The organism is Bradyrhizobium sp. SBR1B (assembly GCF_014198205.1).
Classification (GTDB): domain Bacteria; phylum Pseudomonadota; class Alphaproteobacteria; order Rhizobiales; family Xanthobacteraceae; genus Bradyrhizobium.
The window spans coordinates 1-56,366 of record NZ_JACIHC010000008.1; the positions used below are offsets into that span (position 1 = coordinate 1).

Annotated in this window: 54 protein-coding genes and 1 pseudogene; 29 read left to right on the top strand and 26 right to left on the bottom strand. The window is 65.6% G+C overall.

Annotated elements, in window-relative coordinates; genetic code table 11:
* The coding region (locus GGD61_RS21205) for a transposase (protein WP_183231075.1) at positions 1-252 on the top strand (252 nt) is incomplete at its 5' end.
* A gap of 129 nt (positions 253-381) precedes the next feature.
* Here GGD61_RS21205 and moaB read toward each other — a convergent pair.
* Entirely contained in the window at positions 382-945 is a 564-nt protein-coding gene (gene moaB, locus GGD61_RS21210; RefSeq protein ID WP_092261518.1) for a molybdenum cofactor biosynthesis protein B, read from the bottom strand.
* A gap of 161 nt (positions 946-1,106) precedes the next feature.
* Positions 1,107-2,036, bottom strand: coding sequence for a neutral zinc metallopeptidase (locus GGD61_RS21215; RefSeq protein WP_092261519.1), 930 nt, complete (start codon positions 2,034-2,036; stop codon positions 1,107-1,109).
* A gap of 433 nt (positions 2,037-2,469) precedes the next feature.
* Here GGD61_RS21215 and GGD61_RS21220 point away from each other — a divergent pair, with 433 nt between their 5' ends.
* The 3 genes from GGD61_RS21220 (at position 2,470) to GGD61_RS21230 (ending at position 4,915) form a co-directional block, all read left to right on the top strand.
* A complete protein-coding gene (locus tag GGD61_RS21220) occupies positions 2,470-3,600 on the top strand; it encodes a site-specific DNA-methyltransferase (protein WP_283814543.1) in 1,131 nt (376 codons plus the stop codon).
* Positions 3,601-3,776: 176 nt separating this feature from the next.
* Complete coding sequence (locus GGD61_RS21225) at positions 3,777-4,103, top strand: hypothetical protein (RefSeq protein ID WP_018323332.1); 327 nt, start codon at positions 3,777-3,779, stop codon at positions 4,101-4,103.
* A gap of 125 nt (positions 4,104-4,228) precedes the next feature.
* Entirely contained in the window at positions 4,229-4,915 is a 687-nt protein-coding gene (locus GGD61_RS21230) for a glutathione S-transferase family protein (RefSeq protein ID WP_183231077.1), read from the top strand.
* Between the two features lie 178 nt (positions 4,916-5,093).
* Here the strand turns inward: GGD61_RS21230 and GGD61_RS21235 are convergent.
* The 3 genes and pseudogenes from GGD61_RS21235 to GGD61_RS21245 all read right to left on the bottom strand — a co-directional run.
* Positions 5,094-6,423, bottom strand: a pseudogene (locus tag GGD61_RS21235) (HAMP domain-containing protein); the annotation flags it as partial.
* A gap of 331 nt (positions 6,424-6,754) precedes the next feature.
* Positions 6,755-6,964 carry a DUF1127 domain-containing protein gene (locus tag GGD61_RS41260; protein WP_312012694.1) on the bottom strand — a complete coding sequence of 70 codons (210 nt, stop codon included), beginning with the start codon at positions 6,962-6,964 and terminating at the stop codon, positions 6,755-6,757.
* An 11-nt stretch (positions 6,965-6,975) separates the two neighbouring features.
* A complete protein-coding gene (locus GGD61_RS21245; protein WP_177237405.1) occupies positions 6,976-7,419 on the bottom strand; it encodes a nuclear transport factor 2 family protein in 444 nt (147 codons plus the stop codon).
* A gap of 91 nt (positions 7,420-7,510) precedes the next feature.
* On the opposite strand from GGD61_RS21245, the gene GGD61_RS21250 reads away from it, so the two are divergent.
* On the top strand, positions 7,511-8,428 hold the full coding sequence (locus tag GGD61_RS21250) for a LysR family transcriptional regulator (RefSeq protein ID WP_092261524.1): 918 nt from the start codon (positions 7,511-7,513) through the stop codon (positions 8,426-8,428).
* Between the two features lie 107 nt (positions 8,429-8,535).
* On the opposite strand, the gene GGD61_RS21255 is transcribed toward GGD61_RS21250, so the two are convergent.
* Entirely contained in the window at positions 8,536-9,156 is a 621-nt protein-coding gene (locus tag GGD61_RS21255) for a glutathione S-transferase family protein (RefSeq protein WP_183231166.1), read from the bottom strand.
* 126 nt (positions 9,157-9,282) lie between these two features.
* On the opposite strand from GGD61_RS21255, the gene GGD61_RS21260 reads away from it, so the two are divergent.
* On the top strand, positions 9,283-10,575 hold the full coding sequence (locus GGD61_RS21260) for a flavin-dependent oxidoreductase (protein WP_183231078.1): 1,293 nt from the start codon (positions 9,283-9,285) through the stop codon (positions 10,573-10,575).
* 686 nt (positions 10,576-11,261) lie between these two features.
* A complete protein-coding gene (locus GGD61_RS21265; RefSeq protein WP_018323322.1) occupies positions 11,262-11,720 on the top strand; it encodes a hypothetical protein in 459 nt (152 codons plus the stop codon).
* Positions 11,721-11,723: 3 nt separating this feature from the next.
* Here GGD61_RS21265 and GGD61_RS21270 read toward each other — a convergent pair whose 3' ends face one another.
* A complete protein-coding gene (locus GGD61_RS21270) occupies positions 11,724-12,143 on the bottom strand; it encodes a PaaI family thioesterase (protein ID WP_092261527.1) in 420 nt (139 codons plus the stop codon).
* 51 nt (positions 12,144-12,194) lie between these two features.
* Positions 12,195-13,313, bottom strand: a complete 1,119-nt coding sequence (gene mutY / locus GGD61_RS21275; protein ID WP_092261528.1) for an A/G-specific adenine glycosylase — start codon at positions 13,311-13,313, stop codon at positions 12,195-12,197.
* A gap of 160 nt (positions 13,314-13,473) precedes the next feature.
* On the opposite strand from mutY, the gene GGD61_RS21280 reads away from it, so the two are divergent.
* From GGD61_RS21280 to GGD61_RS21320, 9 genes are all read left to right on the top strand, one after another.
* Complete coding sequence (locus GGD61_RS21280; protein ID WP_092261529.1) at positions 13,474-13,965, top strand: DUF721 domain-containing protein; 492 nt, start codon at positions 13,474-13,476, stop codon at positions 13,963-13,965.
* 139 nt (positions 13,966-14,104) lie between these two features.
* The gene (locus GGD61_RS21285; protein WP_092261530.1) at positions 14,105-14,761 is read left to right on the top strand and encodes a DsbA family protein; all 657 of its coding nucleotides are present in this window, start codon (positions 14,105-14,107) and stop codon (positions 14,759-14,761) included.
* 217 nt (positions 14,762-14,978) lie between these two features.
* The gene (gene smc / locus GGD61_RS21290) at positions 14,979-18,443 is read left to right on the top strand and encodes a chromosome segregation protein SMC (protein ID WP_092261531.1); all 3,465 of its coding nucleotides are present in this window, start codon (positions 14,979-14,981) and stop codon (positions 18,441-18,443) included.
* 130 nt (positions 18,444-18,573) lie between these two features.
* Positions 18,574-19,554 carry a small ribosomal subunit Rsm22 family protein gene (locus GGD61_RS21295; RefSeq protein WP_092261532.1) on the top strand — a complete coding sequence of 327 codons (981 nt, stop codon included), beginning with the start codon at positions 18,574-18,576 and terminating at the stop codon, positions 19,552-19,554.
* A 138-nt stretch (positions 19,555-19,692) separates the two neighbouring features.
* Positions 19,693-20,253 carry a LemA family protein gene (locus GGD61_RS21300; RefSeq protein ID WP_018323315.1) on the top strand — a complete coding sequence of 187 codons (561 nt, stop codon included), beginning with the start codon at positions 19,693-19,695 and terminating at the stop codon, positions 20,251-20,253.
* Between the two features lie 34 nt (positions 20,254-20,287).
* Complete coding sequence (locus GGD61_RS21305) at positions 20,288-21,511, top strand: M48 family metallopeptidase (RefSeq protein ID WP_183231079.1); 1,224 nt, start codon at positions 20,288-20,290, stop codon at positions 21,509-21,511.
* Between the two features lie 205 nt (positions 21,512-21,716).
* A complete protein-coding gene (locus tag GGD61_RS21310; protein ID WP_018323313.1) occupies positions 21,717-22,469 on the top strand; it encodes a hypothetical protein in 753 nt (250 codons plus the stop codon).
* A gap of 60 nt (positions 22,470-22,529) precedes the next feature.
* Positions 22,530-23,198: a hypothetical protein gene (locus GGD61_RS21315; RefSeq protein ID WP_028141698.1), complete on the top strand. Its 669-nt coding sequence runs from the start codon at positions 22,530-22,532 to the stop codon at positions 23,196-23,198.
* Between the two features lie 86 nt (positions 23,199-23,284).
* Entirely contained in the window at positions 23,285-23,617 is a 333-nt protein-coding gene (locus tag GGD61_RS21320; RefSeq protein ID WP_092261534.1) for a GIY-YIG nuclease family protein, read from the top strand.
* A gap of 16 nt (positions 23,618-23,633) precedes the next feature.
* Here GGD61_RS21320 and GGD61_RS21325 read toward each other — a convergent pair whose 3' ends face one another.
* The 5 genes from GGD61_RS21325 to petA form a co-directional block, all read right to left on the bottom strand.
* A complete protein-coding gene (locus GGD61_RS21325) occupies positions 23,634-24,173 on the bottom strand; it encodes an adenine phosphoribosyltransferase (protein WP_018323310.1) in 540 nt (179 codons plus the stop codon).
* Positions 24,174-24,182: 9 nt separating this feature from the next.
* Positions 24,183-26,348: an anthranilate synthase component I gene (locus tag GGD61_RS21330; protein ID WP_183231080.1), complete on the bottom strand. Its 2,166-nt coding sequence runs from the start codon at positions 26,346-26,348 to the stop codon at positions 24,183-24,185.
* 317 nt (positions 26,349-26,665) lie between these two features.
* On the bottom strand, positions 26,666-27,355 hold the full coding sequence (locus GGD61_RS21335; protein ID WP_018323308.1) for a dienelactone hydrolase family protein: 690 nt from the start codon (positions 27,353-27,355) through the stop codon (positions 26,666-26,668).
* A 259-nt stretch (positions 27,356-27,614) separates the two neighbouring features.
* Positions 27,615-29,687, bottom strand: coding sequence for a cytochrome b/c1 (gene fbcH, locus GGD61_RS21340; RefSeq protein ID WP_092261536.1), 2,073 nt, complete (start codon positions 29,685-29,687; stop codon positions 27,615-27,617).
* A gap of 62 nt (positions 29,688-29,749) precedes the next feature.
* Positions 29,750-30,280 (bottom strand): ubiquinol-cytochrome c reductase iron-sulfur subunit, encoded by a 531-nt coding sequence (petA, locus tag GGD61_RS21345; protein WP_018323306.1) that lies wholly within the window; start codon positions 30,278-30,280, stop codon positions 29,750-29,752.
* 289 nt (positions 30,281-30,569) lie between these two features.
* On the opposite strand from petA, the gene GGD61_RS21350 reads away from it, so the two are divergent.
* The 6 genes from GGD61_RS21350 to GGD61_RS21375 all read left to right on the top strand — a co-directional run bounded on the left by GGD61_RS21350 (position 30,570) and on the right by GGD61_RS21375 (position 34,602).
* Entirely contained in the window at positions 30,570-31,028 is a 459-nt protein-coding gene (locus GGD61_RS21350; RefSeq protein WP_092261537.1) for a tRNA (cytidine(34)-2'-O)-methyltransferase, read from the top strand.
* Positions 31,029-31,046: 18 nt separating this feature from the next.
* Positions 31,047-31,679: a 7-carboxy-7-deazaguanine synthase gene (gene queE, locus GGD61_RS21355; RefSeq protein ID WP_092261538.1), complete on the top strand. Its 633-nt coding sequence runs from the start codon at positions 31,047-31,049 to the stop codon at positions 31,677-31,679.
* 133 nt (positions 31,680-31,812) lie between these two features.
* A complete protein-coding gene (gene hemF / locus GGD61_RS21360) occupies positions 31,813-32,700 on the top strand; it encodes an oxygen-dependent coproporphyrinogen oxidase (protein WP_092261539.1) in 888 nt (295 codons plus the stop codon).
* Positions 32,697-33,431, top strand: a complete 735-nt coding sequence (locus tag GGD61_RS21365) for an HAD family hydrolase (RefSeq protein ID WP_183231081.1) — start codon at positions 32,697-32,699, stop codon at positions 33,429-33,431. Before hemF ends, GGD61_RS21365 begins: the two co-directional genes overlap by 4 nt.
* A gap of 272 nt (positions 33,432-33,703) precedes the next feature.
* A complete protein-coding gene (locus GGD61_RS21370) occupies positions 33,704-34,156 on the top strand; it encodes a GNAT family N-acetyltransferase (protein ID WP_177237407.1) in 453 nt (150 codons plus the stop codon).
* Positions 34,157-34,398: 242 nt separating this feature from the next.
* The gene (locus GGD61_RS21375) at positions 34,399-34,602 is read left to right on the top strand and encodes a DUF2158 domain-containing protein (RefSeq protein WP_092261542.1); all 204 of its coding nucleotides are present in this window, start codon (positions 34,399-34,401) and stop codon (positions 34,600-34,602) included.
* A gap of 159 nt (positions 34,603-34,761) precedes the next feature.
* Here the strand turns inward: GGD61_RS21375 and GGD61_RS21380 are convergent, their stop codons facing one another.
* The 7 genes from GGD61_RS21380 to GGD61_RS21410 form a co-directional block, all read right to left on the bottom strand.
* On the bottom strand, positions 34,762-35,934 hold the full coding sequence (locus GGD61_RS21380) for a M15 family metallopeptidase (protein ID WP_244550777.1): 1,173 nt from the start codon (positions 35,932-35,934) through the stop codon (positions 34,762-34,764).
* Positions 35,935-36,071: 137 nt separating this feature from the next.
* Entirely contained in the window at positions 36,072-36,305 is a 234-nt protein-coding gene (locus tag GGD61_RS21385; protein ID WP_143109110.1) for a hypothetical protein, read from the bottom strand.
* Positions 36,306-36,696: 391 nt separating this feature from the next.
* Positions 36,697-37,467: a sulfite exporter TauE/SafE family protein gene (locus GGD61_RS21390; RefSeq protein WP_092261545.1), complete on the bottom strand. Its 771-nt coding sequence runs from the start codon at positions 37,465-37,467 to the stop codon at positions 36,697-36,699.
* Positions 37,464-38,732 (bottom strand): CCA tRNA nucleotidyltransferase, encoded by a 1,269-nt coding sequence (locus tag GGD61_RS21395; protein WP_092261546.1) that lies wholly within the window; start codon positions 38,730-38,732, stop codon positions 37,464-37,466. Before GGD61_RS21395 ends, GGD61_RS21390 begins: the two co-directional genes overlap by 4 nt.
* 10 nt (positions 38,733-38,742) lie before the next feature.
* A complete protein-coding gene (locus tag GGD61_RS21400; RefSeq protein ID WP_018323296.1) occupies positions 38,743-39,006 on the bottom strand; it encodes a DUF6111 family protein in 264 nt (87 codons plus the stop codon).
* On the bottom strand, positions 39,003-39,674 hold the full coding sequence (locus GGD61_RS21405; protein WP_092261547.1) for a CoA pyrophosphatase: 672 nt from the start codon (positions 39,672-39,674) through the stop codon (positions 39,003-39,005). The genes GGD61_RS21400 and GGD61_RS21405 overlap by 4 nt, the downstream gene beginning before the upstream one ends.
* On the bottom strand, positions 39,671-40,282 hold the full coding sequence (locus GGD61_RS21410) for a DUF1285 domain-containing protein (RefSeq protein WP_092261548.1): 612 nt from the start codon (positions 40,280-40,282) through the stop codon (positions 39,671-39,673). Before GGD61_RS21410 ends, GGD61_RS21405 begins: the two co-directional genes overlap by 4 nt.
* Positions 40,283-40,552: 270 nt before the next feature.
* Between GGD61_RS21410 and GGD61_RS21415 the strand changes: the two genes are divergently transcribed.
* From GGD61_RS21415 to GGD61_RS21440, 6 genes are all read left to right on the top strand, one after another.
* A complete protein-coding gene (locus GGD61_RS21415) occupies positions 40,553-41,551 on the top strand; it encodes a MoxR family ATPase (protein ID WP_092261549.1) in 999 nt (332 codons plus the stop codon).
* A complete protein-coding gene (locus GGD61_RS21420; protein WP_092261550.1) occupies positions 41,551-42,495 on the top strand; it encodes a DUF58 domain-containing protein in 945 nt (314 codons plus the stop codon). The genes GGD61_RS21415 and GGD61_RS21420 overlap by 1 nt, the downstream gene beginning before the upstream one ends.
* Complete coding sequence (locus GGD61_RS21425) at positions 42,492-45,296, top strand: DUF4159 domain-containing protein (protein ID WP_183231082.1); 2,805 nt, start codon at positions 42,492-42,494, stop codon at positions 45,294-45,296. The genes GGD61_RS21420 and GGD61_RS21425 overlap by 4 nt, the downstream gene beginning before the upstream one ends.
* A gap of 7 nt (positions 45,297-45,303) precedes the next feature.
* Positions 45,304-47,367 (top strand): hypothetical protein, encoded by a 2,064-nt coding sequence (locus tag GGD61_RS21430; protein WP_183231083.1) that lies wholly within the window; start codon positions 45,304-45,306, stop codon positions 47,365-47,367.
* A 397-nt stretch (positions 47,368-47,764) separates the two neighbouring features.
* Entirely contained in the window at positions 47,765-48,166 is a 402-nt protein-coding gene (locus GGD61_RS21435; protein WP_092261552.1) for a DUF2946 family protein, read from the top strand.
* Between the two features lie 150 nt (positions 48,167-48,316).
* Positions 48,317-50,686, top strand: coding sequence for a TonB-dependent receptor (locus GGD61_RS21440; protein ID WP_092261553.1), 2,370 nt, complete (start codon positions 48,317-48,319; stop codon positions 50,684-50,686).
* 108 nt (positions 50,687-50,794) lie between these two features.
* Here the strand turns inward: GGD61_RS21440 and GGD61_RS21445 are convergent, their stop codons facing one another.
* The 3 genes from GGD61_RS21445 to GGD61_RS21455 all read right to left on the bottom strand — a co-directional run bounded on the left by GGD61_RS21445 (position 50,795) and on the right by GGD61_RS21455 (position 52,565).
* Positions 50,795-51,277, bottom strand: a complete 483-nt coding sequence (locus GGD61_RS21445; RefSeq protein WP_092261554.1) for a GNAT family N-acetyltransferase — start codon at positions 51,275-51,277, stop codon at positions 50,795-50,797.
* A 128-nt stretch (positions 51,278-51,405) separates the two neighbouring features.
* Positions 51,406-51,924: a GNAT family N-acetyltransferase gene (locus GGD61_RS21450; protein WP_018323286.1), complete on the bottom strand. Its 519-nt coding sequence runs from the start codon at positions 51,922-51,924 to the stop codon at positions 51,406-51,408.
* 149 nt (positions 51,925-52,073) lie between these two features.
* The gene (locus GGD61_RS21455; RefSeq protein ID WP_092261555.1) at positions 52,074-52,565 is read right to left on the bottom strand and encodes an NUDIX domain-containing protein; all 492 of its coding nucleotides are present in this window, start codon (positions 52,563-52,565) and stop codon (positions 52,074-52,076) included.
* A gap of 107 nt (positions 52,566-52,672) precedes the next feature.
* On the opposite strand from GGD61_RS21455, the gene GGD61_RS21460 reads away from it, so the two are divergent.
* Entirely contained in the window at positions 52,673-53,554 is an 882-nt protein-coding gene (locus GGD61_RS21460; RefSeq protein WP_092261623.1) for a metallophosphoesterase, read from the top strand.
* Between the two features lie 122 nt (positions 53,555-53,676).
* Here GGD61_RS21460 and GGD61_RS21465 read toward each other — a convergent pair whose 3' ends face one another.
* The 3 genes from GGD61_RS21465 to GGD61_RS21475 form a co-directional block, all read right to left on the bottom strand.
* Entirely contained in the window at positions 53,677-54,231 is a 555-nt protein-coding gene (locus GGD61_RS21465) for a hypothetical protein (RefSeq protein WP_018323283.1), read from the bottom strand.
* Between the two features lie 196 nt (positions 54,232-54,427).
* On the bottom strand, positions 54,428-54,637 hold the full coding sequence (locus tag GGD61_RS21470) for a hypothetical protein (RefSeq protein WP_018323282.1): 210 nt from the start codon (positions 54,635-54,637) through the stop codon (positions 54,428-54,430).
* A gap of 30 nt (positions 54,638-54,667) precedes the next feature.
* Positions 54,668-56,302 carry an isocitrate lyase gene (locus GGD61_RS21475; RefSeq protein WP_026202905.1) on the bottom strand — a complete coding sequence of 545 codons (1,635 nt, stop codon included), beginning with the start codon at positions 56,300-56,302 and terminating at the stop codon, positions 54,668-54,670.
* Positions 56,303-56,366 lie beyond the last annotated feature (64 nt).

Here is a 56,366-nt window from a genome sequence, read left to right on the forward strand (position 1 = left end):
AAAGCGGAAGGCAAAAAGCCCCGCATCGCGTTCCGTCCCAACAGACATCATCCGGAACTGCCGCCAAGGCTCAAACGCTACAACCGCCTCATCGCACGCCGGCGAGCCCAGGTCGAGACCACCTTCGCCACTCTCAAACGCCGCATGCGACTGACTTGCATCCGCTACGTCGGTCTGATGAAGGCAAGCGGGCAGGTCCTGCTCGCCTCGATCGCCTTCAACATGAGGCGGTGGGCCACGATCGCGGCCTGAACCGCCCGCCGAGGGCGAACACTAGAGACCTCGCTGGCAATTGCCGTGACCGCGCCCCTCTCTCCTCATGTCCTCAGCCTCCAAGACCGATAACGCAACAGGCCCACAAGGGGAGAAGGGAGAAAGCAATCACACCGTCGCGCCTTGCGCCTTCGGCCTTCGCAGATGCTCGTCCAGCCGCGGCATGATCTCGACAAAATTGCAGGGCCGCGTGCGGTAGTCGAGCTGAGCGGCAAGGATGCCGTCCCAGCCGTCGCGGCAGGCGCCGGGGGAGCCTGGCAGGCAGAAGATGTAGGTCGCACCCGCGACGCCGGCGGTGGCGCGGCTCTGGATCGTCGACGTCCCGATCTTGGCGTGGCTCAGCAGGTGGAACGCGATCGAGAAACCGTCCATGCGCTTTTCGAACAGCGGCTCGATCGCCTCCGGCGTGACGTCGCGCCCGGTGAAGCCCGTGCCGCCGGTGGTGATGACGACGTCGATGCCCGCATCCGCGATCCAGCGGCGAACGACGGCGCGGATCGCCTCGACATCGTCGGTGACGATCTCGCGGGCGGCGAGGCGATGGCCCGCTGCGGCAAGGCGGTCGGCGAGCGTCTGGCCGGACTTGTCATCCGCGAGCGCACGGGTGTCGGACACGGTGAGCACCGCGATGTCGAGCGGGATGAATTGTTTTGCTTCGTCGATGGAGGCCACGACTTCACTCCTGTTTCCTGCCCACCGCCGTCATCCTGAGGTGCGCGCCGTGCGGTGCAAGGGCACCGCAGGGCGAGCCTCGAAGGATGGGCCGCAGGCTCCGCCATCCTTCGGGGCTCGCCAAGTGGCGAGCACCTCAGGATGACGCCACTAATAGCTTACTACTGCCCGCCGCCGAACGTGTTGCAGGCCTGGACCGTGCCCTGCTGATAGCCGGTCATGAACCACTGCTTGCGCTGCGCGGCCGAGCCGTGGGTGAAGGAATCGGGCACGACGCGTCCCGTGGCCTGGCGCTGCAGCGTGTCGTCACCGATCGCGCTCGCCGTGGTCAGCGCGGCGTCGATGTCGCCGGGCTCGAGGAAGTTCGGACGCTTCTTCGACTCGCGATTGACCCAGACGCCGGACAGGCAATCGGCCTGCAATTCGACCTTCACCTGGAGCGCGTTGGCCTCCGCCTTCGAGCCCGCCTGCTGCTGCAGCCGCGTCACGCGCGGAATGATGCCGAGCAGGTTCTGGATGTGATGGCCGGCTTCGTGCGCGATGATGTAGGCGGTGGTGAAATTGCAGGCGGACTTGCCGGAGCAGCCGCGGAAGCGCGTCTCGACCTCGCGGAAGAACGAGGTGTCGAGGAAGATGGTGCGATCCGGCGGACAATAGAACGGCCCCATCGCCGACTCTGCCCGGCCGCAGCGGCCGCCATTGGTGACGTTGCGGAACAGCACGACCTTCGGACCGGTGTAGGACTGGCCGGAGGCCTGGAAGATTTCGCTCCAGCGATCGTCGATCTCGCCGAGAATGCCGGAGATCATGCTCCCCATCTCGTCCGTCGGCGCCCCGCGCTTGCCTGACGAGGCCTGGCGATCGGTCTGATAGCTCGGCGCCTGGCCGCCGCCGGTGAGAATCTCGGCACCGCCGATCAGGATGCGCGGATCGATGCCGAAGGCATAGCCGACGAGGCCGAGCACGATGATGGTGCCGATGCCGAGCCCGCCGCCGCCCATCGGCAGGCCGAACCCACCGCCTCCACCGCCGCCACCCTCGTCGCGACGATCCTCGATGTCGTCGCTGCGGCGGAAGTCATCGTAACGCATGGCGGCCTTCCCTTTGGAGCCCCCGATTCCCGGGACCCCTGATTCAGTTTCGTCGGCGCGCAGGAGTGCGAAAGCTCAACGCGCCACACACGTAAAATTTCCCTTGCCTTTATCAATATCGTGGCCGGCAAAAATTGCCTAGTGCGGCAACATGGCGATGCCAGCAATTTTTTCCGAGGGTCGAGCAATTTTTTCCGAGAGAAATTTGGGGCTTTTTTGGCGCCGGGGCTGCTCCCGCAACGCGAAGAATTGCGAAATACACTGTAAAACACGACGAATGCGCACGACGACCAGCGCGCCGGACGCGGTGCGGGGACTGCTCACGAAAGCGGCGGGTTAAGTCGATTTTTACTTTGCCGCTTCAATGTAACGGTCAGTCGGTTGTTTGGTCCCGCGTCGCCGACAGCGTCGCCTGAGTCAGAGTTCTTGAGTCATGGTAGAGTCGCGTCGCGGGGCGTCTGCAAGGGCGCCCCGCACAAACTTTGAGTCCGCCTCGCATCGCATCATTCTCGGTGATTGCGTCGCCGAGATGTCGAAGCTTGAGGCTGGTTCGGTCGATCTCGTGTTCGCCGATCCGCCCTACAATCTCCAGCTCAAGGGCGATCTCAAGCGCCCCGACGAATCCCATGTCGACGCCGTCGACGACGACTGGGACAAGTTCGATTCGTTCTCCGCCTATGACGATTTCACCCGCGCCTGGCTGCTTGCCGCGCGCCGCGCGATGAAGCCGTCGGCGACGATCTGGGTGATCGGCTCCTATCACAACATCTTCCGCGTCGGCGCGATCATGCAGGACCTCGGCTTCTGGCTCCTGAACGACATCGTCTGGCGCAAGTCGAACCCGATGCCGAATTTCCGCGGCCGCCGCTTCACCAACGCGCACGAGACCATGATCTGGGCCGCGCGCGACGAAAAGGCCAAGGGCTACACGTTCAACTACGAGGTGCTGAAGGCCGCGAACGAGGACGTGCAGGCACGTTCCGACTGGCTGATCCCGCTCTGCACCGGCGAGGAGCGCCTCAAGGGCGCCGACGGCAAGAAAGTGCATCCGACGCAGAAGCCGGAAGGCCTGCTCGCACGCGTGCTGCTGTCCTCATCCAAGCCCGGCGATCTCGTGATCGATCCCTTCAACGGCACCGGCACCACCGGCGCGGTCGCAAAACGCCTCGGCCGCTCCTATATCGGCTTCGAGCGCGACAAGACCTATGCGAAGGCCGCGGAAGCCCGCATCGCCAAAGTCGAGCCGCTGCCGGAGGAGAGCCTCGCCCCGTTCATGACTGCGCGCGAAGCACCGCGGGTCGCATTCTCCGAGCTGATCGAGCGCGGCATGATCATGCCCGGCACGAAGCTGTTCGACGCCAAGAAGAAGCTCGGCGCATTGGTGCGTGCCGACGGCGCCATCATGTTCGGCGACAAGGTCGGCTCGATCCACCGCATCGGCGCGGTGGCGCAGGGCGCGCAAGCCTGCAACGGCTGGACCTTCTGGCACGTCGAGACCAAGAAGGGTCTCAAGCTGATCGACGAGCTCCGCGCCGAAATCCGCGCCGGCATGGCGGCGGAGTAGCCGCTTCCCACGATCTTGTAGGGTGGGCAAAGCGAAGCGTGCCCACGTCCTGCCCAATTGACGCGAAGACGTGGGCACGGCGCAAACGCGCCTTTGCCCACCCTGCGGCGCCTTGAATGGGGCGGCAGTCGGGACTAGATTTGCCCGGTCAGCTCCCGTCCTGACCGGTGGGCCCCATGCGACGACAGTCCGAGACATTGCTGTTGGTGCCGCTGCTGCCGATCTTCCTGCTCGGCATGTTTCCGATGTTCCTGATCGCCCTGCTGGGATTCTTCGGCCTCGCGCTGTTCGGCGTGCTCGTGATCTGCGTCGGGCTCGCCAGCAGCAACGAGGCTCACGACAATTTCAATCACGACGTCATCGTTCACGGCTATGCGCGCGGATCGGAGCGCGCGGCGCGGGCCTCCGACATGCATCTGGCCACGCGGCTCGGGCTGCGGCTGGAAGCGGTCGGCGCCGCGATGGTCATTACGGCGGCAATCGGCCTTTGTTACGCCGGCTGATCTGCGTGGCGCGCAGATACCGCCCGGCAAACTCGCCGGTTGCCCTCCCGCAACGGGTTCAGGCAAGACAGGCGGCGCGGCCATGACGCTGCGTTCGCGCCTTGCAACAACCATTGGGGAGATCGATGCTCAAATTCTATTTCAACGGATCGCCGAACCCGACCAAGGTTGCGCTCTATCTCGAAGAGTCCGGCCTGCCCTTCGAGCCGGTGAAGGTCGACACCCGCAAGGGCGAGCAGTTCACGCCGGAATTCCTCAAGATCAATCCGAATGCCAAGGTCCCGGCGATCGATGATGGCGGCACCATCGTGTTCGACAGCAACGCCATCCTGCTTTATCTCGCCGAGAAGACCGGCAAGTTCCTGCCCGCCGCGAGCGTGCGCGGCGAGACGCTGTCATGGCTGATGTTCATCGCCACCGGCGTCGGGCCGTATTCGGGGCAGGCCGTGCACTTCAAGCATTTTGCGCCGAAGGACCAGAACCACGACTACGCCCATAACCGCTACCAGTACGAGACCGACCGCCACTACAAGATTCTCGACGCTCACCTCAAAGGGCGCAGCTACATGGTCGGCGACAGCTATTCGATCGTCGACATGGCGCTGTGGGGCTGGGCGCGGATGCTGCCGTTCAAGCTCGGCGACGACGCCTTTGCGCGCTACCCGAACGTGAAGCGGCTGGTCGACGAGATCTCGGCGCGCCCGGCGGCTGCGCGTGCGATCGCTCTGAAGGACAAGTTCACCTTCAAGGCCGAGATGGACGACGAGGCGCGCGCCAACATGTTCAAGCACATGGCGACCAAGGTCGCCTGAGCGCACCGCGCCGCTCTTCGAGGCCACGCGCATGCGCGTGGCCTTTTGTGTTTGGGATTCAGGCGGCGTGGACCGAGTTCAGGAACTTGGCCACTTCGAGCTTGAGGCGGTTGCTGTCGGCCGACAGCGAGCGCGCTGCCGACAGCACCTGCGATGAGGCCGACCCGGTTTCGGAGGCGCCGCGAGGCGCTGGCGACCTCCGTCGACAAATCCTGGGCCCGCGAGGCGGTCGTGGTCAAGGTGCCGGCGGAGGCTTCGAGCTCGTTCGATGCCGACGACACGGTGTTCACGATCTCGCCGACCGCCTGCTCGAACTGATCAGCGAGCCTGACCATGTCTTTCTTGCGGCTTTCGGCCTGCCGCGCCTCGACCTCGGTCTGCTCGGCGCGCAGGCGCTCGGTCTCGACCATGTTGTCCTTGAACACCTGGATCGCCTTGGCCATGTCGCCGATCTCGTCGGCCTTGCCGCGCCCGGGAATCTCGACCTCGAGATTGCCGCCGGCAAGCCGCCCCATTGCGCTCGTCATCGAGGCCAGCGGACCGACGATGCTGCGGGCGATCAGGAAGGCGACGATGCCGCCGAACAGGATGGCGAGGCCGCCGGCGATCTCCTGAACGGTCGTCGTGCCGGCGATCACGGCTTCGGCGGTCGCACGCGAGTCCTGATAGTCCTTCTTCAGGGTCGTTTCCGCGGCCTTGAGCCTGCCGACGCTATCGACGATGAGAGGCGCGAGGTTCTTGTGGTAGATCTCGTCGGCCTGAAGCATCGCGGCGGACGTCGTCTCGAACGCCGATTTGTAGATGCCGAGCGAGGTCTTCACCGGCGCGAGCGTGGATCGCAATTCCACTGCCTGCGGGCTCTTTTCGAGAGCCGCGAGCCGTTGCGCCGCCCGGTCTACGCTCGCCCTGAAATTCGCGGGTCCCTGCGCGTCGCGCAAGGCCAGGAAACGCCAGTTTGCGACCCGAACAAGGAGGATCCTGGATTCGAGGTCGGCGACGAGGGCCGCGGTGTCTTCGTCGACGGCTGCGCGCGCCGCATCGACCAGCTTGCCCATCTTGACGGCCAGCTCTTCGCCGCTCGGCAGCAACGTGGCCTTGCCCGTCCTCGCCTCGTTGACGGCGTCGCCGAGGTTGTCACGCAAGCGTCGCATCTTGGCAATGTCGTCGATGAGGCCGTTGTAGAGCGCTCGCCGATCCTCCGAGAGCGTCCCCTTGGCGCCGACCCGCAACAGCTCGATCGCAGCGGTTTCCCGCTCTTGCGCCTCTTTCATCGCGGGCTCGTTGGCGTCGTAGACGTAACGCAGATTGGCCCGCTGGATCGCCTGAAGATGGGTCGATATTTCCAAAACCCGCGCCGTGCTGTCCGAAAGTGCGGATTGTCTCGCGACCTGATCCTGCACCGCCCGCAAATTCCAGACGGCAACCACCGCCATCGCGAGACCGACCGCCACCAAGGCCATGAAGCCTGCGTACAGGCGTCCCCTGATCCGCAAACGAAACTTCGGCATTCCCACTGTCCACCCAGATGCATTTCACTTCGAGCGGCCGAACAAGTCCGGCAAATCGTCACGACCACCCTGGCAGCCGCGCGTCTTTGCGACCCACGCTGCACCGCGACACAATGGGGGACACTCGTTAATTGAACCTTCCCATTTTTCGCGCGCACCAAAGCGGCGCGCACAATATCTGCTGATTTTATAGTCCAGTTGCGCTACGCCCTTGGCGCAAGGCGTGCGACCCATGCAGATAGATACCTGCATGGGGCGCCCGGATGCATGCCTGCCTACGCGGTGGCCTGCTGCAATTGCCGCCCTGAATCCCTCCGTTCTCTCGATATTTTCAATTCCGCCGGAAGGGCTTCTTCAGCTCGTACTCAATCTCCGAACGAGACATCCCGCAGTCCAGAAGCTCCCGCTCGCTCATCATGACGAGCTGACGGCGCGCCGAAGACCGCTCGCGCCTGATACGGACGATCTCCGCCAGTCTTTGCCAGACCGACGCGACCATCGCCCACGGTGACGGACGTCGCCGGCGGGCGGACCAGATCATGCTCAAGTCGGTCAGCCCGCGGCTCTGACGCCCCCTTGGGGAAAAGAACCGAGCGCCCGCTCGGTCAGGATCGAGTCGCAGTACTCGCGGATCTCCTTGATCTTGCCGTCCTCGAGACGAAACACCAGGCAATAGTCATTGTCGTAGCGCACGCCTTCGGGCGTGACATTGTCGCCCTTGGCCTCCACGACGACCACATCTCCGTCGGCGATGAAGCGGTGGGCGACCGTGCGCGTGCGGTCGCGCAGGCGGGTGCGCACATAGGCGTGCAGATCGTTGAGGATCGACTCCTTGCCCGAGAAGGTGCGCGACCAGGAATACTGGCCGGTCACGACCCATCTGGCATCCTCGGCAAGACTTGCGGCGAACAGGGCGCGATCGCGCGCGGCCGGATCGGGATTGGCGGCGGCGGCGAAAATATCCTGCATCAGTTTCTTGTTGGCGCTCGCGTTCATGGCGGCATCTCCGTTTGGTGGGAACGCGGAGATCATCGCCGCAGCATCAAAATTCCTCAAATCGATAGAGAATATGATATCTATTCGCCTGATGAATTTGAATTCGCTTGACCTCAACCTGCTGACCGCGCTCGACGCCCTGCTGCGCGAGGCCAGCGTCAGCCGCGCCGCGCTCCGGATGGGCCTGTCGCAGCCGGCGGCCAGCCACGCGCTGCAGCGCCTGCGCGACATACTTGGCGATCCGCTGCTGGTGCGCACCGGTGCACGGATGGAGCTGACGCCGCGGGCGCAGGCCCTGCGCGCGCCGCTGGCGCAGGCGCTCGATCAGGTGCGCGGCCTGTTCGTGCCCGATGACTTCGATGCCGCACGCAGCGAACGGCAATTCCGCCTGATGATGCCGGATCTCGCAGTCGAGCTGCTGATGCCGCCGCTGATGGAGAAGGTGACGCGGGCCGCGCCCAACGTCCGCATCGACATCGTGCCATGGCGGGGATCGGCGATCTTCCATGCCGAATTCGCCCGCACCATCGACCTCGTGATCTCGATCGGCAACGCCTTCAAGGGTTTTCACCGCCAGCTGCTCTACGTCGACAGCGACGCGCTGGCGGTGCGGCGCGGCCACCCCTTGGCCGCGAAGCTGAAGCGTCGCGAGACGTTCCTGGCCGCGCGCCATGTCGGCGTGATCATCCGAGGCAGCAACGAGGATCTGATCGACACCTGGCTCAGGGCCAAGGGCATCGAGCGGCACATCTCGCTGGTCGTGTCAGGCTATCTCGAAGCGCTGCACGTCGCTGCCCGCACCGATCTCGTCGCCTTCGTGCCACGCCGGCTGATCGCGGCACTGTCGAAACAGCTCGGCCTCGTCACAGTGACCCCGCCGCTCGACCCCGGGATCGACGAGCAGTTCATGTTCTACCCGACCCGCGCGCAGATGGACCCCGGCTCGATCTGGCTGCGGCGGCTGATGCTGGAGACGGGGCGGGAATTGGAGAAGCGGAAGGCCGGGTAGCTCCCGTAGGGTGGGCAAAGCGGAGCGTGCGCACCACCTGTCGCCGCCGGAAAATGATCGTGGGCACGGCGCTTTGCGCCTTTGCCCACCCTACAAGAGCCGGGCTCTTACGCCTTCTGCGCGGCCATCACCTTTGCTACGGCGGGGCGGTCAGACATGCGCTTGAAATGATCGGCGATCTTCGGCGTCGCGTTGATGTCGACGCTGTCGCCTTCGAGCCAGGTCGAGAGCGTGTAGAGATAGGGATCGCAGATCGTGAACTGATCGCCCATCACCCAGGGCCCCCGAAACATCTTCTGCTCAATCAGGGCGAAGCAGGCGCCCATGGTCTTCGGGACCATCGCCTTCATGTCGGCGAACGAGCTCTCCTGCGTCGCCCAGCGCGGACCGCGCATCTTGTGGGCATGATTGATGTGCACGGTCGAGCAGAGGTAGGAGTTGAACGACTGCACCTGGGCGAAGTCGAAGGGATCATCGAGCGGCGCGAGCTTCGCCTTCGGGAAGGTCTGCGCGAGATAGGCCAGCATCGCCGGCGTCTCGGTGAGGACGCCGCGATCGGTCACCAGCGCCGGCACGCGGCCCTTCGGGTTGATCTTGAGATAGTCCGGGCTGTTCTGCTGGTTGTCCTTGAAGCTCAGCCGTTCAGCCGCGTAGTCGGCACCCGCCTCCTCCAGGGTGATGTAGGTGGCGAGCGCGCAGGTGCCGGTCGCGTAATAGAGCTTGAGCATGTCGGACCTCATGGGGGAAAACCCGAGGTTAACGGCCCTCCGCGGCCCCGTCCATAGGGACCTCTTCGCAGTTGCCCACGGCCGCCCGGCCGTGCGAAGACGCCGTCAATCGGAGGGGATTTTGTCATGACCGTACTCATCGCCGGTGGCGGCATCGGCGGGCTGACGCTTGCGCTCAGCCTGCACCAGATCGGCGTTCCCGCAAAAGTCTTCGAAAGCGTCGCGGAACTGAAGCCGCTCGGCGTCGGCATCAACGTGCTGCCGCATGCAGTGCGCGAGCTGATCGAGCTCGGGCTGATGGACAGATTGGACGCCAGCGGCGTGCGGACGCGCGAGCTCGCCTATTTCTCCAAGCACGGCAAGCCGATCTGGAGCGAGCCGCGCGGGCTGGAGGCCGGCTACAAATGGCCGCAATTCTCGATCCATCGCGGCACGCTGCAACAGCTCCTGCTCGACACCGCGATCGAGCGGCTCGGCCGTGACAACATCCTCACCAGCCACCATCTGACCGGCTGGGCCGAGACGGCCGACGGCGTGCGCGCCGACTTCATCGATCGGGCGACCGGCAAGGCCGCCGGGAGTTACGACGGCGCGATCCTGATCGCCGCCGACGGCATTCATTCCGCCGCGCGCGAAAAGCTCTATCCCAATGAAGGCCCGCCGATCTGGAACGGCCGCATCCTTTGGCGCGGCGTCACGCCTTCCAAGGCCTTTCTGACCGGCCGCACCATGATCATGGCCGGCCACGAGATCCTGAAATTCGTCTGCTATCCGATCAGCAAGACGCCGGACGCGGCGGGCAACCATCTGATCAACTGGGTCGCCGAGCGCCACATGCCGCCGACCTATCAGTGGCGGCGCGAGGACTATAATCGCGCCGCGCGGCTGGAGGAGTTTCTGCCCTGGTTCGAGAGCTGGCAGTTCGACTGGCTCGACGTGCCCGGCCTGATCAAGAACTGCCCGCACGCCTATGAATATCCGCTGGTGGACCGCGATCCGGTCTCGCAATGGACCTTCGGCAAGGTCACGCTGATGGGCGATGCCGCGCATCCGATGTACCCGATCGGCTCGAACGGCGCCTCGCAGGCCATCCTCGATGCCCGCACCATCACCCGCGAGATTCTCGCGCATGGACCGACGACCGCGGCGCTGCTCGCCTATGAGGCCGAGCGCCGGCCCGCGACCACCGACCTCGTTCTGCTCAACCGCAAGAACGGCCCCGAGCAGGTCATGCAACTGGTCGAGGAGCGCGCGCCCGACGGCTTTGAGGTCGTCACCGACGTGCTGTCGCAGCAGGAACTGGAAGACATCGCCGCCAACTACAAGCGCGTTGCGGGCTTCCAGGTCGAGGCGCTGAACGCGAAGCCGCCGATCGTCAGGGGAGATGCGAAGCGCGAGCGCCTGAAGGCGGGGCGGTAAGAGTTGTCCAACCGCCCCGCGTCCGTCACGGCCCATCAATATCCATACTGTCCGGAACACACCCAATTGCCATAGGCATCGTAGCAACGGTTGTTGTAGTAGCCGTATGCACCTGCCGCCGCCGCTCCGACTCCGACTGCCGCGGCTCCGTATGCGGCTCCCCGGTAGACGCCTCTACGCGCCGCAGTACGTGCTACGGGGTACCCTGCTATCGGCCGGGAGACGTGAGCGCGGCCGTAGCGACCAGCGTGAACGGCACCGCCTCTGTAGTGCGCGCCTCCTCCGTGAAATCCCCCTCCCCGATAGGCGCCACCTCCTCCGCGGCCGCCGCGGGCGAGTGCGTCATCGGGAACAAGGCTTGCGCCGACAAGAGCGGCTGCGGCCAAGCCAACCAGAGCATATCGAAACATGGGCGTCCTCCCGTCATTGGAGTGCCGGTTCTATCCGCAGGGTGATGCCGTCAACGGGACAGGCACTTGCCCCATCATTTGGCGCGCCCTGCATGTCCAATTGACCTAGATCAACGCCCGTCTGTTTCAAAGACCCGAATTGGTCCAGCGCTTTCAGGCCGAGGCTGAAGACATGAGCGGCCGCAACCGCCCGCTGGTGCGCTTCGATCTAAGCCAATCCTTGGATGCGAGAGAAATTTGTCCATTCGATAGACGCGAATAACCGAGGCTGCGATCATGAAGTTCCGGGCGGGGTTGCTTGCGGCGGCTATCTTGCTGACCGAAATGCACGCAAGTCATGCGGCGATACGGATCGCCGGCGATCGTGGCGGGCTAATCGACGCCTATGTTGACAGATATGAGCGCCTGCGCACTTCCGGAGAGACCGTCATCATCGATGGACTCTGTGCCTCATCGTGCACCATCGTTCTCGGTGCAGTTGCCGCTGACAAAATCTGTGTGACCTCGAAGGCCGCTCTCGGCTTCCACGCTGCTTGGGATTTCGGTCGGAAGGGAAGGACGATTACCGACCATGACGCCACCAATTACCTATACTCCATGTATCCCGGGCCGGTGCAGCGTTGGATCGCGGCACGCGGCGGGTTGAGGCCGCAACTCATCTTGCTGCGCGGCAAAGCACTTCAGGCGCTGTATAAGCCTTGCGCGCAGCACTCCGCGACACGGCCCCGACGGTAACGACTACCGCACCACCCTCGCCGCTTCCAGCAACCGCTCGGTCGCGCTTGCCGTTGCCAGCACCGTGCCGTTCTCCGCCATCAGCTTGGCCTCGACAAACGCGATCGTCTTGCCGAGCTGCGTCACCGTCGCCTCCCCGATGATCGGACCGGGCTTGGCGGGGCTGAGGAAATTCACGGTCATGCTGATGGTGGTGGTATAGAGCCGGCCCTCGCTCATCACCAGCACCGCCGGGCCCATGGTGTCGTCGAGCATGGCCGAGAGCATGCCGCCCTGGATGAAGCCTGCCGGATTGCAGAACTCCGGCTTGCCCTCGAAGCCGAGCTTGATCCAGCCCTCCTCGGGACGGGCATCGAACAGGCGCCATCCCAACAGCTCCGCACAGGGTGGCCTTGGAAAATTGTCGAGCGCGGTCTTGACCATTGGCAGCCTCCGTTTCGCACCCGATAGCTTAGCGCTGCTGCCAGCGTGCTGTCAGGAGGACGAGCCCGCTGAAAGGTTGAGCGCGTGCGCGATGACCTTGCGCATGACATTGGGCAGCGCCTCGTCCCTAAGGGTGGCGAGCGGCACCCAGCGCATGCCCTCGGGCGCGCGGGTGCGGGCTGCGGCTTTCGCCGTGTAGACCACCAGTTCGAGCGGAAAATGCGTGAAGACGTGGGTGATGACGCCCATTTTGCGGTGCCAGCGCGACAGCCCCTTCAGCGCCGGCGCCTGCAGCTTCGCCGCCGCGTCGTCCTGGCCGGCGAGCCAGTCCGAGCCGGGCACTTCGGTCATGCCGCCGAGCAGGCCCTTTTCGGGCCGGCTGCGGACCAGCAGCTCCTCGCCGCGTGTGACGACGAAGGCCGCTCCGCGCCTGAGCGTTCCGCTCTTCTTCGGCGCCTTGCGCGGAAAGGTCTCCTGCGTGCCTTGCGCGCGCGCGATGCAATCCTCGTTCAGCGGACACAACGAGCAGGCCGGCTTTTTCGGCGTGCAGATCGAGGCGCCCAAATCCATCAACGCCTGCGCGCTGTCGCCGGCGCGGGAGTTTGCAAGCAGCGTCGCCGCCAATTGCTGGATCAGAGGTTTCGCCTGTGGGAGCTCATCTTCAACTGCAAAGAGCCGCGACACCACCCGCTCGATATTGCCGTCGACCGGCATCGTGTGGCGATCGAAGGCGATCGCCGCGATCGCCGCCGCCGTGTACGGCCCGATGCCCGGTAGCGCACGCAGCCCCTCCTCGGTGTCGGGAAAGATGCCGCCATGCTCGCGTGTCACCGCGACCGCGCAGGCGTACAGGTTGCGCGCGCGCGAGTAATAGCCGAGCCCGGCCCACATCCGCAGCACATCATCCTGCGAGGCCCGTCCGAGCGCAGTGACATCCGGCCAGCGCGCGACGAATTTTTCGAAATAGGGCCCGACCGCCTTCACCGTGGTCTGCTGCAGCATGATCTCCGACAGCCAGACGCGGTATGGATCCGACGTCTCGCCGGGCGCGGCCCGCCACGGCAACCGGCGCCGGTGGCGGTCGTACCACTGGAGCAGGAGCGTCGGACGCGATGAGACTTTCGACTGAACTGGTTCCGGCTTGGCCTTGAGGGCAGATCTAGGGCTCATGCCTTCACTCTAGCTGCAACGCATCAGTCTCTCCACGTCATGCCCGCGCCTGTCGCGGGCATCCACGTCTTTCTTCGTGGCGAGACGTGGATGGCCGGGACAAAGCCCGGCCATGACGGCGTCAGTTCCTGACACGTCGCGCATGGTGCTATAAGGACCCATGTCCAAATTCCCTCCCAAACCCGGTCCCCTCAGCGCCAAGCCGCTGGGCATCCTGCTCAACGACGTCTTTGCCGAGGCCTATGCCAAGCAGGGGTTTGCGGCGCGCGAATTGGTGACGCGGTGGGCGCAGATTGCAGGTCCGGAGATCGCGGCCCATGCCGAGCCGCTGAAGATGCAATGGCCGCGCCCGGTGGAGGGCCAGCCGCAGGAGCCGGCGACCCTGGTGCTGCGGGTGGAGGGGCCGATGGCGCTGGAGACCCAGCATTCCGCCGACGTGATCCTGGAGCGCGTGAACCGCTTCTTCGGCTGGAGCGCGGTCGGCAAGCTCGCCTTCCGCCAGGCTCCGCTGTCGCGCCCCCGGCGGCCGGTGCGGCCCGGCCCGCCCGATCCCAAATCGGTGGCCAAGGTGGCGGAGAGCCTTGGCGACATCGAAGATGAACAACTGAAGACGGCGCTGGCGCGGCTGGGGGCCGCCATCAAGCGAAATTGAGCCTTATTTCGCGGTCAATCTGGACCCGTCTCTACCGCTCGCCATTGCCTCAAGCTACGTTTCAAGCTAGCGACAGGCCGCCCGGGCGGGAACTTCATGGACCCCTGGGGCGAGATTTTTGCCAATTCGGGAGCCGACCTTGATCATCACCCGCCGCGCCTTCACTACGATGCTGTCGCTGACCGGGCTTGCCGCGCTCGCCGGGCTCTCGCCGCTGCAGTTCGTCTCCGAGGCCATGGCGCAGTCGGCCGCCGACGTCGCCAAGCCCGTATCGCTGCCCGACATGGCGCTCGGCCCGAACGACGCCGCCGTCACCATCACCGAATACGCCTCGATGACCTGCCCGCATTGTGCCGCCTTCAACGAGCAGGTGTTCCCGAAGATCAAGAAGGAATACATCGACACCGGCAAGGTGCGTTACATCTTCCGCGAGTTCCCGCTCGACATCAAAGCCGCCGCCGGCTCGATGTTGTCCCGCTGCATCGCCAATGGCGACGGGCCGAAATACTTCGCGGTCACCGACATGCTGTTCCGCCAGCAGAACGACTGGGTGGTGAAGAACACCACCGAGACCCTGACGCGGATCGGCAAGCAGGCCGGCCTCACCCAGCAGCAGGTCGAGGCCTGCCTGAAGGATCAGGCGCTGCTCGACAAGATTGCCGCCGACCAGAAATATGCCAGCGACGTTCTGAAGGTGGATTCGACGCCGACCTTCTTCATCAACGGCGAGAAGATCAAGGGCGAGACCTCGTTCGAGGAGTTCGCCAAGAAGATCAATCCGCTGCTGAAGAGCTGATTCGCTCGTCAATATCCTGATTCGCATCTCGAAAGCCGTATCTTTCCCGGCATAAATCCCTTGGGAAAAGCGGCTTTCGCCGGTTGCCCTCGCGGCGCACCGCGGCCATTGTCCAGCCGCATGAGGCGCCTCGCGCGACTCGCCCGGATAGCGACACTGCCTTCCATGGTAGTGTCCCGGCAGGGGGATTCGCGCCTGCCAACAGAGATGCGTGCTTATGAAAATCACCCGCCTGCGCCTTCACGGCTTCAAGTCCTTCGTTGAGCCCACGGACTTCGTCATCGAGCCCGGCCTGACCGGCGTGGTTGGGCCCAACGGTTGCGGCAAGTCGAATCTCGTCGAAGCGCTGCGCTGGGCGATGGGTGAGACCTCGTATAAGTCGCTGCGCGCCGCCGACATGGACGCGGTGATCTTCGCCGGCTCCGGCAACCGTCCCGCGCGCAACCACGCCGAAGTGACGATGACGATCGACAATGCCGATCGCACCGCGCCGGCGGCGATGAACGACAGCCAGCTGCTCGAAATCTCCCGCCGCATCGAGCGCGAGGCGGGGTCGGTCTACCGCATCAACGGCCGCGACGTACGCGCCCGCGACGTGCAGATCCTGTTTGCGGATGCCGCCACCGGCGCGCGTTCGCCGGCCCTCGTCCACCAGGGCAAGATCGGCGAGATCATCCAGGCCAAGCCCGAGCAGCGCCGCCGCGTGCTGGAAGACGCTGCCGGCGTCGCCGGTCTGCACGCCCGCCGCCACGAGGCCGAGCTGCGGCTGAAGGCGGCCGAAACCAACCTGACCCGCGTCGAGGACGTGATCGGCCAGCTCGCAGGACAAATGGAAGGCCTGAAGAAGCAGGCCCGCCAGGCCGTGCGCTACCGCGAGGTCGCGGCCAAGGTCCGCAAGGCCGAAGCTACGCTGTTTCATCTGCGCTGGATCGGCGCGCATGCCGACGTCAACGAATCCGGCCAGACCCATGACATCGCCGTCCGCGAGATGGCCGAGCGCACCCAGCACCAGGCCGAAGCCGCCCGCATCCAGGCGATCCGCGCCGCCGAAATGCCGGCGCTGCGCGATGCCGAGGCGCGCGCCGCTGCAGGCTTGCAGCGCCTGACCAATGCCCGCGAGCTGCTCGACCGCGAGGAAGAGCGCGCCAAGGAGCGCGTCGCCGAGCTCGAGCGTCGTCTCGCCCAGTTCGAAGGCGATATCTCGCGCGCCCAGCAGCAGACCATGGACGCCGACGTCGCGCTGCAGCGGCTCGACACCGAAGACTCCGAACTGAAGGAAGAGATCAAGTCGCGCGTCGAGAAGCGCTCCGGTGTCGACGAGCGCGTCGGCGAAGCCGAGGCGGTGCTGACCGAAACCGAGCAGCAGTTCGCCGAGCTCACCACCGCGCTCGCCGACCTCACCGCCAAGCGCAACCAGCTCGAGGCCAACGTCCGCACCCACCGCGACAAGCTCGCCCGGCTCGACCAGGAGATCGCGAACGTCGCAGCGGAAGAGCAGAAGCTTGCCGCCGAGACCGGCGGCTTCGGCGATCTCGACGAGCTGACCGCGACGGTCGAGACCGCGGAGCAGACGCTGGCCGCCTCGGAAGCCGCAGCGCAAGCGAGCGAAGCCGCCCACGTCGCGGCACGCCAGACGCTGGAATCCTCGCGCTCGCCGCTGGTCGAGGCCGACAAGCGCGCACAGCGGCTCGAAACCGAGGCGCGCACGATTTCCAAGATCCTCAACGGCGAGACCAAGAATCTGTGGCCGCCGATCATCGACGGCATCACCGTCGACAAGGGTTTTGAAAAGGCGATCGGCGCCGCGCTCGGCGACGATCTCGATGCCCCGATCGACCCGTCGGCGCCGATGCGCTGGACCAATGTCGGCCAGACCGACGGCGATCCGGAGCTGCCCGAAGGCGCCGTGCCGCTCGCCAATCATGTGCAGGCGCCGGCCGAGCTGACGCGCCGTCTGGCCCAGATCGGCGTGGTGCCGCGCGAGCGCGGTGCCGAGCTGGTCTCTCAGCTCAAGACCGGCCAGCGGCTGGTTTCGCCCGAGGGCGACGTCTGGCGCTGGGACGGTTTTGTCGCGGCCGCTCACGCCCCGACCGGCGCAGCGAGGCGCCTGGCCGAGCGCGCCCGCCTCGTCGACATCGAGAACGAGCTGGAGCAGGCCCGCATCGACGCGCAGATCAAGCGTCAGGCGCTGGAGAACGCCGAGTCCGAGCTGCAGATGGCGGCCAGCACCGAAGGCGCCAGCCGGGAAGCCTGGCGCGCCGCGCAGCGCGAGCTCAACGTCGCGCGCGAGCGTCATGCCACCGCCGAGCGCGAGATCAGCCGCCATGCCGCGCGCAAGGCAACACTGTCGGAAGCGCACAGCCGTCTCGCCGCCGACCGCGCCGAGGCCGAAGCTGCGTATGAATATGCCGAAGCCGGCATTTCCGAGCTGCCGTCGAGCGAGGACACCGAAACCCGTCTCGCCGCGGTCCGCAGCGACATCGAAGGCCATCGCCGCATGGCCGCCCAGGTCCGCGCCGAGGCGCAGGCGCTGGCGCGCGAGGCCGAGCTCGCCGACCGCCGCGTGCAGGCGATCCTGGCCGAGCGCACCGAGTGGCAGAACCGCAAGGAGAGTGCGGCCTCCCACATCGACACCATCCAGGCCCGCATCGCCGAGCTCACGATCGAGCGCAGCGAGCTCGAAAACGCGCCGCAAGTGTTCGCCGAGAAGCGCAGCGCGCTGATCACCGAGATCGAATATGCGGAAAACGACCGCCGCATGGCCGCCGACGCGCTCGCCACCGCGGAGACCGCGATGGCCGAGACCGATCGCGTCGCCAAGCTGACCTTGGAGGCGCTCTCCAGCTCGCGCGAGGCCACCGCCCGCGCCGAGGAGCGCATGGAAGGCGCCCGGCGCCGGCTCGAGGACATCGAGCGCGAGATCCGCGACATGCTGGAAGTCGAGCCGCAAGCCGTCGCCGGCCTTGCCGAACTTGAGCCCGGTGCGGAGCTGCCGCCGCTGCACGACATCGAGGAAGACCTCGAGAAGATGCGCCGCGACCGCGAGCGCCTCGGCGCCGTCAATCTGCGCGCCGAGGAGGAGCTGCGCGAGGTCGAGACCCAGCACACCGGCCTCGTCACCGAACGCGACGACCTCGTCGAAGCCATCAAGCGGCTGCGCCAGGGCATCCAGAGCCTCAACAAGGAAGCGCGCGAGCGCCTCTTGACCTCGTTCGAGGTCGTCAACAACCACTTCAAGCGCCTGTTCGTCGAGCTGTTCGGCGGCGGCGAAGCGGCGCTGCACCTGATCGAGAGCGACGACCCGCTGGAAGCCGGCCTCGAAATCATTGCGAAACCGCCGGGCAAGAAGCCGCAGACGCTGTCGCTGCTCTCGGGCGGCGAGCAGGCGTTGACCGCGATGGCGTTGATCTTCGCGGTGTTCCTCACCAACCCTTCGCCGATCTGCGTGCTGGACGAAGTCGACGCGCCGCTCGACGACCACAACGTCGAACGGTACTGCAACCTGCTGCACGAGATGACCGGCTCGACCGACACGCGCTTCATCATCATCACGCACAATCCGATCACGATGGCGCGGATGAACCGCCTGTTCGGCGTCACCATGGCCGAGCGCGGCGTCTCGCAGCTGGTGTCGGTCAGCCTGTCCGAAGCGGTGGACATCCTCGACCAGAACGTGGCGTGACGCTGCGGTCGTTCCACACCCATTGACGTCATCATCCGCGAAGGCGGATGATCCAGTACGCCGCGGCTTCTCGGTTGACGGCACTGTCTCGGAGTACTGGATGCCCCGCCTTCGCGGGGCATGACTGCGGATGATGATAGCCCCCACCCTCCCCGCCGAACTCAAGGCCGCCCTCGACGGCAAGCTGCAGGGCTTCTCCCGCACCGACGCTGCACAACGGTCGCAGAAAATCTCGACCGCCTACCGCGCCGGCGGCGGCTCCGGCACCATCAAGACGGACTCCGATGCGCTCGCCTATGCGCTCGCGCGCATGCCGGCGACCTACGCGGCCGTGGCCGCCAGCCTCAATGCGCTCACCGAGATTGCGCCCGATCTCGCCCCGGAAACGTTGCTCGATGTCGGCGCAGGTCCGGGCACCGCGAGCTGGGCCGCTGCGGAAGCCTTTCCATCGCTGCAGGATTTTACCCTGCTCGACGCCAACGCCACCTTGAGCCGGCTTGCACTCGAACTGGCGCGCGACAGCTCACGATTGGCGGAGTGCCGCTATCTGCCCGGCGATGCCGGCGGCAACCTCACTGAAGTCTCGCCAGCCGATCTCGTCGTCGCCAGCTACGTCATCGGCGAGCTGGGCGAAAGCGACCAGCGCAAGCTCGCGGACGCGATGTGGGCAAAAGCGCGCCACGCGCTGGTCGTGATCGAGCCCGGCACGCCCGCCGGCACCGCGCGCATCCTCGCCCTGCGGCAGCAGCTGATCGCGGCTGGCGCTTACGTCGCCGCCCCCTGCCCGCACGAAAAGCCCTGCCCGCTCACCGCGCCCGACTGGTGCCATTTCAACCAGCGCCTGCCGCGCTCGCAGGCGCACCGCCAGATCAAGGGCGCCGAGATGCCGTTCGAGGACGAGCGTCTTATCTACGTCGCGCTGACCCGAACGCCGCCGACTACCCGTGCCGCGCGCGTGCTGGCGCCCCCGGATGTCGGCAAGGCCGAGATCACGGCCAAGCTCTGCACCGAGGACGGCGTCGCCATCACGAGGGTGCCTCGCCGCGACAAGGCCGCCTATGCTGGGGCACGCCGCTGGCGCTGGGGCGACGCTATTCTGTCCGAAAGTTAACCTCGTTCCGGACTTTTGCCTTGAACGCGGGCGGCTCCACATTCGACCAAGTCTTACCTCCCCTCTGCGCCGGGCTCTCATCCTGCGCCAATTTGGTCTAGGCTAGCGCCTGCCTTCTTCCCCCTTCAGGAGTTCTCCATGTCGACCGGCTGGATCGTTCTCGGCGTCATCGTCGTCCTCGCGCTGTTCGCCTTCAGCGCCTACAACCGCCTGGTGGCGCTGAGCCAGCGCGTCGGCCAGGCCTTTGCCGATATCGACGTGCAGCTCAAGCAGCGCCACGACCTGATTCCGAACCTGGTCGAGACGGTGAAGGGCTACGCCTCGCATGAGCGCGGCACGCTCGACGATGTCATCAAGGCACGCAATTCGGCGATGTCGGCGCAGGGGCCGGCGCAGGTTTCTGCGGCCGAGAACCAGCTGTCCGGCGCGCTCGGCCGGCTGATCGCGCTGTCGGAGGCCTATCCCGACCTCAAGGCCAACGCCAATTTCCAGCAACTCGCATCCGAGCTTTCCGACCTCGAGAACAAGATCGCGGCGAGCCGCCGCTTCTTCAACAACGCGGTCCAGGAATACAACACCGGCATCCAGCAGCTGCCCGCCGCCTTGTTCGCAGGCATGTTCGGCTTCACCAGGAAGGACTTCTTCGATCTCGGCGCCAGCCGCACCGAGGTCGAGGCCGCGCCGCAGGTGAAGTTCTGATCTTGAGCCGATAGGCCGGCAGGGCACCCGCGTCATGGCCGCGTATGGACTCTACACGCACATCGCCTCGAACAAGCTTCGTTCGATGCTGCTGCTCGCCGGCCTGTTCATGCTGGTCTACGTGCTGGTCTATGCTGGCGCGCTGGTCGCCGAAGTCGTCATCAACGGCAATGAGACCGTCGTCTATTACCTGAGGCGCGCCCTCCACGATCTGATCGTGGCCGCGCCGGTTGCGACGATCGTGGCGGCGGCCTGGGTCGTGATCGCCTATTTCTTCCACCAGTCGATGATCGACGCGGTGACCGGCGGCCACGACGTCACGAGGCAGGAGGAGCCGCGGCTCTACAATCTGCTGGAAAACCTCTGCATCTCGCGCGGCATCACCATGCCGAAGCTGAAGATCATGGAGAGCCCGGCGCTGAACGCGTTCGCGACCGGCCTCAATCCGCGGCAATATTCGATCACCGTCACCACGGGTCTCCTCGATGCCCTGAACGACAAGGAGATCGAGGCGGTGCTGGGCCACGAGCTGACCCACATCAAGAACGGCGATGTGCAGCTGATGGTGGTCGCCGTCATCATCGCCGGCGTGGTCGGCTTCTTCGGCGAATTGTTCTTCCGCCTGTTCACCAATTTCAACTGGAGCTCCGGCTCCGGCGGCTCATGGTCCTCGGGCTCCTCCTCGTCGTCGCGGTCGTCCTCCTCCTCGAGCGACAACAAGAGTTCCGGCGGCGGCGCGGTAATCGTGATCATCATCGCGATCGTGCTGATCGTGGTGGCCTGGCTGCTGTCCCAGGTGGTCAAGCTCGCACTGTCACGTTCGCGCGAATATCTCGCCGACGCCGGCTCCGTCGAGCTGACGAAAGACCCTGATGCGATGATCTCGGCGCTGCGCAAGATCGAGAATCGCGGCGAGCTGCCCGGCGCGACCTCGGCCGTGATGGAGCTCTGCGTCGACAATCCCCGCGAGGGCTTTGCCGATCTGTTCGCGACCCACCCATCCGTGCAGTCCCGGGTCGACGCGCTGGTCAAGTTTGCCGGCGGCCACGATCCTGGCCCGCGGCCGCTGGCCGAGAAAACGGAGGAGCCCGAGGCGCAAGCCGACCTGCAGGACGCCCCACCGCCGCTGCGTCATGGCCCGTGGGACGACGCCAGCGGCCCGGCCGCTCCTCCGCCGCCCCTGCCCGCACCCGGCCCCTCGGAGACCGCGAGCAGCAAGCCTACAGGCAATCTCATGGGTCCCTGGGGCCGTCATTAAGCACGCGATGTCCTGCCATGCGCGGCGGGTTTCGCCGCGATTGGGAAAAACTTCGGGAATTGCCGTATCGACATGCCGAGGATTTGAATTCTCCCTTGTTTCTGCCATGTTCGCGCCCAACAGCAGACTTGGGACATCCTTGGGACATCGATTTGGGGCCCGGCCGATTGCGACCTCGCGATCGGGGGCGCGTTAGGGGACAGCAATGGCAAAGCCGGCAGTGGTTGTGGTGGGCGCGGACAAGGGCGGGGTCGGCAAGACCACGGTGTCGCGGACCTTGCTCGATTATTTTTCCGCCAACAACGTGCCGACGCGCGCCTTCGACACGGAATCGCCGCGCGGAACCCTGAAGCGCTTCCACCCCGACATCACCGAGATCGTCGACATGACGACGACATCGGACCAGATGAAGATCTTCGACACACTTAACGCGGTGAGCCCGTCGGTGACCGTGATCGACGTTCGCGCGGGCCTGCTCTCGCCTGCGCTGGCTTCGCTGCGCGACATCGGCTTCCTCGACGCCGCCAAGGCCGGCCAGATCACCTTCGCGGTGTTCCACATCCTCGGACCCTCGATCGCCTCGCTGGAGGAGATCGCCGAGACCGCCGGCTTCATGACCGGCGCAAAATATTTCCTGGTGAAGAACTTCATCAACGACACCCAGTTCTTCCAATGGGACCAGGCGACCTACAATTCCTACTTCCACCGCATTAAGGACGCGACCGAGCTGACCATCCCCAAGCTCAACGAAATGGCCTATGAGCAGGTCGAAGTGTCCTCCGTCCCGTTCCTGAAATTCGTCGCCAACAAGGGCATCAGCGACGAGGCCGCGAACTATTCCTTCGTGCTGCGCGGCTATGTCCGGCACTGGCTGGCGAATGTCTGGAGCGAGTTCGACCGGATCCGGCTGACTGACATCGTGGGTTCGAAGCCCGTCACCCGAAACAGCGAAAAATAGTTGCGCAAGCAGGGCTGATACGGCTGGATTGGTCGCCAGGTTCGACTGATATAGCTGCCGATGCCCGCAACGCCCGTCTACATCATCTGCTCGCCCCGCCCGCAGGTCGGCAAGACACTGCTGGCGCGGCTGCTTGCCGAATTTCTGCTGCTCAAGAACGGCAATGTCGCGGCCTTCGACGTCAATCTGAAGGAACCGTCGCTGCTCGACTACCTGCCAAAGATCACGGAGACCGCCGACGTGATCGATACCTACGGCAAGATGCAGCTGATGGACCGCGTCATCGTCGATGACGGCATGGCCAAGGTGATCGACCTCGGCTTCCACGCCTTCGACGAGTTCTTCAAGATGACCGACGAAATCGGCCTCTTGAAGGAGGCCGCCCGCCGCCACGTCGCACCACAGATCCTGTTCGTCGCCGACACCGACCGCGCCTCGGCCCGCGCCCACGAGATGCTGCGCGGGCAGATCCCGCGGATGAACCTGATCACCGTGGACAATGAATATGTCGTGCGCGGCGAGCTGCCGGCCGCGATGGCCGGCGGCCGCCTGTTCCGCCTGCCTGCCTTGCCCGGCTTCCTCAAGACCTATGTCGACCGGCTGAACTTCTCCTTCACCGGCTATCTGCGCCAAGAGAAGGACGCGTCGACCGAGCTGCACCAATGGACCCGGCGGAATTACTTTGCTTTCCGCGAGCTCGAGCTCAGCCTGATCCTGCAGCGATCCTAGATAATTTCACCCGGATAATATTGACTGCGGGTTGAAGCGGGCTTATTGAGGCGGACATCGGTATCCCCTCAGCAAGGCCTGTCACCGTGAGCATCGACCGGAAAGCAGCGATCGCCGCCTACAAGGAGCGAAAGACCATCGCGGGCGTCTATGTCGTCCGCTGTGCGGCCTCCGGCGAGGCCTGGGTCGGCCAGGCACCGAACCTCGAGACGATCCAGAACCGCATCTGGTTCTCGCTACGCCAAGGCAGCCACACCTGCCGCAGCCTCCAGGCTGCCTGGAATGCGCATGGCGAGGCCGGCCTGACCTTTGGCGAATGCGAGCGCCTGGAGGATGAGGAAACCGCCTATGTCAGGAACGCACTCCTGAAGGAGCGCCTGCTGCATTGGCGGGATGAACTGAAGGCCGAGGCGATCTGAAGATCGCGGCGACCTCTCAGTGTCCCTCGAACGTCATCAGCGTTCGCACGGGCACGTCCATGGCGCGCAGCTTGGCGGCGCCGCCGAGCTCGGGCAAGTCGATGATGAAGCAGGCGGCGACGACGTTGGCGCCGATCTGGCGCAGCAGCTTCACCGCGCCCTCCGCGGTGCCGCCGGTGGCGATGAGGTCGTCGACCAGGATGACGCGCTCGCCGGGCTGGATCGCGTCGACATGCATCTCCATCTCGTCGATGCCGTATTCGAGCGAGTAGGCGATGCGCACGGTGGTGTGCGGCAGCTTGCCTTTCTTGCGGATCGGCACGAAGCCGGCCGAGAGCTGGTGCGCCACTGCGCCGCCGATGATGAAGCCACGCGCCTCCATGCCTGCGACCTTGTCGATCTTGTTGCCGGCCCAGGGATTGACGAGCTCGTCCACCGCGCGGCGGAACGCGCGCGCGTCAGCGAGCAGGGTCGTGATGTCGCGGAACATGATCCCCGGCTTGGGATAGTCGGGGATGGTCCGGACGCTCGCCTTGATATCGTGGTCAAAGGTCATTGGTGCCTCTCAATCGACACGCGCATCCAACCGGAACGCGTTTTCAACAATACGCAAGCCCACCTCATTGCTGAGCGACATCAGCGATTCCGGGTGGAATTGCACGCCGGCGACCGGCAGCGTCTTGTGCTCCAGCGCCATGGCGACACCGTCCTCGGTGCTGGCTGTGACGGACAACACCTCCGGCATGCTGTCGCGCTCGAAATAAAGCGAGTGATAGCGGCCGATGACGATCTCGTTCGGCAGATTGCGCATCAATCGCCCGCCGCGCACCTGCACCCGCGAGGGCCGGCCATGGGCGGGATGGGTGAGTTGGCCGAGCTCGCCGCCGAAATATTCGCCGATCGCCTGCACGCCCAAGCAGACGCCGAACACCGGCAGCTTCCTCTCCAGCGCCGCGTCGATCGTCTTCTTGATCCCGAAATCTTCCGGCCTGCCGGGACCGGGCGACAGCACCAGCAAATCCCATGTCTTCCGCTTGAGCATGTCGAGCGCATGCACATGGCGGACCACGGTAACGTCGGCGCCGACCTGGCGGAAATAATCAGCGAGCATGTGCACGAAGCTATCGTCGTGATCGATCAACAGCACCCGCTTGCCCGAGCCGGTCGCATCGGGCGCAAAGGTCGACAGCGGCTTCGGCGGATCGCCGCGCAGCGCCTGGAACAGCGCGGCGGCCTTGACCTGGCATTCGCGGTCTTCAGCGGCCGGATCGGAATCGAACAGGCAGGTGGCGCCGACGCGCACTTCGGCGAGACCATCCTTCATGCGGATGGTGCGGATGGTCAGGCCGGTGTTGATGCTGCCGTCGAAGTTCACCGCACCGATCGCGCCGGCATACCAGCGGCGCGGCGAGCGCTCGTGATCCTCGACGAACTGCATCGCCCAGAGCTTGGGTGCGCCGGTCACCGTCACCGCCCAGGCGTGGGTGAGGAAGGCATCGAGCGCGTCGAAGCCGGGGCGCAGCATGCCCTCGACATGATCGACGGTGTGGAAGAGCTTTGAATAGGTCTCGATCTGGCGCCGCGCCAGCACCTTGATCGTGCCGGGCACGCAGACGCGCGCCTTGTCGTTACGGTCGACGTCGGTGCACATGTTGAGCTCGAACTCGTCCTTCTCCGAGTTCAGGAGCTGGCGGATCTGCTCGGCGTCGCCGATCGCATCGCTGCCGCGCGCGATCGTGCCCGAGATCGGGCAGGTCTCGACCCGGCGCCCGTCCGACCGCACGAACATTTCCGGCGAGGCCGACACCAGAAATTCGCCCTCACCCAGATTCATCAGCGCGCCGTAGGGCGACGGGTTGATGACGCAGAGGCGCTGGAAGACTTCGGCCGGCGAACGATCGCAAGGCTCGGCGAACAGCTGCCCAGGCACCGCTTCAAAGAGATCACCGCGGGCGAAGGCCGCACGCGCGGTCTCGACCGTTGCCTGATATTCGCCGGGCGCGTGATCGGCAAAACCCTGCCGCGGCGTCTTCAGATACGGACTCTCGGCAGTCTCGCGGGGCAGGCCCTCGGTGGATTTGCCCTTCCAGGCAAAGTCGTACGAGAGCACCACGCCGCGGCCGGTGGCGCGGTCATAGGCCAGCAGGCGATCGGGGACGTAGAGCACGATGTCGCGCTGGTCCTGCTCGCGCGCGCGCTTCTGCACGAGGTCCTCGATCTGGAACACCAGGTCGTAGGCGAAGGCGCCGAACAGGCCGAGCAGTCCGTCGTCATTGGCGGAGAAGGCGGCGACGAGATCGCGCACCAGCGACATCACGCTGGCGCGCCGCGTACGCTGGTCTTCCTCGACCGGCGCATCGCCGCGGATGATGTGGCCGGCAAGCCGCGTCGCCGTCTTCTCGGAGATGACGACGCAGGGCTCGCGCAGCACATCGACCAGGAAGGCGATCAGCACCTGCCCACGCTCGTTCAGCGCTTCCAGCTTGAAATTGACGCCAGTGGTCTCGAGCTTGAGCGGCGGATCGGAGAAGCCGAGGTCAAAGCTCTCATAGCGGCCGGGCACGGTCGTGCCCGAGGACAGCACCACGCCGCGACGGCGGTCGAGCAGGCTCACGAGATCGTCGAGCCTGTTGGCGCCGCCGGTGAACTGCTCCGCCACGCGCGTGATCGTGAGACCCGCGCGGGTCGCGTACTCACTTCTGGCCGGGAGGGCAAAGACTGTCCTGTTCATGTGATCCTCTTGGGGTCCTCTTACGAGACTTGCCGAGGAAACGCCACACAGGACAAACGATCAGGCCGCCGCACTGCGTTGGCGACCTCAGACGATTTGGGAAAGGAAAATCGCACCGGCCACCTCGTTAGGAGGTGCGCCACCAAAAACGGGCTGGGCGAACGGCGGTGCTCATGGGGGCGATACTCACCATGGCGCGGGGGCGGCGTCAAGGGTGGCCGGGCAGTAGCCCGGATGGAGCGCAGCGCAATCCGGGGTTCGTGCCACAAGGGAAAGTCCCCGGATTACGCTGCGCTCCATCCGGGCTACAGGCTGGGTCAGGCTGCGCTGTTACCGCCGAGATGATTGGCGAAGAACTTGATTGCCCTGCCCCAGGCGAGCTCGGCGGCCTCGCGGTCATGCACGGCCTGGCGCTGCTCGTTGACGAAAGCGTGCTCGGCGTCATAGCGGAACAGCTCCAGCGACTTCCCGGCGGCCTTCATGGCCTTCTCGAAGCCGCCCACCAGCTCCGGCGTGCACCAATCGTCCTTGTTGGCGAAATGGGCCTGGAGCGGGATCTTGACGTCGGCGGGCTTGGCCGCCTGCTCCGGCGGGATGCCGTAGAACACGACGCCGGCCGCGAGCTCCGGTACATGCACCGAGCCGATGATGGTGACGGCGCCGCCGAGACAGAAGCCGGTCAGCCCGACCTTGGCACCGTTACGCGACAGATATTGCGCGGCGCCGCGTACCGTCTGCGTGGTGGCGTCCATGAAGTCGAGCGAGTTCATCTCCTTGTTGGCGCTGTCCGTGTCGTGATACGGCACCACCTTGCCCTTGTAGAGATCGGGCGCCAGCGCGTCGAAACCGGCCAGCGCGAAGCGGTCGCACAGGCCTTTGATCTGGTCCGACAGGCCCCACCATTCCTGGATCACGACCACGCCCGGCGCGTTGCCGCGCGCGGCATTGGCGAGATAGCCCGAGGCCTCCTTGCCGTCCGGACGCTTGAAGGTGATGGCGGTTCCCATGGTGTCCTCCGATGAGTTCTTGGGGGAGCGGTTGGTGGCATCTTGGCGGGTGCATGCGAATGACGCAATCACCGCGCAAACAAACTCTCGTGCCCCGGATGCTGCGCAGCGCGTTGCCCCTTGCGGCGTGATGCGCTGCCGATCCGGGGCCCCTACGAGCATTCTGGGTCCCGGCTCGCGCTTCGCGCGTCCGGGACACGGACCCAACAAAAAAGCCCCCTTGCGGGGGCTTCTTCATTTTCTCGTCGCATCAGAGCGCTCAGTGCGAGCTGGCCCAGACCTTCTTCTTGGTGAAGTACATCAGGCCCGCGAACAGGATCAGGAACACGAAGACCTGGAATCCGAGGCGCTTGCGCGCTTCCATGTGCGGCTCCGCGGTCCACATCAGGAAGGTGGTGACGTCCTTGGAGTACTGCGCGACCGTGGTCGGCGAGCCGTCGTCATAGGTCACCTGGCCGTCGCTGAGCGGCTTCGGCATCTTGATGGCGTGGCCCGGGAAGTACTTGTTGTAGTACGAGCCCTCCGGGATGGTGACGCCTTCCGGCACCTTGTCCTCGAAGCCTTGCAGCAATGCCGAGACGTAGTCCGGGCCCTGCTCCTGGAACTGGGTGAAGAAGTCGAAGATGAACCAGGGGAAGCCGCGCTTATAGGAGCGCGCCTTGGTGATCAGGGAGAGGTCGGGCGGCGCCGCGCCACCGTTCGCCGCGCGAGCGGCCTGCTCGTTCGGGAACGGCGAGGGGAAATAGTCCGCCGGACGCCCCGCACGCTCGAACATGTCGCCGGCATCGTTCGGACCGTCCTTGACCTTGTAGTCCGACGCGAAGGCCGCCGCCTGCGCCACCGAATAGCCGGGCCCACCGGGCTCGGCGAGGTTGCGGAAGGCCACATAGGACAGGCCGTGGCAGCTGGCGCAGACCTCCTTGTAGACCTTCAGGCCGCGCTGCAGCGCGCCGCGGTCGAACTTACCGAAAGGGCCGGAGAACGACCATTTGTTGCCCGGAGGCGTATCGCTGCCTTCAGACGCCTTCGCGCTGTCGACCGAGCCTGCGAACAACGAACCGGCGAGCGCCAGCATGATCGCGGTCGAAACCATCGGCGTCGATCGGCTGCCGGTCTTGGCTAGCACCGCATCCGAGATCGAGTTCGGCACCGGCCGCGGCTTCTCGATGCGCGAGAGCAGCGGCAGCACGATCAGGAAGTAGGCGAAGTAGCAGACCGTCAGGACCCGGCCGGCAATGACGTAGATGCCTTCCGGCGGCTGCGCCCCGAGATAGCCGAGCAGGATGCAGACCACGACGAAGATCCAGAAGAACTGCTTGGCCAGCGGGCGATACTTCGACGACCTCGTCTTCGCGGCGTCCAGCCAGGGCAGGAAACACAGGATGATGATCGCACCGAACATCCCGATGACGCCGGCGAGCTTGTTCGGGATCGAGCGCAGGATCGCGTAGAACGGCAGGTAATACCATTCCGGCACGATGTGCGGCGGCGTCACGCCCGGGTTCGCCGGAATGTAGTTGTCGGCGTCGCCGAGATAGTTCGGCATGTAGAAGATGAACCAGGCGTAGAGCAGCAGGAAGCAGGCGACGCCGAACATGTCCTTGATGGTCGCATGCGGCGTGAACGGCACCGTGTCCTTTTCCGTCTTCGGCTCGACGCCGTCAGGATTGTTCTGGCCGGCGACGTGCAGCGCCCAGACGTGGAGCACGACGACGCCCGCGATCAGGAACGGCAGCAGGTAATGCAGCGAGAAGAAGCGGTTGAGCGTCGGATTGCCGACCGAATAGCCGCCCCACAGCAGCGTCACGATGCTCTCGCCGACATAGGGAATGGCGGAGAACAGGTTGGTGATGACCGTGGCGCCCCAGAAACTCATCTGGCCCCAGGGCAGCACGTAGCCCATGAAGCCGGTCGCCATCATCAAGAGGTAGATGATGACGCCGAGGATCCACAGCACCTCGCGCGGCTCCTTGTAGGACCCGTAATAGAGGCCGCGGAACATGTGAACGTAGACGGCGACAAAGAACATCGATGCGCCGACCGCATGCATGTTGCGCAGCAGCCAGCCGTAGTTCACGTCACGGACGATCAGCTCGACCGATTTGAAGGCGAGATCGGCATGCGGCGTATAATGCATCGCCAGGATCACGCCGGTCAGGATCTGCATCCCCAGCATGAAGGAAAGGATGGCGCCGAAGGTCCACCAATAGTTCAGGTTACGCGGGGTGGGATAGGCAACGAACGAGGAGTGCATGAGGCCGAGGATCGGCAGGCGCCGCTCGATCCATTGCAGGGCCGGATTGCTCGGCTGGTAGTCGGATGGTCCGCTCATGATGCGATCCTGAGGAAATAGTACGACGAGACGGCGCGAAGCTTCGGACGAGGATCCGAGGCTCAGCCGATCTGGATTTTGGTGTCGGAAACGAACTGGTACGGCGGCACCGGCAGGTTCGCGGGCGCGGGCCCCTGGCGGATGCGGCCGGACGAATCGTACTGCGAACCATGGCAGGGGCAGAAGAAGCCGTCGTAGCTGCCTTCATGAGCGATCGGGATGCAGCCGAGATGGGTGCAGATGCCGATCACGACCAGCCATTGCTCGTGGCCGGACTTGACCCGGGCCTCGTCGGACTGCGGATCGGGCAGGCTCGCCACGTTGACGGCGCGCGCCTCGTCGATCTGCTTCTTGGTGCGGTGGCTGATGTAGATCGGCTTGCCGCGCCAGAACACCTTGATGTCCTGGCCTTCGGCGACCGGACTGAGATCGACCTCGATCGGCGCACCGGCGGCGATGGTCGAGGCGTCAGGATTCATTTGGGAAATGAAGGGCCAGAGCGCAGCTGCGCCCCCTACTGCTGCAGCTGCCCCCGTTGCAACGAATAAGAAATCACGGCGTGTCGGATGGTCCGCCGAAGACGCTGTCGTCACGATTCCAACCCTTTCTTCTTGTGCAACCGGTGGAACCGCTCCAGGGGGCGCCCATGAGGTCCCCGGAAAGGCTGCCGGCGCCCGCGGCCCCCCGCGGCGGCAGAACTTCGCATGTTCACCTCTAAACGGGCAAAACAGCAGTCCAGAATCGTTCTATTGGCACCCTTGCCGGGCGAGCGCAAGCCCGCTATCGGCGCGGGAGCGTGCAATGCACGAATTCCCGGGCAGGCGATGTTTTATTGAGACATTTCCGCCCCGCATCTCCCCCGAGACAGCCCTCGCACAGCCCATGCAGATAGCGCTTTTCCAACCCGACATCGCCCAGAACACCGGCACGATTCTCAGGCTTTGCGCTTGCCTGGGCATCGCCGCCCATATCATCGAACCGGCGGGCTTCCCCGTCTCAGACCGCCTGTTCCGCCGGGCGGGAATGGACTACCTCGATCATGTCAGCCTTATCAGGCACGACTCCTGGGCCAAATTCGAGGACTGGCGCACCGCCCATGGCTACCGCTTGCTGCTGTTCACCACGAAAGCTGCCACCGACTACCGCGATTTCCGTTACCAGACGTCGGACATCCTGCTATTCGGGCGCGAGAGCGCCGGTGTCACCGACGCGGTGGTCGAGGCAGCGGATGCGCGGCTGGTGATCCCGATCAAGGCGGGGCTGCGGTCGCTCAATGTCGCCATGACCGCGGCCATGGCCGCCGGCGAGGCGCTGCGGCAGATCCGGAACCCGCAAGCCTGACAGATTGAGGAGAGACGATTGAGTTACGCGGTCAAGGAGATCTTCCTGACCTTGCAAGGCGAAGGCGCCCATGCTGGGCGCGCGTCCGTGTTCTGCCGTTTTGCCGGCTGCAATCTCTGGAGCGGCCGCGAGGCGGACCGCCTTGAGGCCACCTGCAAGTTCTGCGACACGGATTTCGTCGGAACCGACGGCACCCTCGGCGGCCGCTACGGCTCGGCCGCGGAGCTCGCCGACACCATCGCCGCGCAATGGACTGCGGCTGCCGCCAACCGCTACGTGGTGCTGACCGGCGGCGAGCCGCTGCTCCAGGTCGACGCCGCGCTGATCGGGGCGCTCCACGCCCGCGGCTTCGAGATCGGCGTCGAGACCAACGGCACCATCGCAGCGCCGGACGGGCTCGACTGGATCTGCGTCAGCCCCAAGGGCGGCAGCGAATTGGTGCTGCGCCAGGGCCACGAGCTGAAGCTGGTCTATCCGCAGGCCCTCGCCGCGCCCGAGACGTTCGAGCACCTCGCCTTCGAGCGCTTCTCGCTGCAGCCGATGGACGGACCCGAGGTCATCGAGAACACCGCGCGCGCGATCGACTACTGCCTGCGTCATCCGCAATGGCGGCTCAGCGTGCAGACGCACAAATCGCTCGGCATCCGATAGGGACAGATTTGTAGAGTGGGCAAAGCGGAGCGTGCCCACCATTCAAGATGACGGTAGAAGACGTGGGCACGGCGCAAGGGCGCCTTTGCCTACCCTACGGCACACTCCGCGTGGTAAGCGACCGGGAATGAAGATGGACATGTCGACGATCGAAGACCGCAAGGGCCGCGCCCGCGCCTGGTTCGAGGCCTTGCGTGACGACATCTGCGCGAGCTTCGAGCGGCTCGAGGACGACGCCCCGCAAAGCCTCTATCCAGGCGAAGCAGGCCGCTTCAAGCGCACGCCCTGGCAACGCACCGACCATACCGGAGCGGCCGGTGGCGGTGGCGTGATGTCGATGATGCATGGCCGCCTGTTCGAAAAGGTCGGCGTGCACTGCTCGACCGTGCATGGCGAATTCGCGCCTGAGTTTCGCGCGCAGATTCCCGGCGCCGCGGACGATCCAAAATTCTGGGCCTCCGGCATTTCGCTGATCGCCCATATGCGCAATCCGAACGTGCCCGCCGTGCACATGAACACCCGCTTCGTCGTCACCACGAAAGCCTGGTTCGGCGGCGGCGCCGATCTCACGCCGGTGCTCGACCGACGGCGCACCCAGGACGATGCCGACAGCATCGCTTTCCACGCCGCGATGAAGCAAGCCTGCAACCAGCCGAACGGCGTTGCCGACTACGACAAATACAAGAAATGGTGCGACGAATATTTCTACCTGCCGCACCGCAAAGAGGCGCGCGGCATCGGCGGCATCTTCTACGACTGGCACGACAGCGGCGACTGGGACGCCGACCTCGCCTTCACCAAAGACGTCGGCCGCGCTTTCCTGAAGATCTATCCCGACATCGTCAGGCGCAATTTCGCGGCGGGCTGGACCGCCGCAGACCGCGAGGAGCAATTGATCCGGCGCGGCCGCTATGTCGAATTCAACCTGCTCTACGATCGCGGCACCATCTTCGGGCTGAAGACCGGCGGCAATGTGGATTCGATCCTGTCGTCGATGCCGCCGGAGGTGAAGTGGCCATGACTGTCTCGAGGCCGCTGCCGCGCGCCATGCTGATCGATATGGACGACACCATCCTGTCGGCCTATGGCCGGCCCGAGATCGCCTGGAACACGATCGCGAACGAGTTTGCCGAGGAGCTGGCGCCGCTGCCGCCGCCGCAGGTCGCCACCGCAGTGCTCGCCTTTGCGCGGCAGTTCTGGTCGACTGCGGAGCCGATCTGGCGGATGAAGCTCGGCGAGGCGCGGCGGCTCACGGTGCGCGGCGGCTTCGCCGCGCTCGCCGCAAACGGCCATCGCGCCCTGCCCGACGATCTCGCCGATCGCATCGCCGACCGCTTCACCACCTATCGCGAGGAAGCCATCTTCGTCTTCCCCGGCGCGCACGATGCCATCGACGCGTTCAGGGCACGCGGCATCAAGCTCGCGCTGGTCACCAACGGCGCCGCCGACATGCAGCGCGCCAAGGTCGAGCGGTTCGAGCTGACCCATCGCTTCGACCACATCCAGATCGAAGGCGAGCACGGCTTCGGCAAGCCGGAGGAGCGCGCCTATCTGCACGCCATGGAGGCACTCGGCGTCTCCGCCGAGGATACCTGGATGATCGGCGACAATCTGGAATGGGAAGTGGTGACGCCGCAGCGCCTCGGCATCTATTCGATCTGGATCGACGTGCACGGCGATGGCCTGCCCGAAGGCTCGACGGTCAGGCCCGACCGCATCATCCGCTCGCTGACCGAGCTGGTGCCGGGCTAGCCCTGAGCAGGGCACACAACAAAATATCGAAAAACAACCCCATGCACAGTAGCGGCCCCCTGCAAGATCAATGGCTTGCGGATTTCACGAAACGACTTTGATCCGTCGGCCAAAACAGGGGTATGATGTCATCGTCGAAACTTGCGATGGACTGGTTTCCCCGCCCGCGTTTCCGCGTTCGTCGCGAGAAGATCACCGCCCTACGGCAGCTCGGGTGCGGGAAATTTCTTCGCCTGCTGACGTAACGAGGGCGCGGCATCGTGAGTGGGGAATTGAGCATCCGTAGAGCTGAGGCGGGCGATTACGCTGCGGTTCGGAGCCTTGCGGAAGCGTTGGCGGCCCATATCGAAGAGCCGCCACCGCCTCTGACGCTCGAGCGCTATCTCGCCTTCTATGTCCACGAGCATGCGCCCGTGCACCTCTTCGTCGCACTGCTGGAAGATCGCGTTGCGGGCCTGATCGCCTGGATCCTGACCCACGAGCTCTATAGCGCCCAGGCGGGCATGTACATCAGTGACATCGTGGTGCATGCCGAGGCGCGCAGGAAGGGCGTCGGCAGAGCGCTGATGACGAAGGCCAAGGAATGGGCTGCCGATCACGGCGTCACGAAGCTCGGCTGGGATGTCTGGAAACACAACGCGTCAGCGATGCAATTCTACGCTCGCCTGGGCGCGACCGTCGACACCGAGGCCCTGCCGCATCTCCTGCTGCTGACGAACCGCTAGCTTCATCATGGCCGATTGGTGACTGCGGGCGTCGCACGCGATCCTCATCCTGAGGGCTCGCCAACGGCGGGCGTCTCGAAGGATGGCCACGGAGGAAGCCGCTGCCATATGCGATTGCCCAGCGTGTCGACCGGGATCGCCACCCGCCGCTGGAATTTCCCGGCACGGCCGGCCGGCGTGATCGGCCTGTCATGACCGCTTGCTAGGCTCCCGTCCGGATCGATCGCGCGAAAGGACAATCCATGGACTTGAAAGCCGGTGATGTCGTGATGCTGAAATCCGGCGGCCAACCGCTGACGGTCGCGGAAGTGAGGCAGGACGAGGTGCTCTGCCTCTGGATGGGCATGGAAGGCGACCTGTTCCGCGAGACGCTGCCGCTGGCCACGCTCGTGCAGGTGGAAGAGGAGGAAGAGGATGATGAGGACGAGGAAGAGGACGAAGAGTAGGCCCGCCTACACCGCATCCTATCTGGATCGGGTGTGCCTCAGCTCCAGCACGTCGGATCTCCCTCTCAGAACAGAAATGAAGGATCGGGCCGAGGACTCGGCCCCGATCTATCAGGTCGCGTTCGATGCCGACTTGCGCACGATGCGATTTCGTTCGCCCTACTGGATAAAGGCGATTTCGAAATGCATGCCATCGGGCCGGCTTCCAAAGTGCCCGCCCCAATAAAATCCATGTTTGTTGGCGATCGGGACCAACTCCCGGACCGCTCCGCGCGTGCCCACGAGCTTGGGCCGAGCCCCCAACGGATTCTCGTCGGCGTTGACGTCGAACGCGCTTCCGAAAGCGTGGTTGCTCAATTGCGTCGTCGATCCCCTGATGAAGCGAGGCACGAAAGCTCCGTCAAATGACAGGATCCTATCCAGCAGACTCGCGCTCTCCCACTCCTCCCAAAGCGCCTTGAGCTGTGCCGCCGCGAGCTTATGGAATTGCATGGAGGCAGGAGCATGCGGTCCCAAAGCCTTCCGCAGTTGGGGAATGGGAACGCTCACGATGTTGTCCCTGGTCCAAGTCCCGAGGATCCGGATGTTCTCGCGGTTATCCGGACGAGGCTCCGAGACGAAGTTGAACGCGCCAAAAACCGCCCGTCTCGCGGCCGTATTTTCGAGCGGCGGAAAATCCGGCCGTGGCGGGAAGTTTGAACCCGTCATGTCAGCGGCCGGCTCTTCAATGAGCTCAAATCCGAGCTGCATGGCTTTCATCATCGTTTCGCGACCTGCCACGCCGTCGCTCGTCAGTCCGTTTGCCGCCTGAAACGCACTCGTCGCCGCCTGGGTCTTGTCGCCGAACTCTCCGTCGAGGCCACCCGGATCGAAATGCTGTCCCTGCAGGAAGCTTTGCCAAGCTTTCACGAGTGGTCCCTGCGAACCGAGCCGAAGCGCACGCAAAGCAACGGGCCTGGTCGACTCACTCGTCAATGGAGCGGATATCTCTGCGATTGGCGCGATCTCCGCAGAAGCGTCCGCAACGCCACTCGACAGCATTGCATTGGTCGCGGCCCGTGATGCGCTGAAGCCGCGAGATTGAGGCTGAATCCTGGGGCTTTCGATCTGTGTATCGGTCAATGCAACCTCCTCTGAGCTGGTGATAAAACTCTTTGCGACGTTCAATGCGTTATTCCACCGGTTGACCAGGCCCTTCCAAAACTTGCTCGTCTCACTGCGTTTCGCGACATCCCGCTCGTACTGTTCGCGCGCAGCGCGCAGGTCTTGCAGAAGCTCCAACGTGTCGTCCTCGCGGGCCGCTACGAGCGCTCGTCCGGCGTCATCGATCACGCCACTGTCAGGAACATGCAATGCTCTTTGGAGTATTCGCGCAGCACCGCGAGGACCGCGGTTGAAGCAGCAATCTCGCAAGTAACATTCGATCGCCGGCTTTCTCGACCAACTCGACACACCATCAGTGTAAGTGGCTATGATTTCGCAGGCCGCCCGTTCCGCCTCTTGAAAGTGGCCCCCTCGATCAAATCGGCCAGCATCCGTGCTTCTTCGGGATGGAAACGTTCGTTGATGCCCGCGACTTCATATGCTCCTCCACCGTCGTCAGCCGGCAGCCTGTAGATCGTCAGGCGTCCCTGTTTATCGCGCCGGGCTTCGAAGCTGAGAATGGAGGCTGCCATCCGGTGACGATCCGCCGACGTGCTCATGCAAGGCCTCTGCAATATGTAATGTTAGGCGGCGCAGCTTCTGGCGGCTTTCATAGCTCGGGCATGGTCGTGAACTGGCCAGCGCCGACCACGCCGAGGAGCCCGCCGCATCCGCAACACGCCTCAATGACGCTGAGCTTACGCCACGCGCTGAAGCTGTGTTGTGAAGTGCTTCACAACCCGGTTGCGATTCGATGACGCATTGCCGCGCGAACTGCGGGGATCGGAATCCTTCCCGCGTTCGTTTGCCGGTATGGATTAAACGTCAGGGTCAGGGCCGTCTGCGCTTCAGCTCGGAAGCGGGCGCGCGATCAATTCGGCCTTCGCGATTGCCAGCCGATCTATGCAATGTGCGCTGCCCCTCTGCGCTGCTGATGTTGCTCACGCCGATCTACCCGACGAGCTGCTTCGCCGCCGCCGAGATCATCACCAGCCCGCCGGTGATCACCGCGACATCAAGGATCGCGGTGTGGATGTGCAGCGGCATACGCTCGACGAAGGCCTTTGCGAGGAACGCGCCGGGGATGGCGATCGCTCCGATCAGCAGCGCGAAGGCGAGCACCTGCGCGGTCACGGCGCCGGCGAGGCCGAACACCGAGATCTTGATGAGGCCGGTGCCGAGCGAGATCATCGCGTCTGTTGCGATCACGGCGGCGCCTTCGAGGCCGGCGGCCATCAGCAGCGATAGCAGGATCACGCCGGAGCCCGAGGTGCCGCCGACCAGCACGCCGTAGCCGACTGAGCCAGCGGCAAGGCCGCTGTCGCCGATCTTGACCTTTCGGCGGCGGAGCACGCGGCGCAGCGGCACGCTCAGGATCAGCATGGAGCCGATCACGAGCGCCGCGCCGGCATTAGTGAGACGCGTGTAACCGTAGGCGCCGAGTGCGGTCGTCAGCGCGGCGCAGGCGAGCACGATCAGCGCGCGGCGGCGGTCGGCGTAGCGCAAGTAAGCAATCGCTCGGCTGGAATTGGTGAAGAGTGCGGAGATCGCGATGATCGGCACCACGGGCTCGGCGCCGACCAGCGGCACCAGCACCAGCGGCATCAGGGCGCCGGTGCCGTAGCCGGCGAGACCACCGATGATCGAAGCAAACAACGCCATCAACGCGACCAGCAGGAGCTGAAAGATCGAGATGTCGGCGAAGCCTGAGACGATGGTCACGTTCTCTCGTCGCGGCTGATTCGTGCCGCAGCTTGATCGGCGATGGAAGCGAGTGCGGCTTCCTCTAGGGGAAAATCCGCCGCAAGCCAAGCGTCCTCGGCGAGCGTCAACACATGTCCGAGCGCGGGTCCTTCGGCCAGACCGCGGGCGATGAAGTCGGCGGCCTTCAGCGGAAATTTCGGCGCAGTCCAGCGCTGCGGCAGTTCGGCGAGAGCGCGCCAGCGCATCGAGGTGACGTCGCCGCCGGCCCGCGCCCAGCCGAGCAACACACGATCGTGATAACGCTCGGGGCCGAGCCGATAGAGCAGACGCCGCGCATTGGCCTCGTCCTTGGTCGTGAAGCGCCACCAGCGATGGCCCATCGAATCCAGTGCCTTGGTCTCGGCATTGGAGAGCCGCAGGCGCGCGGCGACGCGCTTGGCGTCTTCGGTCACTGCAACGGTCAGCGCGGCTAGGCGCCGCGTGCTGCTTGCAGCGAGGCCGAGTTCGCGCTCGATCGCGATCATCGTTTCCAGCGGGCCGGTATAGGCGACACCGCCGATCAGCGCCTGCAGCAATCCGCCATCGGCCATGGCCAGCACGGCCGCGGAGGCGCGAGCTGCCACCAGCAGCTTCAGCATCTCCATGCGCACGCGCTCGGCCGAGAGGCTGGCAAGACCCGCGCGTCCGCGGATGCAGGCGAGATAGCCGTCGCGGTCGGGATCGCCGGCACCAAAGGCGGCGTGGATGCGGAAGAAGCGCAGGATGCGCAAATAATCTTCGGCGATGCGCTGGTCGGGATCGCCGATGAAGCGCACGCGACGCGCCTTGGCATCCGCGATGCCGCCGACATGGTCGTAGACCACGCCTGCCGCATCGACCGACAGGCCGTTCATCGTGAAGTCGCGCCGTTCGGCGTCCTTGACCCAGTCGCGGCCGAATGCGACCTTGGCCTTGCGGCCGAAGGTTTCGGTGTCCTCGCGCAGGGTCGTGACTTCATAGGGGTGGCTGTCGATCACCAGCGTGACGGTGCCGTGGTCGATGCCGGTCGGTACACTCTTGATGCCGGCAGCCTTGGCGCGCCGGATCACCTCCTCCGGCCGCGCGGTGGTCGCGATATCGATGTCGCCGGGCTGAAGACCGAGCAGCGTGTTGCGTACGGCGCCGCCGACCACGCGCGCTTCCTCGCCGCCAGAGTTGAGCAATTGCAGGACGCGCGCGGTCCCGCCTGCGGTCAGCCAGGGCGCATCGGCAAGAATTGGCGCAAGTATCGGCTCCGCGCTCATCGTGCGGCCCCTATTTTTCCACGCCCGGCACCAGCCGGCCATTCTCGATATGGGCGGGAACGTAGGTCGAATCCGGGGCGGCGCCGGAGAAATGCGCAAGTCCGATCAGGCCCGCGATCACCAGCACGATCGCCGCCAGCGCAAGGCGCGCGACGACCGCAACCGGCCAGGAGGAACGCGCGAACAGGCCGGACCGCGTCGCGGCCAGGAACAACGCGTAGACGGCAAAGGGAATGAGGAAGATTCCGATCTCGGTCAGAACCGTCCGGATCATGATGAATAGATCCGCTCATACAGCACACGCAGCATGCCCGCCGTCGCACCCCAGATGTAGCGTTCCGCGAACGGCATCGCGTAGTAGAACCGCTCCATGCCGCGGAATTCCTTGCTGTGCACCTGATGGTTCACCGGGTTCATCAGGAAGGATAGCGGCACCTCGAACGCGTCATCAACCTCGGAATGATTGATGGTGAGCTCGAAGCCGGGCCTGACCCTGGCGACCGTCGGCAGGATTCGGAAGCCGAAGGCGGTGCCGTAGAGATCGAGATAGCCGATCGGCTCGACGAAATCTCTGGACAGCCCGACCTCCTCCTCGGCCTCGCGCAGCGCCGCATCCAGCGGCGAGGCGTCGGTGGCGTCGATCTTGCCGCCGGGGAAAGCGATCTGGCCGGCATGGTCGTTGAGATGCGCCGAGCGCTGCGTCAGCAAGATGGTCGGCTCGGGATGATCGACCACCGCGATCAGGACCGCCGCGGGGCGCACCGGCTGCTCGCGCGCGACGATCTCGAGCATCTTGTCGGTGCCGGGATCGCCCGAGGCGGGAATGATGTTCGGATCGTAGAGGCCGAGCGGAACGTCGAAGCCGAGCTTCGCCCTGGAACGGGCGAAGAAATCCGCCGCGCCGAGCGGGACCGGACCGGTCGTTAGAATAGGCTTGTTCAAAGCGCGGCCCTCACCTGCTCCGCATCGGCCATGGGGAAGAATTCGCCTGATGATTCGACGCCGAACATCGGCTGGCCATCGACCATCCGCTCCTCACCCATGTCAACCAGATCGTAATAGAGCGCCCTTGTGACCTTGGCCCAGAGCTCGGCGCGAACATGCAGATAGGGCGTCAGCCCGCCGTCTTTGGCCTGCTCGAAACGCAGCCGGTGCGCGGCATCGCAGGTGACCCAGTCATCGACATTGGTGCGGAAGCGCAGCACGCGATGGTTGCTCTCGCCGTCCTTCTGCATCTCGACCGCCATGAAGGGCGCGTCGTCGACGCGGATGCCGACCTTCTCCACCGGCGTGACCAGGAAATGCTTGTCGCCCTCGCGCTTGAGGATGGTCGAGAACAGCCGCACCAGCGCGGGGCGCCCGATTGGCGTCCCCAAGTAGAACCAAGTACCATCGGAGGCGATTCGGATGTCGAGATCGCCGCAAAACGGCGGATTCCACAGATGCACCGGAGGCAGGCCTTTCTTGGCGCCTTCGGCATTGGCAGCACTTTTGGCGGCGACAGTCAGTCCCTCGAGACCGCGATCCGCGCTCTGCCCTTGGTTCGCCATGGTTTGCCCTGACTTTGTCCTTGGCACGATTGGTGCAGGTCTACGTTGTTCTCGGGTGCACGGTTCCACCCCGGATTAGTCCGGTGGGGTAGGTCGCCACTTCGTGATGCCGTACATAACCCGAAGCCGATAAGGTGGGGATAGGTTAATTCAACGAATACATGGCCTTCCTGCAAGTCTAGCATAGGGCCCATGATCTAGCGTGATGGCCTGGCGTGATGCGATGACATCGCGACGCAAGCCGCATGGCGCGCTGAAGGAGCTAAACGAATGGCGGAGAGTGTCGAGAAACTCGAGGACGGGATCGTCCGTTCGGCCGAGCAGGTGTCGAGCCAGATTCGCGCAGCGAAGGAGGCGATCGCATCCGTCATCTTCGGCCAGGATCGCGTGATCGAGAACACACTGGTCACCATCCTCTCCGGCGGCCACGCACTGCTGATCGGCGTGCCCGGCCTTGCCAAGACCAAGCTGGTCGAGACGCTCGGCGTGACGCTCGGCCTCGATGCCAAGCGCATCCAGTTCACGCCGGACCTGATGCCGTCGGACATTCTCGGCGCCGAGGTGCTGGATGAGAGCACCGCGGGGAGGCGCGCCTTCCGCTTCATCGCAGGTCCGGTGTTCGCGCAACTCTTGATGGCCGACGAGATCAACCGCGCCAGCCCGCGCACGCAATCGGCGCTGCTGCAGGCGATGCAGGAGCAGCACATCACCGTCGCCGGCGCGCGCCACGATCTGCCGAAGCCGTTCCACGTGCTCGCGACGCAGAACCCGCTGGAGCAGGAAGGCACCTATCCGCTGCCCGAAGCGCAGCTCGACCGCTTCCTGATGGAGATCGACGTCGACTATCCCGATCGCGACGCCGAACGCCGTATCCTGTTCGAAACCACCGGCGCCGAGGAAACGCTGGCGAGGGGTTCGATGACCGCCGACGCGCTGATCACGGCGCAGCGGCTGATCCGGCGCCTGCCGGTCGGCGATTCCGTGGTGGAGGCGATCCTGTCGCTGGTGCGCTCGGCCCGTCCAGGTCCTGACGCCGGCGAAGCCGGCAAGTTCATCGCCTGGGGCCCCGGCCCGCGCGCCAGCCAATCGCTGATGCTGGCGGTGCGTGCCCGTGCGCTGATCGACGGACGGCTGGCGCCCTCGGTGGACGACGTGCTCGACCTGGCCGAGCCCGTGCTGAAGCACCGCATGGCGCTGACGTTCCAGGCGCGCGCCGAAGGCCGCACGATTCCGGACGTGATCCGGCAATTGAAGACACGGATCGGTTGATGGCAGCGGAGAACGGGCACACAGCGAAGGAGATCATTGCGATCCGACGTGCCGATGGCGAAAGCCGCACGCTCGCTGCTTCCTTGCCGCGCCTGGTGCTCGAAGCCCGCCGCATCGCCGCCAACGTCATCCACGGCCTTCACGGCCGCCGCCGCGCCGGCTCCGGCGAGAATTTCTGGCAATACCGCCGCTTCGTTTCCGGCGAGCCGGCGCAGAACGTCGACTGGCGCCGCTCGGCGCGCGACGACCATCTCTATGTCCGCGAGCTCGAATGGGAAGCCTCGCACACGGTGTGGATCTGGCCGGATCGCTCGCCGTCGATGGCGTTCGCCTCGAAAACCGCGCGCGAGTCCAAGCTCGAGCGCACGCTGATCGTCGCCTTCGCGCTGGCCGAGCTGCTGGTGTCCGGCGGCGAGCGCGTCGGCATTCCCGGCCTGATGGCGCCGACCGCGAGCCGCAGCGTGATCGACAAGATGGCGCAGGCGATGCTGCATGACGATGCCGACCGCCTCAGCCTGCCGCCGTCCTTCGTGCCGGCGGCGTTGGCGGAGATCATCGTGCTGTCGGATTTCTGGTCGCCGATCACGGAGATCAAGACGACGCTCACAGGCCTCTCCGGCTCCGGCGCGCATGGCACCATGGTGCAAATCGTCGATCCCGCCGAGGAATCGTTCCCCTATTCCGGCCGCGTCGAGTTCGTCGAGCCCGAAGGCTTCGGCGTGATCACCGCCGGCCGCGCCGAGAGCTGGGCGCAGGATTACACCGCGCGGCTCGCGCTGCACCGCGACCAGATCCGCGCAGAGACCAACACGCTGGACTGGCTGTTCACCACGCACGCCACCGACCGCTCCGCCGCCGAGCTCTTGCTGTTCCTGCATGCCGGCATGCAGGTGAGCAAGTCGGGCGCCCGCACCACGACGATCAAGGTGGGGCCGGCCGCATGATGGGACTGCCGCTCGCCTTCACCGAACCGCTGCTCCTGATCGGCCTCGTCAGCCTGCCCGTGCTGTGGTGGCTGCTGCGCGTGATGCCGCCGCGGCCGCGCCGCGTCGAGTTTCCGCCGACGCGCCTGTTGTTCGACATCGCGCCGCGGGAGGAGACGCCCTCGCGGACGCCGTGGTGGCTGACCGCATTGCGTCTCCTGGCTGCGGCTCTCGTCATTTTCGCGGCTGCCGGCCCGATCTGGAATCCGCAAACAGGCGCAGCCGACAGCAAGGCGCCGCTGATGATCATGCTCGACGACGGCTGGAGCGCGGCGTCACACTGGGACGTCAGGATCAGGGCCGCCGACGAGCTGATCGCCAATGCCGACAACGACCGCCGCGCCATCGCGCTGGTGCCGCTGTCCGAGCCGAACCGCGACATCACCCTGATGCCGGCGGGCGCCGCGCGCGTCGCGCTGCGGCAGCTCGCGCCAAAGCCCTATTCGATCGACCGCGTCGAGACGCTGACCGCGGTCGACCGCTTCCTGAAGGCCACCGGCGACTGCGAGATCGCCTGGCTGTCCGACGGCGTCGACACCGGCCGCGGCGAGGACTTCGTAGCTGGCCTCGGCAAGACCATCGGTGATCGCAGCCTGACCGTGTTCGAAGGCGGTACCTCCGCGCCGCTGGCGCTGGTCGCGGCCGAGAACGCCGCGGCGAAGATGACGGTGAAGGTGCTGCGCACCGACAGCGGCATCGCCATGGGCACCGTGCGCGCGCTGGACCAGAAGGCCTCGCCGATCGGAGAAGCCCGCTACACGTTCGGCCCGCAGGACAAGGAGACCGACGCCGCGTTCGATCTGCCGGTCGAGCTGCGCAACGACATCACGCGGCTCGAGATATCGGGCGAGCGCTCCGCCGGCGCGGTGCAGCTGCTCGACAAGCGCTGGCGCCGCCGTGCCATCGGCATCGTCTCGGGTGCGACCAGCGAGACCGCGCAGCCGCTGCTGGCGCCGACCTTCTATCTCACCCGCGCCCTGGCGCCGTTCGCCGACGTCAGGCTCGCCGACAAGGGTTCGCCGCAGCAGGGCATCACACAATTCCTGGACCAGAAGCTGCCGATGATCATCCTCGCCGATGTCGGCACCATCGCGCCGGAGCTGCGCGAGCGCCTCAATGCCTGGGTCGACCAGGGCGGCGTGCTGGTGCGCTTCGCCGGTCCCCGGCTGGCGCAGGCCGAGGACGATCTCGTGCCGGTCAAGCTGCGCAAGGGCGGCCGCACGCTCGGCGGCAGCCTGACCTGGGAGAAGCCGCAGCATCTTGCGACCTTCGCGGCCGACGGCCCGTTTGCCGGCGTCGCCGTCCCCAAGGACGTCACCGTGAGCCGCCAGGTGCTGGCCGAGCCCGATGCGGTGCTCGCCACCAAGAGCTGGGCCTCGCTGGAAGACGGCACGCCGCTGGTCACCGGCGAGCATCGCGGCAAGGGCCTCGTCAGCCTGTTCCACGTCAGCGCCGACATGCGCTGGTCTGACTTACCGATGTCGGGCACCTTCGTCGAAATGCTGCGGCGGGTCGTCGACATGTCCGGCTACACGTCCAAGCCCGGCGCAGGCGTTGCCGGCGAAGCGACCACCGAGACGGTGGCCCCGTTGCACATCCTCGACGGCTTCGGCGCCTTCGGGCCGCCGCCGGCCACGGCAAAGCCGTTGCCCGCGGATTACCGCGACCGGGCCACATCAGATCATCCGCCGGGCTTCTATGGTCCGGCCGAAGGACCGCTCGCCGTGAACACGCTTGCCAGCGCCGACCGCATCGCCGCGCTGAACACCGCGAGCCTGCGCGCCCGGCATGCCACCTACACCAATGCCGAGCCGCGGGACCTGCGCGGCTGGCTGCTGTCGACCGCGCTCGCGCTGTTCCTGGTCGATGCCATCATCGTCGCGGTGCTCGGCGGCGGGATCGCCGCGCTGCTGCGCCGCCGCGCCGCGCCCGCGATGATCGTGCTTGGCCTGCTGTTCGCCTCGCTCTCGCCCGCGCCGTCACGCGCCGACAGCGCCGCGGACGATTTCGCGATGAAGACGACGTCGCAGACCCGCCTCGCCTATGTCGTGACGGGCAATGCCGACGTCGATTCCATCGTAAAAGCGGGGATGAACGGACTGACGCTGTTTTTGGCGCAGCGCACCGCGCTCGAGGCCGGCGATCCCGTCGGCATCGACCCCGCGCGCGACGAGCTCGCCTTCTTCCCGCTGATCTACTGGCCGATCGTGCCGGGCGCGCCGAAGCCGCCGCAGGATGCCATCAACAAGATCGACGCCTACATGAAGCAGGGTGGCACCGTGCTGTTCGACACCCGCGACGCGATCGAGGCGCCACCCGGCGCCAACGGCGCGGCGCAGACCCCGGGCATGCAGACGCTGCGCGAGATCCTGTCCTCGCTCGACGTGCCCGAGCTCGAGCCGGTGCCGCGCGAGCACGTGCTGACCAAGACCTTCTACCTGCTGCGCGACTTCCCCGGTCGATTCGTCACCGGCCAGACCTGGGTCGAGACCCTGCCGCGCGACGAGGACGAGGACAGCGCGCAGCGGCCGGCGCGCGGTGGCGACGGCGTCTCGCCGATCATCATCACCTCGAACGATCTTGCCGGCGCCTGGGCGGTGCGGCCCGACGGCCAGGCCATGCTGCCGGTGACCGGCGGCGACACCCGCCAGCGCGAATTCGCCTACCGCGCCGGCGCCAACATCGTGATGTACACGCTGACCGGCAATTACAAGGCCGACCAGGTGCACGCACCGGCCCTGATCGAACGGCTGGGGCAATAGGACCGATATGAATTACGGCATCGCATTCACGCCGCTTGTTCCCGCGATCGTGCTGTGGCTCGCGCTCGCCGCGATCGTCGTCATCGCGCTTCTGCTGCTGGTTGCGCGCGCGCGCGGCGCCGCTGTGCGCGTGGCCGCGCTGGCGCTGTTCCTGCTCGCGCTCGCCAATCCCTCCTTCACCCGCGAGGACCGCGATCCCCTCACCTCGGTCGCGGCCGTCGTCGTCGACAAGAGCCCGAGCCAGAATTTAGGCAACCGCAATCGCGAGGCTGCGCAAGCGCAGGAGGCGCTGGTCGATGGCCTGAAGAAGGTCAAGGGACTGGAGGTCCGTGTCGTCGAAGCCGGACAGGCCGACGGCGAGACCGACGGCACCAAGCTGTTCGGCGCCCTCGCCTCGGCCTTGTCGGACGTGCCGGTCGACCGTGTCGCCGGCGCGTTCCTGATCACCGACGGCCGCGTCCACGACATTCCGGCCAGCGCCACGGCGCTCGGCTTCCAGGCGCCGGTGCATGCGCTGATCACCGGCCAGAAGGACGAGCGCGACCGCCGCATCGCGATCACGGCGGCGCCGCGCTTCGGTATCGTCGGCCAGACCCAGACCATCAGCTATCGCCTCGACGACCAGGGCGTCTCCGGCGAGCGCGCCAAGGTCACGATCCGCAGGGACGGCGAGGTCATCAACGAGCGCACGCTCTCGAGCGGCCAGGCCGCGAGCGTCGACGTCGACATCAAGCATGCCGGCCCGAACATCGTCGAGATCGAGGCCTCGCCGCTCGAGAGAGAGCTGACGCCGGTGAACAACCGCGCCGTCGTTGCCATCGACGGCGTGCGCGACAAGCTGCGCGTGCTGCTGGTCTCGGGCGAGCCGCATTCGGGCGAGCGCACCTGGCGCAATCTGCTCAAGTCCGACGCCAGCGTCGACCTCGTGCACTTCACCATTCTGCGTCCGCCGGAGAAGCAGGACGGCACGCCGATCAACGAATTGTCGCTGATCGCGTTTCCGACCCGCGAGCTGTTCCAGCAGAAGATCAACGAATTCCAGCTGATCATCTTCGATCGCTACGCCCGCCAGGGCGTGCTGCCGATCGCCTATTTCGACAACATCGCGCGCTATGTCCGCGGCGGCGGCGCGGTGCTGGTCTCGGCCGGCCCCGACTACGCCTCCAACACCAGCATCTGGCGCACGCCACTGGATTCAGTGCTGCCGGCAGAGCCCGTGGGCGTGACGGAAAAGCCGTTCTATGCGCACCTGTCCGACATCGGCAAGCGCCACCCCGTCACGCGCGCCCTGGAGGGCTCCGCCAGCGAGCCGCCGCGCTGGAGCCGTTTCTTCAGGACCGTCGACACCCGCAATTCCGTCAACCCGCCGGTGATGACGGGAGCCGACGGCAAGCCGCTTCTGTTCCTGTCGCGCTTCGGCGAGGGCCGCGTCGCGCTTCTGCTCTCCGACCACATCTGGTTGTGGGCGCGCGGCTATGAGGGCGGCGGCCCGCATCTGGACCTGCTCAGGCGGATGTCGCACTGGCTGATGAAGCAGCCGGACCTCGACGAGGAGGCGCTGCGTCTGCAGGTGCAGGGCAAGAACCTCGTCGTGGTGCGTCAGACCATGGCCGACAGCGTCCAGCCGGTGAGCGTGACCTCGCCGTCCGGCGCGTCGCAGGATCTGACGCTGAGCCCCGGCGATCCCGGCGAATGGCGCGCCAGCCTTCCCGCAAGCGAGCTCGGCCTGTGGCAGGCCACCGACGGCACGCTGAAGGCGCTGATCAATGTCGGCCCGACCAATCCGAAGGAGTTTTCGGAGGTCACCTCCACCGTCGAGACACTGAAGCCGCTGACGCAGGCGACCGGCGGCAACGCCGTGCGCGTGGCGAGCGGCGCCGACGTCGAGCTGCCGCGCATCCTGCCGGTGCGTTCGGCCAGCGTCTTCGCCGGCGACGGCTGGATGGGGGTGCGGATGCGCGACGCCAGCGTCGTCAAGGGCGTCGGCGTGCTGCCGATCTTTGCCGGGTTGATTGGCCTCCTGCTGCTACTCGGCGCGTTTGCCGCGACCTGGGTCCGCGAGGGGCGGTAGGTAGTTGCCCGAAGCTTGATTGGACGAGACTCGCGTAGCGCCGCGACGGCGGTGCGTTCCCTCCCCCCTTGTGGGGGAGGGCCAGGGAGGGGGGTAGCGCAGGAAAAGGGGCCGGTTGTTGACGATGCATCGGGCCTGTGCGCGACGGTAAGAGTCCGTGTGGCACCCCCCTCCCTGCCCCTCCCCCACAAGGGGAGAGGGAACGGAGAGAGCAACGCTCTCCGCTGAACTGGACTTGAATCCATCGTGTCTAGTTGCCCGAACGACACATCGGGCCGGCTGCCTGCACAGACAGGCCTGAGGCGCCGTTGACATCCACCGACCTGTCGCGCGATGTTACATTGTAACGTCGCAACGTCAGGGAATTGATGTGCCGCGACGTGGGGTGGCTTTCCAGATGAAGTGGTTCCGGTCGAATATCAGGCACGGCGCCCGGCTCGCGTTGTTCGCGATGCTGGTACAGTTCGCGCTGACGTTCGGGCACAGCCACTGGTTCGCGCAGGCCGCGCCGCTTGCCCAGGCCTCGCTCCAGCAGACCGACAGCGCCAAAGGTGCCGCGATCGACCGCGCCGCGGTCCAGAAGCAATCGCCCGCCGCTCCCGACCGCGAGCATCAGGGCGAGGACAATTGCGCGATCTGCGCCGTCGTCGCGATGGCGGGCACCGTCATAGCGGCAGCGCCGCCCGTGCTGCTGCTGCCGCAGGCGATCGAGCTGCTCCACCGCACCACTGATGCCGAATTTCTCCATCTGAAATCGGCCGGCACGGCGTTCCAGCCGCGCGCCCCTCCCGCGTCCTGACTCTCAACATCGCTTGATCACGCCCGGGCTCGCCGCGCATCGGCAAATACCCGGGAGAAGTTGAAGTCGAATTCCGTCGCGCCGCGACGGCAGGCCGCCTCCCGATCAAAAGACCATCACGCGGACGGCGCCTGAATGGAATCAGGACCCATGTCATTCAAATTGCGACGCGCGCAGCGTCTTGGCGGAGCAAGCCTGCTCCTGCTCGGCGCTGCCGCCACGCCTGCTTTCGCCCAAACGCCTGCGCAAGACAAATCGTCGACCGAGATCCCCGCCGTCACCGTGACGGCGCCGAGCCCCATCGTGCGCAGAGCGGTGGTGCCGTCGCGCAATCCGGGCCGCGGCACGCGGACCGCGCGAGTGCGCAGCCGCCAACAAGCGGCGGAAGCAGAGCCGGCGGCCGCCGTGCCCGCCGCGCCTCAGCAGGGCGTGCTGCCTATCGTGACCAACCAGTTCGCGACGGTCACGGTGGTGCCGAACGAGGAGATCCGCCGCGAGGGCGGCGGCCAGCTTGGCGATCTCCTGTTCTCCAAGCCGGGCATCACCGGCTCGAGCTTCGCGCCCGGCGCCTCCAGCCGGCCGATCATCCGGGGTCTCGACGTCAACCGCGTCGGCATCGTCGAGAACGGCACCAATTCGAGCGGCGCGTCCGATCTCGGCGAGGATCATTTCGTCCCGATCGATCCGCTCGCGACCAACCAGATCGAAGTGGTGCGCGGGCCCGCCGCGCTGCGCTACGGCTCGACCTCGATCGGCGGCGTCGTCAGTGCCACCAACAACCGGATTCCGGATGCGGTGCCGAACTGCGCGCCGTCATTCCAGGCTTACGGCCTGCCGACCAAGGCGCCGCTCGCGACCGCCGCGACCTCGCCTTGCGTCACTGCCGAGACCCGCACCGCGTTCTCTTCGGTCGATCGCGGCGTCGAAAGCGGCGTGCTGCTCGACACCGGCGGCGGCAATTTCGCGTTCCACGCCGACGCCTATGGCCGCACGACCTCGGACTACTCCATCCCGAGCTATCCCTATCTGAACGATCAGTCGCGCCCCGTGAACGGCCGCCAGCCGAACTCGGCGACGCGCTCGGACGGCGCCTCGATCGGCGGGTCCTATTTCTTCCAGGGCGGCTATATCGGCGCATCGATCACGCAGAACGACTCGCTCTACCACATCCCCGGCATCGACGGCGCCGACCACCGCACGCGGATCGACGGCCATCAGACCAAGATCAACGTCAAGGGCGAGTATCATCCCGACGCCGCCGCGATCGACGCCGTCCGCTTCTGGGCCGGCGCGACCGACTACCGCCACAACGAGATCGGCCTTGCCGATCCCGCCGACCTCAACAGCGACGGCATCAGGCAGACCTTCACCAACAAGGAGCAGGAAATCCGCACCGAGGTGCAGCTGATGCCGTTCAACGCGCGCTTCGCCGAAGTGACGACGGCGCTGGGCTTCCAGGTCGGGCATCAGGAATTGAGCGCGCCGAGCCCGGACAATCCCGGCACGCTGTTCAACGGGCTGTGGGACCCCAACAACAGCACGCGCGTTGCCGGTTACGCCTTCAACGAGTTCAAGTTCACGGAGGCGACGCGGGCGCAGATCGCCGGCCGCATCGAGCATGTCGAGCTGCACGGCACGACGCCGGACTTCCCGGCCGACTATTTGCCCGACGGCACGCCGCAGGCGGCGATCGCGCGCAATCCGTCCTTCACGCCCAAGAGCGGCAGCATCGGCCTGCTGCAGGATCTGCCGGGCGGCATGGTCGGCAGCATCACCGCGCAATATGTCGAGCGCGCGCCGAAGGCGGCCGAGCTGTTTTCACGCGGCGGCCATGACGCGACTGCGACCTTCGACATCGGCAATCCCAACCTCACCATCGAGACCGCCAAATCGGTCGAGCTCGGCGTGCGCAAGGCGACGGGGCCGTTCCGCTTCGAAGCGACCGTCTACTACACGCATTTCGACAATTTCATCTATCGCCGCCTCACCGGCGTGTCCTGCGATGACGACTTTGCCTCCTGCGGCACGCCGGGCGCCGAGCTGAACCAGGCGGTGTATTCGCAGCGCAATGCCAATTTCCGCGGCGGCGAATTCCAGTCGCAGCTCGACGTCGGCGCGTTCCAGGGCGGCATCTGGGGCATCGAGAACCAGCTCGACGTGGTCCGCGCCACCTTCAGCGACGGCACCAACGTGCCGCGCATTCCGCCGGTGCGGATGGGCGGCGGCGTGTTCTGGCGCGACGACAACTGGCTGATGCGCGTCAACCTCTTGCACGCCTTCGCGCAGAACAACATCGCCGTGATCGCCGAGACGCCGACGGCGGGCTACAATCTGCTGAAAGCCGAGGTGAGCTACAAGACCAAGCTCGACCGCAACTGGTTCGGCGCGCGCGAGATGATGGCCGGCATCGTCGGCAACAATCTCCTCAACGAGAACATCCGCAACTCCGTGTCCTACACCAAGGACGAGGTGCTGATGCCCGGTATCGGCGTGCGGGCGTTCGCGAACTTCAAGTTCTGACGGTGATCAAGCCGGGGCCCGCGGGCCCCGGCAACGACGGGGTGTCAGGCGCGGCCGCGCGCGTCATTGACAGCATCGTAGCCCGGATTGCGCTGCGTTCCATCCGGGCTACGAACTACGCGTCAGCCGTTTCTCGAAGCGCCACTGATCCACAGGGAAAGGCCCCTTCGAGGTTTCCGACATCATCACGAAGGTGCCGGCGTTGCGCCAGCCGCTCTTCTCGTAGAACCGGGCGGCGCGCATGTTGCCGACCGCGCAGGCGAGCCACGCCAGCTCCACACCACGCGCGGCGAGCCGTGCTTCCGCATCGGCGATCAGTGCCGCAGCCACGCCTGTCCCGTGGGCGGTTGGCGACACGAAGAGCTGATACAGTTCATCGCCCTTGAGGGCGCAGAAGCCAAGCGGCGTACCGGAGGGGCCGACGGCGCAGATGTCGGCAAGCATGACTGCGAGGCGATCGCGAAAGCTCGCCAGCGTGCGGAGGCGGACCAGCTCGGGCGGCGCAAGATGCGCATGCGACCCGTGCCAGGCATCGTGCCACAGCTGCGCGAGGTGGTCGATCTCACTGGAATCGGCTGGACGCACCTGCATTGGCGATACTCCGTATGAGCCTCGTAGCCCGGATGAACGAAGCGACATCCGGGGGCGGTGCATCTGCATCGACAGGTTTCCCGGATATCGCTTCGTTCATCCGGGCTACAGGCTACGAACCTGACGCCCTACCCTGCCCGCGCCTTGCTCCAGTCCGGGCCGACCGGGCCCGACACGCCTTCGAAGGCGCCATCGACGAGCTCGAACACCAGGATGCGGGCGGCGTCGACGGGACCCGGCATGGTAACGCGGCCCTTCGGGACCGGCTTGAAGCCGACACGGCTGTAATAGGGCTCGTCGCCGACCAGCAGCACCAGGCGGTGACCTTTCGCCTTCGCGTCCTTTAGCGCGCGCTCCATCAGCAGACGGCCGACACCGCGGCCGCGGAACGGCGGCTCGACCGTCAGCGGGCCAAGCAACAGCGCCGGCGTCTCGCCGACCAGCACCGGCAATTGCCTGACCGAGCCGACCAGCAGCGTGCCGATGCGCGCGGTGAAGGACAATTCGAGCAGATGGTCGACGTGCTCGCGGATCCGGTAGGCGCTGAGCACGAAGCGGCCGGGACCGAAGGTACGTTCGTGCAGCCGCTCGATCGACTGGGCATCGCCGGCGGCTTCGGGGAGGATGGTCAGTGAGAGATCGGTCATGTCAATTCGCGGGATAGCACCTGAACGCAGCGCGGTCCATCGGGCAGCGGCCGCGCTCAGCTCCTTTTCGAGGTCGAGGGGAGGTGTTCCGAAACCCTCGGCTTGCATTCGTTCAACGACATCTCCTGATGCATCAGCACAGGCCGACCTCAGCGCCACGTCGCAATCATTGGCCGGCCGTCCAGCACTTCCGCGATCCGCAGCCGCGTCCCTCGCGTGGTGCCGTCGGGCAGCGCCGTGAGCGCGAAGAACCCGCACTCGACGATCTCGCGGTTGGGCTCGGGCTGGCGGTCCTGCCTGAACTGCCTGACGACGTAGACCGCGACGTGGTCGCGGCGGGAAACATGGCTGTTGAGGAAGATGCCGTGCAGCACGGCCTCGCCGGTGAGGTCGATATCGCCCTCCTCCTTGAGCTCGCGCCGCATCGCCTGCTCCATGCTCTCGCCGTGATCGACGCCGCCGCCGGGCAGGTACCAGCCGCTGACATAGCTGTGCCTGACCAGAAACACCCGATTCTCGGCATCCAGCACCACGGCGCGGACGCCGAGCGTCATGCCGCGGACGATGAGGAAATAGGCGTGGAAGACTCGCCGCAGCAGCGGCTCGAATTTTCGTCGAATGCGGTCCAGACGATCTCCCATCAGGCTTCCTTGAGGCCGCTGTCCCGGCGCCGCTTGCACAGTCCCCGCGACCTTGCCATTACAACGGAGCAATAGCGAGGCAATCGCACGCCATGACTCCCAACACGCTGGCCCCCTTCACGCTCGCCCATCTGTCCGATCCGCATCTAGCGCCGTTGCCGAAACCGCGGCTGATCGAGCTCGCCGGCAAGCGCGTGCTCGGCTACGTCAACTGGACGCGTAACCGCCACAAGTACCAGCGCCGCGAGGTGCTCGATGCGCTGGTCGCCGACATGAAGGCGCAGGCGCCCGACCACATCGCGGTGACGGGCGATCTCGTCAACCTCGCGCTGGAAGCCGAGTTCGCCCCTGCCCGCGCCTGGCTCGAAGGCGTCGGCCCGCCCGACCGCGTCACCACGATTCCCGGCAATCACGACGCTTATGTACGCGCCACCTCGCATCGCTTCGGCGAGACGTTTGCGCCCTATCTCGCCGGTGACGACGGCGGCATCGGCTTTCCATCCGTGCGCCGGCGCGGGCCGCTCGCGCTGATCAGCCTGTCCACGGCGGTGCCGACCCTGCCGCTGATGGCGACGGGCACGCTCGGGCGCGATCAGCTCGACTCGCTTGCAGCAATGCTCGAACGGCTCGCGGCCGAGGACGTCTTTCGCGTGCTGCTGGTGCATCATCCCCTGAAGTCCGATGCGCGGCAGAAGCGGATGACCGATTCGGCCGCGCTGCTGACGCTGCTCAAGCGCCACGGCGTCGAGCTGATCCTGCACGGGCACGACCACATTCATTCGACGATGTGGTTCGAGGGTCCCAACGGCAACATTCCCGCGCTCGGCGTGCCCTCCGCCTCCGCGCTCGCGCACGGGCGCTACCCGGCGGCGGCCTACAACCTTTTCAGAATCGAGAAGGACAATGCCGGCTGGCGCTGCGAGCAGACGGTGCGGAGCCTCGGCGCGGGATTTCAGATGGGGCAGATCAAGCATGTGAGGCTGATCTAGTTCGATGTCATTGCGGGGCGCGCGATGCGCGAGCCCGGAATCCATCGGGCCGCAGAATTGGTGGATGAATGGATTCCGGGCTCGCGCCTTTGGCGCGCCCCGGAATGACGGCGGAGAATACCTCACCAGCTCCGCAGGGCCGCCAACAGGGCGAGGCCGAACAAGGCGGCGGCGCCGAGCACGAAGCCGAACACGAACGGCCACAGGCGCGAGCGGCGCGGCGGCGGCGCGACTGCGGGCTTCGGTTCGGGCGGGACCACCATCGCGTGCTCGCGCTCGACCATGCGGCGCGCGACATAATCGGTGACGGCCTCGACGATCACAGCGGTGTCGTGCGATTCGGCGAGCACGATGCGGCCGAAGCGGGTGTCCTGGACGAAGCGGTACATCCGCTTGTCACGCCCCATCACGATGTGGGCGACAACATCGATCCAGAGTCTGGGCGTATCGCCCTGGCTGATGCCGCGGTCAAACAGATCGATTCTGTCAGGCACCTGCGCGAACAGGGGATCGAGCGCATCGTTGAGGATCTCGAGCCGCGCCACCTCGGCATCCCTGAGATCGACGACGACGCCGGTCCTGTCGGCCGCCTCGATCCGCGCGCGCAGCAGCGCATCGCGCAGCCGCACCGGGCGTGGCTGGCCGGGATGGGTCCCGCTGGTTTCGGGCTCTGACATTGTCGGCCTCGTCCTCGACTTTCCTCCATTAACCTATCAGCAACCTTGAGGCCCGCAAAGGGTCCATAATTCCAGATACTTACGGCACCCACAGGCGATTGACCTGTGCCAAAAACAGACGATCCCACCCAGGCAGAGCCTGGATGGGACCATCCGTCCTTGGACGTCTTCTTAATTCAGGTCGGCACCAGGCCCTTTAGGCCGAGACGCGCGACGGCTCTTCCACGATGGAGAAGCGGACGCCGGCCTTGTGGCGGTTCTCTTCCGAGACCGTGCGCCAGGCATCCTCGGCCTCCTTGCGGGTCTTGAACGGACCCTGCACCTGGGCCGAGCCTTCCACGAGCTTGTGGAAGTTCATCGAACCGAACTCGCCGCCGATCACCCAGAAATTGCTGCCTTTGGTCATTGTCAGTCTCCTGTCCAATAGCGTGCTGTGTTAGCCGAACTGGTTCATGGTGTTGTGGACGCCGCCCGCCTTCAGGGCAGCCTCGCCGGCGAAATATTCCTTGTGGTCGTCGCCGATGTCGGAGCCGGCCATGTTCTGGTGCTTGGCGCAGGCGATGCCCTGACGGATCTCGGCGCGCTGGACGTTCTTGACGTAGCCGAGCATGCCCTGGTCGCCGAAATATTCCTTCGCCAGATTGTCGGTCGAGAGCGCCGCCGTGTGATAGGTCGGCAACGTGATCAGGTGATGGAAGATGCCGGCACGCTTGGCCGAATCCGCCTGGAAGGTGCGGATGCGCTCGTCGGCTTCCTGCGCCAGCGGCGTATCATCGTATTCCGGCTTCATCAGCTCGGCACGGTTGTACTTGCTGACGTCCTTGCCGGCTTCCTTCATCGCGTCGTAGACCTGCCAACGGAAGTTCAGCGTCCAGTTGAAGGACGGCGAGTTGTTGTAGGCGAGCTTCGCGTTCGGGACCACCTTGCGGATGCGATCGACCATCTTGGCGATCTGCTCGATATGCGGCTTCTCGGTCTCGATCCAGAGCAGGTCCGCGCCGTTCTGCAGCGAAGTGATGCTGTCGAGCACGCAGCGGTCTTCGCCGGTACCCGGGCGGAACTGGTAGAGGTTCGAGGGCAGCCGCTTCGGACGCATCATCTTGCCGTTGCGGTTGATGATGACGTCGCCGTTGCGGGCGTTCTCCGCGGTGATTTCCTCGCAATCCAGGAAGCTGTTGTACTGGTCGCCGATGTCACCGGGCTTGTGGCTGACGGCGATCTGCTGCGTCAGGCCGGCGCCGAGCGAATCGGTGCGGGTCACGATGACGCCGTCTTCGACGCCGAGCTCGAGGAAGGCGTGGCGGCAGGCGCGGATCTTCGCGATGAACACTTCGTGCGGCACGGTGACCTTGCCGTCCTGGTGGCCGCACTGCTTCTCGTCCGAGACCTGGTTCTCGATCTGCAGCGCGCAGGCGCCCGCTTCGATCATCTTCTTGGCGAGCAGATAGGTCGCCTCGGCGTTACCGAAGCCGGCGTCGATGTCCGCGATGACGGGGACGACATGGGTCTGGAAGTTGTCGATCTTCTCGATCAGCTCCTTCTCGCGGGTCTTGTCGCCTTCCTTGCGCGCCTTGTCGAGGAGACGGAAGATGTCGTTGAGCTCGCGCGAGTCGGCCTGGCGCAGGAAGGTGTAGAGCTCCTCGATCAGCGCCGGCACCGAAGTCTTCTCGTGCATCGACTGGTCGGGCAGCGGGCCGAACTCGGAGCGCAGCGCCGCGATCATCCAGCCCGAAAGATAGAGATAGGTGCGATCGGTCTTGCCGCCGAAGTGCTTCTTGACCGAGATCAGCTTCTGCTGGGCGATGAAGCCGTGCCAGCAGCCGAGCGACTGGGTGTACTTGGTGGGGTCGTTGTCATAGGCGGCCATGTCGGCCCGCATCAAGGCGGCGGTGTAGCGGGCGACGTCGAGACCGGTCCTGAAGCGGTTCTGCAGGCGCATGCGTGCGACGGCCTCGGCCGTCACCCCGTTCCAGGTCGGCTGGGTCTTGAGGAGCGCCTGGGCCGCCTCGACCTCGTTCTGATACGAACCCGGGCCCTGAAGGGTGCTGATGCCGCGCGGCTGGTAGTTCATGTGCCTGATCCTTTCGCTGACGATGGCGATGGCTGGCCATCGACATTCTTGACAGTGCATTGCG

What these genes read in the sequence shown, in the direction of transcription:
- GGD61_RS21215 (WP_092261519.1), bottom strand. Translation starts at nt 2,036, where the DNA reads ATGCGTTACGATGACTTCCGCCGCAGCGACGACATCGAGGATCGTCGC.
- GGD61_RS21220 (WP_283814543.1), top strand. Translation starts at nt 2,470, where the DNA reads ATGGTAGAGTCGCGTCGCGGGGCGTCTGCAAGGGCGCCCCGCACAAAC.
- GGD61_RS21225 (WP_018323332.1), top strand. Translation starts at nt 3,777, where the DNA reads ATGCGACGACAGTCCGAGACATTGCTGTTGGTGCCGCTGCTGCCGATC.
- GGD61_RS21230 (WP_183231077.1), top strand. Translation starts at nt 4,229, where the DNA reads ATGCTCAAATTCTATTTCAACGGATCGCCGAACCCGACCAAGGTTGCG.
- GGD61_RS41260 (WP_312012694.1), bottom strand. Translation starts at nt 6,964, where the DNA reads ATGATCTGGTCCGCCCGCCGGCGACGTCCGTCACCGTGGGCGATGGTC.
- GGD61_RS21245 (WP_177237405.1), bottom strand. Translation starts at nt 7,419, where the DNA reads ATGAACGCGAGCGCCAACAAGAAACTGATGCAGGATATTTTCGCCGCC.
- GGD61_RS21250 (WP_092261524.1), top strand. Translation starts at nt 7,511, where the DNA reads ATGAATTTGAATTCGCTTGACCTCAACCTGCTGACCGCGCTCGACGCC.
- GGD61_RS21255 (WP_183231166.1), bottom strand. Translation starts at nt 9,156, where the DNA reads ATGCTCAAGCTCTATTACGCGACCGGCACCTGCGCGCTCGCCACCTAC.
- GGD61_RS21260 (WP_183231078.1), top strand. Translation starts at nt 9,283, where the DNA reads ATGACCGTACTCATCGCCGGTGGCGGCATCGGCGGGCTGACGCTTGCG.
- GGD61_RS21265 (WP_018323322.1), top strand. Translation starts at nt 11,262, where the DNA reads ATGAAGTTCCGGGCGGGGTTGCTTGCGGCGGCTATCTTGCTGACCGAA.
- GGD61_RS21270 (WP_092261527.1), bottom strand. Translation starts at nt 12,143, where the DNA reads ATGGTCAAGACCGCGCTCGACAATTTTCCAAGGCCACCCTGTGCGGAG.
- mutY (WP_092261528.1), bottom strand. Translation starts at nt 13,313, where the DNA reads ATGAGCCCTAGATCTGCCCTCAAGGCCAAGCCGGAACCAGTTCAGTCG.
- GGD61_RS21280 (WP_092261529.1), top strand. Translation starts at nt 13,474, where the DNA reads ATGTCCAAATTCCCTCCCAAACCCGGTCCCCTCAGCGCCAAGCCGCTG.
- smc (WP_092261531.1), top strand. Translation starts at nt 14,979, where the DNA reads ATGAAAATCACCCGCCTGCGCCTTCACGGCTTCAAGTCCTTCGTTGAG.
- GGD61_RS21295 (WP_092261532.1), top strand. Translation starts at nt 18,574, where the DNA reads ATGATGATAGCCCCCACCCTCCCCGCCGAACTCAAGGCCGCCCTCGAC.
- GGD61_RS21300 (WP_018323315.1), top strand. Translation starts at nt 19,693, where the DNA reads ATGTCGACCGGCTGGATCGTTCTCGGCGTCATCGTCGTCCTCGCGCTG.
- GGD61_RS21305 (WP_183231079.1), top strand. Translation starts at nt 20,288, where the DNA reads ATGGCCGCGTATGGACTCTACACGCACATCGCCTCGAACAAGCTTCGT.
- GGD61_RS21310 (WP_018323313.1), top strand. Translation starts at nt 21,717, where the DNA reads ATGGCAAAGCCGGCAGTGGTTGTGGTGGGCGCGGACAAGGGCGGGGTC.
- GGD61_RS21315 (WP_028141698.1), top strand. Translation starts at nt 22,530, where the DNA reads ATGCCCGCAACGCCCGTCTACATCATCTGCTCGCCCCGCCCGCAGGTC.
- GGD61_RS21325 (WP_018323310.1), bottom strand. Translation starts at nt 24,173, where the DNA reads ATGACCTTTGACCACGATATCAAGGCGAGCGTCCGGACCATCCCCGAC.
- GGD61_RS21330 (WP_183231080.1), bottom strand. Translation starts at nt 26,348, where the DNA reads ATGAACAGGACAGTCTTTGCCCTCCCGGCCAGAAGTGAGTACGCGACC.
- GGD61_RS21335 (WP_018323308.1), bottom strand. Translation starts at nt 27,355, where the DNA reads ATGGGAACCGCCATCACCTTCAAGCGTCCGGACGGCAAGGAGGCCTCG.
- fbcH (WP_092261536.1), bottom strand. Translation starts at nt 29,687, where the DNA reads ATGAGCGGACCATCCGACTACCAGCCGAGCAATCCGGCCCTGCAATGG.
- GGD61_RS21350 (WP_092261537.1), top strand. Translation starts at nt 30,570, where the DNA reads ATGCAGATAGCGCTTTTCCAACCCGACATCGCCCAGAACACCGGCACG.
- hemF (WP_092261539.1), top strand. Translation starts at nt 31,813, where the DNA reads ATGGACATGTCGACGATCGAAGACCGCAAGGGCCGCGCCCGCGCCTGG.
- GGD61_RS21365 (WP_183231081.1), top strand. Translation starts at nt 32,697, where the DNA reads ATGACTGTCTCGAGGCCGCTGCCGCGCGCCATGCTGATCGATATGGAC.
- GGD61_RS21375 (WP_092261542.1), top strand. Translation starts at nt 34,399, where the DNA reads ATGGACTTGAAAGCCGGTGATGTCGTGATGCTGAAATCCGGCGGCCAA.
- GGD61_RS21385 (WP_143109110.1), bottom strand. Translation starts at nt 36,305, where the DNA reads ATGAGCACGTCGGCGGATCGTCACCGGATGGCAGCCTCCATTCTCAGC.
- GGD61_RS21395 (WP_092261546.1), bottom strand. Translation starts at nt 38,732, where the DNA reads ATGAGCGCGGAGCCGATACTTGCGCCAATTCTTGCCGATGCGCCCTGG.
- GGD61_RS21400 (WP_018323296.1), bottom strand. Translation starts at nt 39,006, where the DNA reads ATGATCCGGACGGTTCTGACCGAGATCGGAATCTTCCTCATTCCCTTT.
- GGD61_RS21410 (WP_092261548.1), bottom strand. Translation starts at nt 40,282, where the DNA reads ATGGCGAACCAAGGGCAGAGCGCGGATCGCGGTCTCGAGGGACTGACT.
- GGD61_RS21415 (WP_092261549.1), top strand. Translation starts at nt 40,553, where the DNA reads ATGGCGGAGAGTGTCGAGAAACTCGAGGACGGGATCGTCCGTTCGGCC.
- GGD61_RS21420 (WP_092261550.1), top strand. Translation starts at nt 41,551, where the DNA reads ATGGCAGCGGAGAACGGGCACACAGCGAAGGAGATCATTGCGATCCGA.
- GGD61_RS21425 (WP_183231082.1), top strand. Translation starts at nt 42,492, where the DNA reads ATGATGGGACTGCCGCTCGCCTTCACCGAACCGCTGCTCCTGATCGGC.
- GGD61_RS21430 (WP_183231083.1), top strand. Translation starts at nt 45,304, where the DNA reads ATGAATTACGGCATCGCATTCACGCCGCTTGTTCCCGCGATCGTGCTG.
- GGD61_RS21435 (WP_092261552.1), top strand. Translation starts at nt 47,765, where the DNA reads ATGAAGTGGTTCCGGTCGAATATCAGGCACGGCGCCCGGCTCGCGTTG.
- GGD61_RS21440 (WP_092261553.1), top strand. Translation starts at nt 48,317, where the DNA reads ATGTCATTCAAATTGCGACGCGCGCAGCGTCTTGGCGGAGCAAGCCTG.
- GGD61_RS21445 (WP_092261554.1), bottom strand. Translation starts at nt 51,277, where the DNA reads ATGCAGGTGCGTCCAGCCGATTCCAGTGAGATCGACCACCTCGCGCAG.
- GGD61_RS21450 (WP_018323286.1), bottom strand. Translation starts at nt 51,924, where the DNA reads ATGACCGATCTCTCACTGACCATCCTCCCCGAAGCCGCCGGCGATGCC.
- GGD61_RS21455 (WP_092261555.1), bottom strand. Translation starts at nt 52,565, where the DNA reads ATGGGAGATCGTCTGGACCGCATTCGACGAAAATTCGAGCCGCTGCTG.
- GGD61_RS21465 (WP_018323283.1), bottom strand. Translation starts at nt 54,231, where the DNA reads ATGTCAGAGCCCGAAACCAGCGGGACCCATCCCGGCCAGCCACGCCCG.
- GGD61_RS21470 (WP_018323282.1), bottom strand. Translation starts at nt 54,637, where the DNA reads ATGACCAAAGGCAGCAATTTCTGGGTGATCGGCGGCGAGTTCGGTTCG.
- GGD61_RS21475 (WP_026202905.1), bottom strand. Translation starts at nt 56,302, where the DNA reads ATGAACTACCAGCCGCGCGGCATCAGCACCCTTCAGGGCCCGGGTTCG.